The following is a 57671-nucleotide window of genomic DNA, read 5'->3' as shown; positions in this document are numbered from 1 at the left end:
ACACATCCCGAAAACATCCAACATCCGATGATTGATAATACTGTAAATTACTTTTTAGGGAAGGGGACAAATCCAAGTTCAATAGAAGAGGCAGTTACATTAATGCAGATGATTGATACATTTGCGGTAGTCTATCATTGATTTTCTAATTCTAAGCCGTTCTGTTGAATAATTTTATTGATTATTTTTTGATAAACATCTAACCTTAAATACAATTAAATAAGTTTAATTAGAAGGATGAGCTGCCTACCTTTTACATGTCTACTAAGTTTAAAAAAAAATAGGAACCGACCTTGAAAGGGTAGATTCCTATTTTTTATGTTTTGTCAATAACTAATTAAGCAACATCGATAGTAGCTTGAATAGTTTTTGTTATTGCATCCAATAATACTTCTTTGTAAGCCATGAAATGAATCTGACGATCTACTTCTTCTGACAATTTTAAAGCAGTTTTTGCTGTTTTTACTGCTTGTAATTCATTTAAATAAAGGCTGTTAAATGTTTCAGTATCTTTATTTTTAAGTATCCTTATTGTGTGAGAATATTGCTCAAATATATCCGTTATGATAGCTAAATTAGCACTATCAAAGTGTTGAAGTTCAATTGTTTTTTCAGAAAGCTTCTCAAGCTTTTTTCTTTCTTTTGCGTAACCCATAATAGTTGCGAAGATACTGAATTTTATACATCTATTTGCACTATAAATAGAATACATACCTTGTATATTTACTGCATCATTCATATTATAATTTCTAAGGTTTAGTTCGTGTACTAAATCTTGAGTATATACTAATTACTGTACTTTTTTATCGTATTATAGCATAGACTTAGTTTTGTTCACTGGATTGCTATAACTCATGGCAATATATCTTGCTTTATTTCCTTGAACAATTATACCTGTTAAAAGTCCTTTTGATAAACATTGCAGAAGTGAATACAGATCTTTCGCTGATCTTTACTAACAAAATGGCTTAACAGAGGTTTATACTATTGGGTGTCATCTTCGAACCATAATATAAATAGGTTTCCGCATCGGATGAAAATTTGAGATGATCCACGGTATTCTCTTTTTGCTGATCCAAGTAATTTAATAAATGCTTTAGAGAAGTTATACTCATTTGAGCGTTATGATTTTAAATTATAGAATTAGAGCTGTGATTTTAACTGTATTCTTTGCTTTCTGGCACTATTCCTAGTTAGTTGTATAGAGAAGTGGACAACTTATTTATTCGATTTCGGTACCATCATGGGCTGCCAAAAACGAATATAAGATTTTTCACCTTTCATGGGGGTTAAATACCTAGTCATTGGTATAAATTCATTCCTTTAATTTAGGTTCTGTGTATTTTAACAATAGACTTCTTGATTTAACTTTGGGTTTAAACGTATAAATACTCTTTTTTAAGAATAAAATCGAAAGGATATAGCATACTGTTTGCTATTTTGTTAACAGCAATCTTGATCAATTGTTTTAATTAATATCAGTATTGCCAGATAAAATTAAAGTAAGCGTTAACAGAGATTTATAACAGTACAGCACAAAAATTATCCTTTATGACGAAGACAGAATTTAACACCCAAGTAATTGAGCAAACAAATGAGCTCAAGGTTTTTGCAAAACGTTTTACAAATGATCATGACGAGGTCAATGATCTGTTGCAAGATACAATGTTGAAAGCGGTTAGCTACTTTCGTAATTTTCAAGAGGGATCTAATCTAAAAGCTTGGCTTTATACCATTATGCGCAATACTTTTATTAATAATTATAGACGTACTACAAAAAGTCGTTCGTTTATTACGACAGAAGACGAAATAAGTACCGCGCATCTTCATTATTCGTCGGTTAGAAATGGCGGTGAAGATAAGTTTGTAATGGAAGATATTCAAAGAGCATTAGGTGAATTAGATGAAGGATTTTATGTGCCGTTTACGATGTTATTTGAAGGTTATAAATATAATGAAATTGCAGAACACCTTAATCTTCCTATTGGTACTGTAAAAACACGTATTCACATTGCACGTAAAAGATTAAAAGGTACTTTAGCAACCTATAAAAATTAAACTTTATTACTATAATACAAGGGCTCTCTGAAATCTAATTTTTGGAGAGCCCTTGTATTTGGAGCATTGTCCGTTTAAAATTACGCTTCTAATGATTTAATGAATTTTAACAGACTTTTCTCTGTTGCATCACTAGCATCTTTCATTTCTATTTTTTTCTTTAGCTTAGCAAGTATTGTTTTCAATGAACCTGATATATATTGTTTTTGCAAATCAGGATGTATGTAGTAGTTGCGGGTGACTGTTCTCGTATTGCCCAATTGATCAGCAACATAATCAAGAATATTCAAAAGCATTTTTTTTCGATCACTTTCGATTTCAGAAAATGGCTGTTGAGCCATCATCATTAAGGCCAAAGAGCAACCTGCCCATGTTCTAAAATCTTTACAAGTATAATCTTCCTGCATTGCTTTTTTTAGATAAAGATTTAGATCTCCAGAATCCAGTCTTTGGATTTCACCCTCTTGATCGTAATATTGAAATAGTTCCTGCCCAGGGATATCTTTGAGATTTTTTAACATTTTAGCAATTTTTGGTTCTTTGAGATATACCTGCTGTAAGACACCTTTTTTACCTTTGAATTTAAAAAAAATTTCATTACGGTCTATTTTTATATGTCTATTTTTTAGGGTGGTAAGACCAAAAGACCCATATTCCACTTCGTAAGACTTATTACCAGCACGTATATAAGTAGCATTCATAGTGCAGATTGCGATTGCACAGACTTTGTCTTTGGTCATCCCTCTTTTACGTAAATCTTTTGTAAGTTGATTGCGCAGTAACTTCATCTTCTTAGCAAAACCTACTAATCGATCAAATTTTTTGAGATTGCGTATACTGGACCAATTTGGGTGATACTTATATTGCTTACGGCCTCGTTGGTCTATTCCAGTAGCTTGTATGTGACCATTTTTGAATTTACATATCCATACATTACGCCACGCAGGTGGTATGACCAATGCTTTTATTCTTTCAATTGTATTTTCGTCTTCAATCAGTCCTTTTTTTGAAAAATAATAAAATTTTCCATTTTTTTGTTTGCGACTGTAACCAGACTCTTTACCAGTTACGTAACGCAGATTTAGCTCCACAGCTGGATGAGGAGAAGAGATTGCTGTTTTCATAGAAAAAATTTATTGTTTTTTGGTAGAATCAAGAATTAAACGCCTCATGTTAAGATTCGAACGTACTTGTATTATTTTTTAATCATTATTTAGTCATCCTATTTATTATAAATTGTAGGTTACCGTAGATTTTGTATCCTGTCCTAATTCTATGGTAATACTTTAAACTAATGAGTGGTCACAATGTTTGGAGAAGTCAGATTTTGCGTATTATTTGCAGTAGTTTAAGTATTTGTAACAGCTAAATAATTTGAAATTCATTTAATGATTTTTTATCCTGTATTTCCATGTTGACAAATCTCTACTTTAATGAAATACGAACGTTGCCGCTTCTCGATTTCAAAACAGCTTGGTAATAGATAAGTAAAGACCGAACCTTTTTATCTATCATTCGTTATATCAATAGTGTCAATCATTAAATTATAGAGTATGGCTTATTTATTTAAAGAAAAACATAGATTAGGATTAGGTGGAGTAGCTATTGGAACAGGATTTGAGGTTTTGTCCGATACTCAGTCACAAATGATATTACAAAAAGCATGGGATTTGGGTATTCGCTATTACGACACTTCTCCTTGGTACGGATTGACAAAAAGTGAGGCTAGATTTGGAGAGTTTTTAAAAGAAAAGGATAGATCTGAATATTTACTATCTTCTAAAATCGGTCGTTTGTTTGAACCGGTAATACCAGAAGCAGTTCCTCCGACAATGTGGAAATCTCCATTTTCATTTGATTTTGAACATGATTATACAGCTGATGGGACAAAACGATCGATCGATGATACTTTACAAAGAATGGGAGTAGACCATTTGGATATTGTATTTGTTCATGACTTGTCCGAAGATCAAGTTGGTGATCGATATCCTTATTTTTTTAAGCAAGCTCAGCAAGGCGCATTTAAAGTGCTTTCAGACTACCGCGATCAAGGTATCATAAAGAGCTGGGGTTTAGGAGTCAATAAGATTGAGCCAATTTTAGATTGTTTAGAGGTTGCCGACCCAGATGTATGTCTATCAGCAACGCAGTATTCCATTCTTGAGCATGAGGATGCTGTCGATCGTCTTTTGCCTGTAGTAAAAGATCGGGGAGTCAAGCTCGTTTCTGGAGCAGGTTATAATTCTGGATTTATTGCTGGAAGAAATCGCTATAATTATAAGTCTACTATACCCAAAGGGATGGTTGAAAAAAGGAACCGTATTGCACAGATTGGTATTAATTATGGGGTTGATATCATTGCAATTGCTATGCAATTTGTCCTCGCTAGCGATTCGTTTGTTTCAATTGTGCCAGGAGCAAGCACAGTGGACCAGGTCATTAGTAATGTAAATGCTCTACATGTAAATATCCCTAATGAACTGTGGCAGGAACTAAAACATGAAGGACTCATTTACAAAAATGCTCAAGTGCCGACAGAATCTTAGTATCCAGGAGTGTGTATTTCATTTGTCTATTAGATTGGCTCTCGTTATGTCATAGTAAAATTTTGACCACTTACTTAATGAGTATATAGTATAATTAAACATGGGTACATGCTCACTACTTAAGATTATAACCTAATTATATTTTAACAATTTTTATTAAACAAAAATGGAAAATAAACGGCATATATTGATGATCTTAACTTCTCACGATAAAATGGAAGATACAGACAATAGGACAGGTGTTTGGTTAGGTGAAATGACAGATCCATATTATAAATTTATAGATGCAGGGTATCAAGTTCTTTTTGCTAGTCCGTTAGGAGGAGAGCCTCCGATCGACCCTATGAGTAAGCTGACAGAACATGTTACGGCTTCTAATAGGAGATTTGCAGATGACTTAAGTGCACAGTCACAATTTAAAGATACACTTTCACTGGATAATATTCTTTCCTCGGCATTCGATGCAGTTTTTATCCCGGGAGGACATGGACCTCTTTGGGATTTGTCAAGACATCCAGATGTAAGCAGATTGCTTCAAGATTTTATTAAGGAAGGTAAGCCAGTAGGTGCTGTTTGTCATGGCCCTGCTGCCTTACTTGCTCTTGCCGAGGATCATCCAGACTATTTAGTTGGCAAAAAATTGACTTCATTTACAAACGTGGAGGAAAAGCTAGTGTTTAGAAATCAGCATATTCCATATCAATTAGAAACTAAATTGCAAGAATTGGGAGCAGACTTCAGTTCTGCATTAATACCCTTTGGAGTTCATGTCGTGCAAGACGGCAATTTGGTAACGGGGCAAAATCCTTTATCTGCAGGACCAACCGCACTGAAAATTATAGAAATCCTTCAGGGACTAAATAAAGAAAACCTGGAATTATAAAAATTAGATTAAACATATGGAAAAAAAAGAACAAGGATTTATTAAAAAATATATTGAAGTATTCAAGAATGCGGTGTTAGGATTTATCAATGAAGACTGCCTTAAGTACAGCGCATCACTTTCATACTATACAATTTTTTCGATTGGCCCTATACTGGTTCTGATGATATCGTTAGCAGGGATATTTTTTGGTGAAGATGCTATTCAAGGTAAAGTATTTTCTGAGATGAGGGGCTTAGTCGGTCCAAGTGCAGCTAAGCAGATTCAAGAAGTGATCATGAATCTTAAGTTGTCCGGAAAATCAAACTTGGCATTAATAGTCAGTATCATTACATTGTTAGTTGGAGCAACTACAGTCTTTGGAGACATACAAAATTCGATTAATAGAATTTGGCACGTACGCGCAAAACCAAAACGTGGATGGTTAAAATTAATAACCGATCGTTTGTTATCTTCTTCTTTAGTCGTAGGTCTCGGATTTCTATTGATGGTTACTTTAGTTGTTAATGGCATTATTTTAGCATTTACAGATCAGTTGCAACTCTATTTTCCAGATATAACAGTGTTTTTTATGGATGCGGTCAATTTTGCATTAAGTTTTGCAATTATTTTTATTCTTTTTGGTATCATATTTAGAACTCTTCCTGATGTTAAAATCGAATGGAAAACAGTTCGCGTTGGTGCTTTCTTTACCGCGATCTTATTTATTATTGGTCGATACGGAATTGGTTTATATTTACAATCTTCAGGTACTGAATCTACCTATGGTGCCGCTGGAGCATTAGTTCTAGTGCTATTATGGGTATATTATACTGCTGCGATCCTCTATTTTGGTGCTGTTTATACCAGAGAATTTGCCGTAGCAAATGGTATTCCTATCAAACCAGCCGATTATGCGGTGTATGTTGAAGAAAAGGAGAGAGAACGAATTGTTACTGAAATTCCTCCTGAAGATGTATCCGCTGATAAATAAGTTTCTGCATCATCATGTTTAAGTAGTTATGAAACTAACTCTTTGACTAAAATACGTTGAAATACATACATATACAATTTACTTGTTCTCAACTCAGTATGTATGATAAGTGAAACAGATAATAAAATTTGAATGCTCGCAAAAGTAAAACGCTTTATGCGGGCATTTTATTTTTTAGTGCATGACCCTATTCGATTTATGTTTAGCATTTCGGTTTGATTTTTGTGTTAAATTTCTTAAAGAATATTATTTTTAATTATTAAAATCTTACTAATTTTTGATTTTTAGAGCGCATTTGTACTGTTCTGATCTCCTGTATAAGCTGTCTTTTTTACGATAGTATTATGGAATTATTACAAATCAATTTCTATCCGCTTAATAGTGCGTGTTATGATATGTATATCAACCTATAGGTTCCTTATATTTTTAAAATATATGATTTCAACTGATCATTAAAATAATGAGAAGATTATCTTTGATTATTTTTCTTTGCACAGGATATTCCATTCTCTTATAATGATACTGGCGAAAATCATCTGAGGGAAGTTAGTGGGCGTTATGCTAACAATGAAGGAATTTATCTTTTTGATGATGGTTGTCTTTTACTTTACACTTATGTTTTAGTAACACAGTCATGTTGTTGTCGCTGTTTGTGATTAAAGAATAAATGCCAACAGGAGGGTTCTATGCTCAAAAAAGAATATATAAATTTAATTTTACATGAAAATATGATGGAATTCATTAAAAACAAAGTAACCATTTTTTTTGCACTCAGTATATTATCGATTTTAATTGGAATTTTCACTGCCATAGTGCTTTATACTGGAGCTTCTGCTGCAGACAAATTAGCGGCGATGTATATTATTTTTGGTGGAATTCCCATTTTTCTTCTTATTGTGATTGATAGAATCTTTGTGTGGAAATTTGGTGCAAAACAAGTAAATAGGGTACAGCTTTATATTGTTATTATTTTTTTGGTGCTTTTTGTACTCAACTGGATCAGATTGCGTTCGCAGGTTTAAATAAATTGAAGAATTAAAAATAAATAAATTTCCAATGAAGAAGAATAAAACCAAAATGATTATTTTAATAACAGGAGTAATTGTATTTGTACTGCTCGTGGTGAGCAATTTTATTTATGTTTCACCTCGTGAGACATTGCTTTATAAAGCGCAACAATATCTCACCTATTCAAAATCAGATTGGGAAAATTATGAAGAAAATAAAAAGATATTAGCCGATAATCCGGCAGACGGTCATATGGAGACCGCAGTAGAAAGGGCAGTATCTCCCGGAGATATCTACTCATTAGATACAAATCGAGTAGCTCCAGAGGTTAAAGATGAGGAATTAAAGAAAATTAAAAATGCAAATTTCGAGAATTTAATTCCTTCTTCCCATGTACCTGATCATGAGGATGCCCAAGCTGCTTTGATTCGATTCACTAAAGGTCGATTAACCGATGTTATTATCAATCAAAAGATAAATATCAAAGTCGGAAAATGTTATGATAACCCCCATACAGAAGGTAACTACCATTGTGTAAGCTGTATGATATTACTGTATAATCGAGATACTAAAGATTGGCAAGAGGCGCCAAATGGGGATCATTTTCTTAAGCCTGCATATGATTTTTATCAACCTTCAAAAGGAGATATTTGGGAAGCAAAAGATCTTTCCATGCGCATACCATTTGATTATGATTTGTATAAAAAATTTCAAACTAAGAAGTAAGGTTGTTGCTTGTGATAATCGTGCTATAATTCTTATATATAATTTGTAATTAATCAATTGAAATTTATTCTTAAAGTGGGAATTGATAGATAACGATTATCTATCAATTCCCGAAACTATATATAGAAGATGATTGCATTTATTTTATCATGCATCATCGTGATTATCGACTTCATTTGGATTTGGCGGCAATGGATTAGTATCTTTTGATGGCCTAGTACCAGTATCGCTTTTCACTTTGGTTTGTGTCTGAGTCACTGAAGTCTTTCTCTTTCCTTTCACCTCTGGTTTTGCAGTTTGATTTTTCATATGTGATAGATCTAATGATGCGATATTTCTTTATGAAGATAATCTGTTATTTGTTTGAAATATAGGAGTTAATACCTTGTTATTCACTGTATTTTTCAAACTTATAGTTGTTGTCTGTTCAATATTTACCTCTTTCAGTAATGCTAATTGACGTTTTCCCACATTTTCCCATGACATCTGCTGTCCATAATTAGCAGCATTATTTCGATAATATCGCATTTTAGTCGGATTGTCCAACAAGTCATTGACTATTATTGAGAGCGCATGATCATCATTGAAAGGGAATAGTATCCCTCTATCTTCAGCTAGCAGATCCTTAGCATACCAATAAGGGGTAGAAATACATGCTGTACCTGCGCCAACTGCAAATGATAGGGTGCCACTACTGATTTGATGTTCATTGGGATATGGGGTCACATATATATCGCAAGCACTCAAATATTCTTTTAATAATTTTTCAGATGCAAATTGGTTAATGAATTGTACTTTGTGACCTATATTGAGATTCATAACCATTTCCATTAGATCGTCTCGATACACATCACCCTCTGTCCGTAAAACATTGGGATGGGTAGAACCTAATATGATGTATACAAAATCATCATTCTCAATATTTGCAACAGCTTTTATCGCTGTTTCGAAACCTTTGCTTCTTCCCAAAAATCCAAAACTTAACATTACTTTTTTATTTTGAAAGCCAAGTTTCCTCTTTGCTATTTGTTGGTCACATTCAAATTGAGGGACACCATGCGGTATTAAAGCAATAGATTGTTTATTAATTTCATAGATTTTTTCCAACATATCAATGGCACGTTGCGTCATGACTGTCACTTTACTGCTATATTGCGCTAATTCGCGAATAATTCGATATTCAAATTGATTTGGTTGCTCAAGTACCGTGTGCAAGTTTGTTACTACCGGTACTTTAATATTTTTAAGTAAATCAATGATATATTTTCCTGTATCTCCTCCAAATATGCCATATTCATGCTGGATAATACAAGCATCGAACTTTTCATTGATGATCTGTGCTGCTTCAAAGTAGCTGCTTAAATCTTCCTTATCGATAATAAATTCTACCTCTTCAGGAAATACATATTCTGATCCATCGGACACCGCAAATATACGATGATCCTGAGTTGAAGAGTGTAATAACGATTGGTAAAGATCATGTGTAAATGTAGCGATACCGCACTGCCTAGGTGGGTAAGTTCCAATGATAGCTATTTTCATATATATAAAATATTTTTAGTCTATTAGGTTTTGATATTACTGATGATATAATTTTACTTATTACAAGTGCGCAAAATCAAACCTTTAACTTAAGAACAAATGTCACCTTGATTAGTTCCATCATCATGTTTCTAAATGATAAAAACAGGCATTAATTCTTTTCGAGCAAGTATAAATTTCCTCAGACAAGTTTTTATCCACTAAAAAAGTGCTTTTATAATTATTATTTACTGTAATACGATACAATTGTACGCTGAAAGATATTTTTAAGATGTATTCAGACTGATTTGTCCTGTTCGATTAAGTAAGATCTTTGTATCTATCATGCTTACTTTTTAATATACTTTTATTATTAAAAAATAAAATGCTATTTTTAAACTTTATCATTCGAATACCTATGTTGGAGCTGCTGTTGTTTGCATAGGTATATGAACTAAACTGCTATGATTTTAATTGTTGACGACCAAGAAGCGAATATTTATTCACTGAAAAAATTACTGGAATCCCAAAATTTTATGGTAGATACAGCACTTTCTGGAGAGGAAGCGCTTAAAAAAGTATTAAAAAATGATTATGCTTTGATAATACTTGACGTTCAGATGCCCGGGATTGATGGATTTGAAGTTGCAGAAACGCTGTCGGGTTTTAATAAAACAAAGGATGTTCCAATTATTTTCTTATCTGCTGTCAATAAGGACAAAAAATTTATCACAAAAGGGTATGCCTCTGGCGGAATAGATTATGTAACTAAACCTATCGACCCAGACATTTTAATGCTAAAGGTGAAAACATTCTCGCGTTTGTATGAACAAACGTTAGCCTTAAATGAGATTCAACAAGTACTTAGATCAGAAATCGAAGAAAGAAAAAAAGTGCAACAGGAATTAAAAGAGCAGGTAGATAATTTATATTCTACTTTAGAATCTCTTCCGCAGTTGGCCTTTACCGCTAATGGATCGGGTGATATCGAATTTGTAAATAGTAAATGGCTATCATATGCTGATGCCAACATGCTACCTGCTACCCATACTGATGATCTGGATATACGTACAGTCTGGGCCGACGCTATACATGCTGAGGTACCCATGGAACTTGAAGTTCGTATCAAAGAGTTGAAGTCTGAAGTGTTTAGGTTTCATCTTTTACGTATCATTCCAATTAAAGAGAAAAATAATCAGCTTAAATGGGTCGGTACTTTCACGGATATCGACGATCAAAAGCAGATGGAAAAGAAGAAAGATGAATTTTTGAGCATCGCCAGCCATGAATTGAAAACTCCACTGACCAGTATTAAGGCTTACGCACAATTGTTGGAAAGGACGCTTAATACTACAGTCGACGATCCTGCAGGAAAGTATATTAATCGGGTACAGAGTCAAGTAAGTAAATTAAATGCACTTATCACAGATCTGCTCGATATTTCTAAAATTGAGAATGGAAAATTAAAGATCACAAAGAAAAATTTTGATTTTGAAAATCTATTGTCCAATGCTATTGATATCATTTATCAAACTCATGATAATAATACGATGGTAATTGAAAGACAAGGAGACCGTATAGCTGATGCATTTTTGGGTGACGAAATTCGCATTGAACAGGTATTGATCAATTATTTAACAAATGCAATCAAATATGCACCTAATACAGATCGTATAATCGTTCATACAGAAAAGAATGAGCATCAAGTCAAAGTTAGTGTAACCGATTTTGGAATCGGAATTCCAGAACATAAACAGAAAAACATATTTGGTAAATTTTATAGGGTGGAGGAGTCTTCAGTTCGATTCCAAGGACTAGGAATCGGTCTCTACATCTGTTCAGAAATTATCAAACAGCATAATGGTACAGTTGGTATCCAGAGTGAGTTGGGACAAGGATCCACTTTTTATTTTACATTACCTCTAAATTAGTATTAAATGCCTAAACCATTTTTAAGAAATTTACAGATTGGCTTTGGATTTTCCTTGCTTTTATTATTGGCAAGTTCTACAGCTTCCTATATCAGTATTAAAGAACAAATCAGCAACCGTACGAAAGTAGATCATAGTCGTCGGGTAATTGCTTCAGCAAATAAAATTCTAAATGATTTGCAGAATGCAGAGACTGGACAAAGAGGATTTCTTTTATCTGGAAAAGAAACTTTTTTAGAGCCTTATCTCATTAGTCTACAAACCTTGCCAAAATCATTGGATCGTACTCAACAACTGGTCAGTGACAATCTTCTACAAATTCAAGTGGCTGATAGTCTTACTTATTTAGTGAAATCTCGATTAGGAATCTTAACTAATTTAATTGAAGTCAAAAGAGAAGGTAAGCAGGTGACCCTAGCACAGCTAGAGGAAGGTAAGCATTATATGGATAGCTGCCGAAATATAATCGCTCGTTTTATCAGTGTCGAAGAAGTTTTTTTAGATAAGAGATCCAATGAACTTAATAAATCATCGCTATATACATCCATTTTTGTCGTTATTGCCGCCATTGTTTCTTTGTTGATTACCGTTGTATTCTACCTTCGTATACGTGAAGATTTTATAAAAAGAGAAGGTTTGCAGAAGTCTTTACGGGAAAAAGATGAGGAAATCAGTCGAAGACTTAAAGCAACACAGCGAATTGCGAATCAAATAGCAAGTGGAGATTACAGTGTTCATGTCAATGATGAGGAGGAAGATGATTTGGGAAGCCTAGGAGGCTCTTTGAATCAGATGGCCAATGCTTTGCAAAAATCATTTGATGACTTGAATAATAATGAATGGCGACAAACTGGTTTGGCGCGATTAAATGAAATTCTTGTTGGAAATAAGACAGAAGAAATATTAGTAGCAGACGCTCTTCATCAGCTCATTCGTTACGGAAATGTTACCAATGGTGCTTTTTATTTATTAGAGCAGGACCGGATCGTACTTAAAGATGCTTATGGTCTTGAAAATAGGATGGTAAAATCGTTTAACATCGGTGAAGGAATGATTGGACAAGTCTTTAAAGAAGGTAAAGTGAAGCGATTTGAAAATCTTCAAGATAAAGATTATGTCGTAAGTTTTGCCAATGGACAAGTTCAAATTAATTACATTCTTTTATTGCCTGTATTTGTTGATTTCACGTGTATTGGTGTTATAGAACTCGGCTCGATCGATGCTTTTGAAAATGTGAAGTTACCATTCTTTATTGATGCAACTCGTAATATCGGAATAGCTATATCGGCAGCTAAAAGCCGGGATCAAGTGCAACAGCTATTGGAGGAAACACAAACACAAACAGAAGAATTGCAGGCACAACATGCGGAATTAGAGAATCTAAATACCGAGCTTGAAGCACAGACACATAAACTGCAATCTTCGGAGGAAGAACTTCGAGTACAACAAGAGGAACTCGTACAATCTAATCAGGAATTGGAAGAGCGATCTAAATCTTTAGAAGAAAAAAATTACCTCATTGCAGAGCGTAATTTAGAGATACAGCATAAAGCCGAAGAATTAGCCCTGAGTACAAAGTACAAATCTGAATTCTTGGCTAATATGTCCCACGAGCTTCGAACGCCTCTAAATTCGATTTTGCTTTTATCACGCCTCATGTCCGAGGATACTGATGGTAATCTCAATGAGGATCAAATCGAGTCAGCTAAAGTTATTCAAAGCTCTGGAACAAGTTTACTCAATCTTATTGATGAAATTTTAGATCTATCTAAGATTGAATCTGGAAAAATGGAACTTGATTATCAAGATGTAAAGTTGGATGAAGTAATCCATGATCTGCAAAATTTATTTTTGCCTGTAGTAAAAGATAAATCACTCGCATTTAATATTAAAACTGAATCTGGTATTCCAGATATGATTGAGACTGATCGTTTAAGACTTGATCAGATCTTGAGAAATTTACTTTCTAATGCGATTAAGTTTACACATGAAGGAAGTATTACACTAACCATATCTGATGATAAAGAACATAGCGACCAGTTACTTTTTGAAGTTAAAGATACTGGGATTGGAATTGCAGAAGAAAAGCAAAAAATTATATTTGAAGCTTTTCAGCAAGCGGATGGTTCCACGCGTAGAAAATTTGGAGGAACAGGACTGGGGCTTTCTATCAGTAGAGAAATTGCTCGCTTATTAGGAGGAAAGATTTCATTAAAAAGTAAGGAAGGAGAAGGAAGCGTTTTTACATTAATTCTTCCTAAAAGAAAAATTTCAGAAACAATAAAGCCTACTTCAGAGGAATTGATTGATATTATCGCCTCAGATATTAATGAGATGACTACTATCGTTTCGGAATCTGTTGCGCCTAACATTGTCTATAATATTCCAGAAGAAGTTGACGACGATCGCGATAATATTGTAAAAGGCGATAAAGTGATCTTAATCGTTGAAGATGATACCGCTTTTGCAAAAGCTTTATTAAAATATACACGTCAGCAGCAATATAAAGGTATCGTAGTCGTGCGTGGGGATATTGCAGCTGATTTTGCAGCTCGTTATCTTCCCTTGGCTATTTTATTGGACATTCAGCTACCGATTAAAGATGGCTGGGAAGTTATGGATGAGATAAAAAGTAATCCACAGACACGACATATACCCGTTCATATTATGTCTTCACTTCGCGTGAAGAAAGAAAGCTTGCTGAAAGGAGCGATTGATTTTATAAATAAACCTGTTGCTATCGAGCAGATCGGATTGATGTTTAAGAAGATAGAAGATGCCTTAACACGTTATCCAAGAAAGGTACTGATTGTTGAGGAAAATCCCAAACATGCTTCAGCGCTTTCTTATTTCTTGAGCAATTTTAATATTGCAGCGGAAATTAAAACAAATGTTGACGATAGCGTTCAAGCATTGAGTTCTGATTCGGTCAATTGTGTGATTTTAGATATGGGTGTACCCGATAAGATTGGTTACGAAACTCTTGAAGCAATCAAGAATAATGAAGGATTGGAAAACTTACCTATTATTATTTTTACAGGAAAGAATCTCTCTCATGCGGAGGAAGTGAAAATAAAACAATACGCTGATTCAATCGTTATAAAAACAGCTCATTCGTATCAGCGGATTTTAGATGAAGTTGGACTTTTCTTGCATTTAGTGGAAGAAAACACGACAGATCAACAGAAAAGAAAAGCAAATAAACTGGGATCTCTAAGCGAGGTGCTAACAGGTAAGAAAGTGTTGATTGCTGACGATGATGTGCGAAATATATTTTCACTATCAAAGGCTTTAGAGAAATATCAAATGAATGTTATTTCTGCAACAAATGGAAAAGAGGCATTATTACAGTTAGATAATCATCCTGATGTATCCATTGTGCTTATGGATATGATGATGCCTGAAATGGATGGATATGAAACCATCAGACTGATCCGAAAACATCCTCAATATACCAAATTGCCCATTATGGCTGTCACTGCAAAAGCAATGACGGGTGATCGTGAAAAATGTATTGTTGCAGGAGCTTCAGATTATATTTCTAAACCAGTTGACACAGACCAACTGCTCTCTTTACTGCGAGTATGGTTATATGAAAATTAAGAGCATAAAACAGTGTGATGAAAAAAGTTAAGTTAGTATTGATTATTGATGATGACAATCGCAATATTTTTGCGCTGCGATTGGCGTTAAAGTCGAGAGGATATCAATCACTTTCCTGTAATAGTGCACAGGAAGGAATTGCTCTACTGGACTCCAATAGGGATATTGAAATCGTTTTGATGGATATGATGATGCCAGATATGGACGGCTATGAAGCTATACAGGTAATCAAATCATCTCAAATTTATGGTGATATTCCAGTGATTGCTGTTACTGCTCAGGCGATGCAGGGCGATCGCGAAAAGTGTATTGAAGCAGGTGCTCGTGAATATGTCCCTAAGCCGATTAACTTAGATAGATTAATAAGCATAATTGAACAAAACTGTTAAATGTGGGAACCGAATATTATAAAAAATGACGATATTGAACTTCTCTTGACCGATGTCGCCGATCGCTATGGCTACGATTTTACGCAGTATAGTAAGGCTTCATTAAAGCGTCGATTGAATCGAATCTGTTTAATTGATAAGTTTAGTAGCTTTGCAGAACTTCGATATCGGGTCATGAATCACCCCGAATATCTCCAACGTTTTGTTGAAGAAATAACAGTCAATGTGACAGAAATGTTTCGTGATCCAAATTTTTATAAAGCGTTGCGGGATGAGGTTTTCCCCCGGTTAGGTACTTATCCCTTTATTCGAATATGGGTCGCTGGTTGTTCTACAGGAGAAGAGGCATATTCTGTCGCTATTCTTCTCAAAGAAGCTAATTTATATCATAAATCATTGATTTATGCAACGGATATTAACCCTGGCGTATTGGAGCGTGCGAGTAGTGGGATTTTTCCGATTAGTCAAATGCAATTATACTCAGAGAATTATAGATTATCTGGAGGAATAGAAGATTTTTCTAAATATTATACGGCCAATTATGATTCTGTCAAATTTCACCATGATTTGAAAGAGAAAATGATATTTTCGACTCATAATTTGGTTTCCGATAGTTCGTTTAATGCTTTTCAACTTATTCTCTGTAGAAATGTACTGATTTACTTTGATAAAGAATTGCAAAATAGTGTTTTTAACCTGTTTGATATAAGTCTTGATGCATTGGGGTATTTAGCTCTAGGATCTAAAGAAACTATTCGTTTTTCAAAATTAGAAAAACAGTATAAGCAAATTGGTGACGAACGCATTTGGAAAAAAATCCGATAATTTTAAGATATACTTAGCAATGGTAAAAAGGACAAATATAGTGGTTATCGGAGGATCGGCCGGAAGTCTCAAAGTACTTCTCGTAGTTTTACCTCTCCTAGATCAAGGCCTTCCGTTTCCCATTGTTATCATTATGCATCGCAAGGCTTCATCCGATTCGGTATTAAATAAGCTCTTGGCACATAACACAAAATTAGACGTCATAGAAATCGAAGATAAGATGACCATGTTACCGGGATGTATCTATATTGTACCACCAAATTATCATATGCTTTTTGAAAATAAGTCATTAGTATCGTTAGATTTTTCTGAGAAACTTAATTTTTCACGACCATCTATTGATATTACATTTCGTTCTGCTGCTGAAGTCTTTCAGGAATGTGCTGTTGCTTTGCTGTTGTCTGGCGCAAACTCGGATGGAGTAAATGGATTGAAAGAAATTAAAAGCTATCAAGGCACTGTAGCGGTCCAAGACCCCTCGACCGCAGATGTTGATTATATGCCTTTACAGGCTACTTTGCATGTCGCTGTTGACATCATTTTAAAGCCAATTGAAATTGCGACTTATATCAATAGATTACGTATTTAATCCTTGTCCTTTTACAGGACAAATTATTATATTAGCGCCTTGTTAATATTCCCTATACATTGATTTACTATGAAAGATAAAACTATACTGCTCTTTGATGATGATGTAAATATCTTGGAGGTATGCACCATTATTTTAGAGAACTATGGGTATACAGTAGCTACTTCTGAGACATCGCACGACATTATTGAAAAAGTAACTGAAATTAGACCAGATGTTATTTTGATGGATAATTGGATTCCTGAAATTGGTGGTATAAAAGCAACTCAGTTGGTGAAGCAACACCCTGAATTTAAACATATACCAGTTATTTATGTATCTGCAAATAATGATATTCATCTTTTAGCTGAAGAGGCTGGAGCGGATAGCTATCTTGAAAAACCATTTAATTTGGATGATTTGGAAAGTGCCGTAAATACGATGCTAATGGATTCAAAAGATAGGGTCTAAATTGTAATAATTAAACATCATAATAGTAAAAAAGGATTTTGTGTATACAGAATCCTTTTTTATTTAATATTTGTGATTTATACCTTTCATGATATAATACTTTCATATGACTGGAATTTACAAATATTAGATTTTTTTAAACTTGCTGTAAATGTACTTGTTCACAGCGCTATGTACGTAATTTGTTGTATTTGTACCTGTTGTAAATTATGTGTGAAAACTAATAAGTTACGAGGGCGTTATTAGTGTGTAGATAATAACATTAAAACTTACATATTATGGCAACAGTAAAAAGTAAAAAAGGTAATATGCCTAACGCACATCTCCACGAATTATTTGTAGACGAATTGAAAGATGTACTTGGAGCTGAAAGACAATTGTTAAAGGGCCTAAAAAAATTGGCCGATGCAGCACATGGAGAGCAGCTTAAGCAAGCATTTAAAAGCCATTATGAGCAAACTGAAGGGCATATTGAGCGATTGAAGTCTGTGTTTTCGAGTATCGACTTGACCGCTAGAGGTAAGAAATGTAAAGCGATGGAAGGTTTGCTAAATGAAGCTGAGGAAATTTTAGAAGAGTTTCAAGATAGTCCTGAAGTATTAGACGCTGCTCTGATCGCTGCTGCACAAAAAGTCGAGCATTACGAAATCGCAACTTATGGTTGTTTGGTCACGTATGCTAAATTGATGGAGCACAAAGAGGCCGAAGAGCTTTTAGCTGCTACTTTAGCAGAAGAAAAAGATACTGATGTATTATTAACAGAGATTGCTATGAGCGAGTCAAACTTGGGGCAGTCAGCTTAATTTATATAATCATACAAGAAGCTAAAACAGCTGTCATCATTTATAAAATGACAGCTGTTTTTATATTATTAGTAGCTTGATACTTCCGCTTTTCTTTGGTATATGTATCTGCTCTATTATCCCTTAGGAATCTTTTTGCATGTATGCATAATTAATGATATTATACGATTTACTATACGTTATGCTTACGATAATCCACTTTTAATTTACGATGTCACTTTGATCAATTCAATGATGGTTGAAAGGAGACCTAGTAGTATTTAAATTTTGGGAACTAAAAATTCAAGTACATTTTCTCTCACTTCATATACAGCAATATTTTTCAATGGAAGTATAAGTTCATCATCGATATGCATGTACGCACTATCGCAATCAATAGTCAGTTCCTTGGCTTCAAATGATTTATAGTTAAATGCAACATCCTGTTGATCAATTCTTTTTTTGATATACTCCGCAAAATCTGCTCGTTGATCTTCATCGACATATACCACATTAAACATACCATCGTCTGTTGCTGCTTCTGGTGACAATATAAGATTGGGACCTATCGATTGAATATTCATGACTTCCAATAAGATACAATTTCCTTCGTATATTCGATCATCTGCTTTTATCCAATATTTTTCAGATTTAGCCGATAATATGATCTCATGTAGCACCTCAAGTGCCAGTTTTAATTCATCTTTTGAATTTTTCACTTTACTTTTATCCACGCCAATCATTTTTTTAATTAAATGCGGAAACACGCCATACCCTGCACCTTCAAGAAAAAAATCTGTTGTATCTGCATTTTTAATTACACCAACATCAAATCGTTGTCGCTTACTATTTTTCCAGCTTTCGATATGCTTTGCATGATTTAAATTACTGTCGATACCTAGAGCAATTGATAGATTATTGGCCGTTCCCATCGGGAGAATGGTGATGGGTATTTTTTTATCAAGTGCAGTTCTTTTCATCAGCTCTTTCACAACGCCCCTTACAGTGCCATCCCCGCCAGCAACTATCGCAAAATCCGTTTGATCTAGCTGATGAACCCAGCTATCACCTTTTTTAACTGAAAAATACACACAAGTATATCCTTCATTCTCGATACATTCTACTAAATCAGACTTCAAATGATCTTCATCTCCCGCGCCGGGATTATGCAGTAAAATAGCTTGTTTCATACATTAATTTATATATATAACAACATTTCCCAAGACTATTTGTTGTTATATAAATAAGATTTATTTGCAGTAACGATACACATTATGAGAATTTTAATTACAAATGACGATGGTATTTACAGTCCAGGCATTGCATCACTTGCCAAAGTTGCTAGAAAATTTGGACAAGTAAAATTGGTCGCACCCGATGTGGAACAGTCCTCGATGGGACATGCGGTCACACATTCTCGACCTTTGAGTTATAAAAAATCACCAATCGAGTTTCCTGATGTTGAAGCATATCGGGTCAATGGTACACCAGCAGATTGTGTTGCGATGGGAACCCATCTATGGAATGATGTGGATGTAGTATTATCAGGGATTAACATGGGACCTAATTTAGGCAATTCAATGTGGCATTCGGGCACTTTAGCCGCTGCTAAGCAAGCTGTTTTATTTGGTATTAAGGGTATAGCACTCAGTACACCAGTTGGCAATACAGAGCCTGACTTCGAGGCACTTGAACCTTATGTTGAACAGACCTTAGAGTTGTTACTAAAGGATAAGGAATTGGCTTTATATAATGTTAATTTTCCTCCTCAACCTACTGACATGATGTGGACCAGACAATCTGTTCGTTTGTATGATGGAACGATTATACCAGGCACAGATCCTTTAGGTCGTAAACATTATTGGTTTACGGTTACACCGTTAGAACCTGCTGATGAAGGAACAGATCGTTGGGCAATTGAAAATAATTTGGTTTCTATAACACCATTAAGACTCGACCTTACAGATGAAGCTGTCCTTTCTAAAAAGTTGAGCGAATGCTAGTTAGTGATATTAATATTCGATTTCATGATGCGTTATGTATATGTGCGATCTTAACTGTTTTTGTCTATTTTATATCTATGATGATAGTGGATATATATTCACTTTAAAAATTTGATGTCTATTTAAATATAATTTGAAAATGAAGAATCTGAGAACTATATTTTTACTTTCGCTTTTATTCTTCATCACTGCTTGTGGTGAAAATAAAAATTCCAATTCAGCTTTACAGCATAATCAGGATACTGCAAAACAGCAAAAATCAAATCCCGGAGTTCCATTGGATAATCTCCATAGAAGTAAAACAGGAGATTCTGCTTCAGGAAAAAAAGATGTCAAAACCGGTATTCCACTTGACAATTTAGAACGTAGCAAATCAGCTGATAGTATTAATCAGCCATTGAATCGTTAGCCAAATTTAAATTATTCAAGTATTAGACAGGAGTACTATTGCGTATTTAGTTAATGTATGAGGTAAAATCCAGTCAAGACTATTATCTGTTTAAGGAAGTATTGACCATTATTAAATACTTATTTTTCTAAGCGTATACGAATGATCTGATTTAAATGATATACAAAGTTGATTTTGTATAGTTCATCCGTACTTTTTATTAGCTATCATTGAGCAGCATCCCTTAAATTGCGGACATGATCATGAGCTGCTTTTTGTCTTTGTGCATGATTTCGGATTATACTTACGATATGTATAGGAAGGTCGGGTGATTCCTGAATTGCTTTTTCGTATGCCTTTTTACTTGCGTCTTCACCGCGTTCACATTCCTCGAGGATACTTTTACGATCATGACCAGATAGCGAAGCTTTAAGTTCTAACCAAAAGCGATGTAATTTTCCAGAAATATGCATTCGCTGTCCCGATCCTTCGCCATCAATAACTGCGAAAGGAAGCAATTCACTATTGAACTGATTGGTTTGCTGAATATAATCTTCAAATAGTGTTCTTAAATCCTGGTCGCTGTCAGTTTTTAAATTTTCTAAAGCACGTGTATAGCCATCTATTCTATCATTGTTGATCTGAATCAAATCACTGATAATTTCTGCAGTAGTTTCACTGGTATACATAATTTTTGCCAATTTATCTGTTAATAACCTAATTACTATTTATTAACAACTCGGCGTATATAAAGGTTTTTGTTATAGCATTGTTTATCGTTTAATAACAGTCTGTACATGAGTTTTTTTGGCTGTTGCTTTTAAATGTAAACAAGTATTCTTTCTATCATTTAACGTATTTTTTGTAGTTTTTTAAATGCAAACTTTTGACTTAGTACCATGTTATATAGTCAGTAACGCTAAATTAACAAAGATGGCAACAAAAAATGAAAATGAAAAAGTAGGTATTGTCAATCAAGATCAACAACCTATAAACAAGGAAACGATCACGTCAGTAGTTGATAAAAGAGATAAAAAGCAAGAAGGTGATGGCGAAGCTGGAGTCGATGCGCAAATAGAGCAGCTAAATGATATGCCAGAGCCAGATACATTTCCACGTGAGCATGTAAAGCCTAACCATAAATAGCATGATAGAAATCAAGAAGATGTTTTTAGAGGGTGCCGAACTAGATTTTCTATTGGAGATCGTGGGGCGATCGGTCATTATGTTTATCTTGATATTAGTGATTTTGAGATTGTCAGGTAAGAAAGGGGTAAGGCAGCTTACCCTTTTCGAAGTAGCAATTATTTTGAGCTTAGGCTCTGCTGCTGGCGACCCTATGTTTCAAGAGGAATTGCCTATTATTTATGCACTTGTTGTCTTATTTTCAGTTATTCTGATTTATAAGCTTATAACTTGGCTATCCACTAAATCCACTTTTATTAATAAGATTTTAGAAGGAGAGGCGATGGTCGTGGTCAGGCATGGTATGTTTGATTTAAAGCACGAACATGATGGTGATTTTTCAAAAATGGAGTTTTTCTCAGAGTTGCGTAATCAATCAGTAGAGCATCTTGGTCAGGTTCGTATGGCTGTACTTGAGATTGATGGTTCAATGAGCATATTATTTTATCCAGATGCAGAAGTAAAATATGGACTCCCATTATTTCCAGATGACTATCAACAGATTACAATCAATGCAGCAGGAGCTCCGATTGCTTGTATGTATTGTGGGCAAATTTTGGAAAATATTCCTCAAGAACAATCATGCCCTCGATGTCAACGTAAAAAATGGGCACTAGCAATTGATACTAAACGTATCTAATTTAGAAATAATAGAAAAAGATCAAATTATAAGGGAGTACGATATCTTATAATTTGATCTTTTTTCTGTCCTTAGAGTATCGTTAGATACTCATTTATTCACGCTATTGAAAAAAAATATGACATTAAATTTCTTTATATTTTGCTTGAAGATAAGGATTATGATAACGTTTGTAGAATAATTTCTTGTCATCTCTATAGCTTGATACGGCTCCCAATTTATGTAACAGTTTAATGTAGTACCATGCCAAATCTATTTGATAAGGTTTAAAACCACTGCGTGCGCTTTTGGGAAATAGATGGTGATTATTATGCCATTCGCCGGCAACGATCCCGGGCCATATTTGATTGATTGATTTGTCATTGACGCTAAAATCTATACCTTCTCTTTGTTTATCTTCTCCTTTAGCATGACCTTCATAATTAAACGTCCTTACTCCAACACCCCAAAAAGCTGCGGCTCCAAAAAGGCTACATGCTAGAGCGTGCCCCCCCATTAGATAAAATGCTAAGTACCAAAAAGACCAGTTTAGTATCCAAGACAGTAGCGCATATGCAGGTTTTACATAAGAGCCCCATTTTTTGTACTGCTTATAGCTATTTGCTGGTACAGCAGTATGCTGCATAAGCAATTTTACTCTATTATAATCTTGTTCATTAAGATCTTTGGCTATGGGTTGATGATTGACGTCGGCGAGAAAGCAATATAGAAATCCCGCTTGTGCATTGTATGGATCTCCTGGTTGATCAGATTTAGCATGGTGTACATGATGTGAAATCACATAGATCTCTTCTGGAATCACATTGATCGTTAGATTTTGGGTGAAAAATCTCCAGAAAGCATTTTTGAATTTGTACGCTCCATGGGTACAGTATCGGTGATGCCAGATAGTTCCATGGGTTCCCATGATGATCATACTGTAAATAAAAGCTGCTAACAGTGTCCACCAACTTAAGTAAGTTGTTAAAAAAATAAAGAAAAAAGGTATTAGACAAATGATCTTTAACCAGCTGAAAAAAGGAAGCCAATTTTTTCGATCTTTAAAAATATTTATTCTATTGAAAAATTCAATGATGATTTCTTTATTCGTTGGCTTAATAAGTTTGCCCGTAGCGTCTTGCCACCCATAGGAAGGTGGTTGTAATACATGATCTAAAAATGACATGTTGGTAATAATTTTAGTTTAGGGATGTTGTCAGAGTAGTTTAGCTAAAAAATAAGTGATATATGAATATTTTTTAGAATAACATTTCGTGTTTATAATTATCTCCTAATAGAACTATTTGAGATCGATTAGGGAATAATTTGGAGTGGTAAATAGTTGATTGAATGGTGTTGTTATCGAATTAGTGATCATCTGAAATGCCATATTTAACAGAAGCTAGCATGTACATTGAATAGACGAAATCTAAATTTAAAAAATGTAGTAAATTAGCACAGATGCTAATCACTACATCAATACGGAGAATTTATCTTAATTCCCCAATTCTTTTATCTTGCTACGCGTACGTTGAAAGCGTTAACACCTTTTTGGCCATTTTCTACTTCAAATGTTACGCTGTCATTTTCACGGATATCATCCATTAAACCTGTTGAATGTACAAATACATCTTGACCACCATTTGTTGGTGTAATAAAACCGAAACCTTTGGTAACGTTAAAGAATTTTACTGTTCCTTCTTGCATTATATTATTGTTTTTATTAAAAATTATTTCATTATAGACCTATGTTTATGTCATCGTATGACACATACAAGTTAATCGATCTGCTAGCAAGAAAAGGATGTGTATTTTTGAAGGTTGATAGAAGTCAAGCTCTAAGAGTACTGCGCACTTTTTATGAATAACAAAAATTGGCAGTTGCAAAAAGCGATAAGTAACACGTTGTGGTTTATTTACCTGTTTGGTGTTTGATAATCGCAAGGCAGAGCCTGATTCTAAAACAAATGTAAGTATTATATATTGAAAATCAAAATATATTAATTTTTATCCGCAATAAACTGATTATTGCATCTGTATGCCTTCCATGGCATTTTGACTTTTATTTTTCTTAAACATATTCATATCCATTTTTCCAAAGCGGTATGACAAGTTTAATTTAACGAGCTGCGGATTGGAAAGACGATAATAGGTCTGTGAAAATCCCTCACCAGAAGAAACGATAGTATTGCCTCGACTTCTGAAAATATCGTTTACAGCCAGAGTAACAGATGCTGCTTGGTTTTTCAAAAAACTTTTCTTGATGGCAAGATCAACCCCGTAAAATGGTTTTATATATCCTTGTGACGAGCTTTGAGCTTGATTCATCGGCGGACCGAAACTTTGATTTTGTGTAACCGGCATATTTGTTTTGCCTTGATACTCAAAAGCTAATTGAAAGTTCCAATTATTTTTAATATTGAATGTATTGTTTAATTTACCAAATACTGTCCACATCGCATCAGTTTTTACACGTTCATCTACCTCGATTTTAGAATTATAGAAATTTACATCTGCTGTGAGATCCCACCACTTTTTGAGATTATTAGTGTAAGTAAACTCTGCACCATAGTTTCTGCTGGCATTAGCATTGATATAGGTATTGATAAAATCCATTTTATCTGTGATCGGATTGAGTTCTTGTGTCAGATACCGCGTAATTAAATTATTAGTTTTTTTGTAATATACAGAAGCCAAAAAAGTGCCTTTGCCATGTGTTCTACTATAAGAAATTTCACCCGATGTCGTAAACTCTGGTACAAGGTCCGCATTACCTCTTGTGATATTTAAACTATCGGTATAATCTATAAAAGGAATAATTTGAAAAAAATTGGGACGGTTAACACGGCGGGTTACACTCATTTGAACCTGATCTTTCTCGGATATTTTTTTACTCAAGAATAAGGATGGAAATAGGCTAAGTGGATAGCGATTGTGAAATTTTTCATTCGTATTCAAAAGCTCTCCATCGTAAGTAGAACTTTCGCCACGAAGACCAACTTTGTATGATACCCAATCTTTTAAATTTCCACCAAGAGAAGCGTATACTGCATATACGGTGTTTTTATTATCATAATTGGTAGATGCTGATGTGATATTTTCAAAATCTTCTTCACCTATAGCTTTTAGTGAATTGTCATTGATATTTGTTAAATTATTGATCTGTGCACGCAATCCTGTTTCGAGTTTCATACCATTTTTGAATGGTTTAACGTAATCAGCTTGGATAGTCATAAACTGATTATCACCTGAACCATTATTTTTTTGTATCTGCGTACCTGTAATCTGGTTCATACTATTAAGGTAGTTGGTCGTGTAAAGGCCATTGGATGTATTACTCCCTCCAAAATAGTTAAAGTCAACTGTCAATTCTTCACCTTCTGTTTTGAATTTTTGAACTAGACCAGCTTGTAGACCTCTAGGTTTAAAGCTGCGCTCTGATTCAGAAATTCTATTGCTTAGTGAAGTGTTGCTTACTGATTGTGTTGAGATCAACGTGCTTTCATTAGGACGAAATTTTCCCTCGACAAATATTCCTGCAATTGAAAATGTAGTCTTTGGACTAAAATCATAATCCAGACCCAGTCTTCCAAAAGTGATCATCCCTTTTGTTTTTCCTTCTATATCTTGGTCTACAACTGAATTTTCGTTGTTGATATTACTCAGTCGATGACTATCTCCCTCGGTATTGGTTCGCATACGCATATTCATACCTGTTAATGAAATATTTAATTTGTCCTGACGTGCATTGAGACTTCCCATAAAATTGGTTCCGCCAAAGCGGTCACCTCCAAGGGTCACCATACCATTGTAACCTGTTTTTTTATTTTTCTTAAGAATGATATTTAAAATACCTGCCATACTCCCTGAAGCATCGTACTTAGCAGATGGATTGGTAATGATCTCTATTTTTTCGATAACGTCGGCTGGTATTTGATCTGGCGAAAGTGTTGTCGGTTTACCATCTACGAAAATTGTTGGAGCAGCATTTCTGAGTTTGACATTGCCGTCAATATCAACTTGAACAGATGGCATATTGCGAAGTACATCAATGGCTGTTCCGCCGGCTGCTACGATATTTTTTTCTACATTGTACACTTTTTTGTCAATATCCATCTCCAGCAGCGCTTTACGCCCTGTCACGGTTACTTCATCAAGTTTTTGATTATCGGGTTCTAGGACGATTGACCCCATATCTTTGTTTATATTTTTGTTATTACTTCCATATTCTACTCGTATATCTTTAGCAGTATAACCGACAGAGCTAATTTTTAATTTCCATTTGTCCTTTGTGGATACATCTGAAAAACTGAATGTACCATTTTCTTGAGAACTGGTACTTCGTATTAATACTTCTCTTTCCTTGCCAGACGTTTGTTCTTTTATGATCTGCAGTAGAGTGACGGAAGCCTGCGCAATTGGTTTACCTTGATTGTCTACAATTTGACCTAAAAGTTTACCTTCAGAGATGGTGATACTACTTGGGCGGTTAGTTGAAGACGTTTGGGCATCTAATGTCGAGACGGACGCAGCCATCATCAGTGCTGATATATATGTTTTCATTTTTTCTTTTTTCCATGTATGCGGACAGTTCAGGTAATGAAGTCCGATCTAAAGCAAATGTGACAAGGATTTTTCATCTACACAATCATCTGTAGACAAATCACGTAAATGTGTAGACCAATGGAGGTAGATTTAATTAAATTTAGGTATCGAAAGCTTTATCTCAGGTGAAAGCGCTCGATATTGCTGATATATTTTTTTCCGATAGGCAATGCTATTTCGGGGAGTGTAAGCTTTGTTTGGGTAACGTGTTCAATTCGACTTTTATTGATGATGAAAGAGTTGTGGATACGTAAAAAATCAGTTTCAGGCAGTATTTTTTCCATACCCCTCAGGTTACTGCGTGTAAGAAGAGGATTTGAACGACTTACCAGGTATATTTTGACATAATCTTTTAAGCCTTCTATATAACTGATCTCATGTAAAAAGATTTTTGTTTTTTTATATTCCACATTGACTACGATGTGATCTATTTTTGGTTTATCACGTCTCAACATAATTTCCTCCACTTTCCGAATCGCTGTCGTCAATCTTCCTTTTGAGATGGGTTTGAGTAGATAATCAACCGCATTGAGCTCAAATCCCTCTACAGCATAATCATGATAAGCTGTAGTGAAAATAAATAATGGTGGGGCGGGTAGTTCACGGATAAATTCTGTACCTAATTTTTCTGGCATCTGGATATCTAAAAAAATTAGATCTACAGGTTGATCTTTTAAAAAATCAGACACATCATTAGGAGCATTGAATTTCTGTAAAATCTCTATATTGTCAAAGCTTAATAAATCATCTTCCAAGATATTTAGGGCAAATGGCTCGTCATCGATCAGTATACATTTAATCTTCATCAGTAGTCAGTTTTAGTATAACTTCAAAATACCCTTGATCATTTTTATTAATGGAAAGTTGATGCTTATTGGGGTAGAGTAATTGTAGACGACGCTGTATATTGGCTAAACCAATACCTTCGTTTACACGAGGCTGGGTGTGCTGCAAAATTTTATTGCTTGATTTAAAAGCAATTCCGCCGGGTATTTTAATAAATTGAAAGATGATGTCCGGTGTGTTTTTGCTATCCACTCCATATTTAAATGCATTTTCTACAAAATGAATAAAGAGCAAGGGTGGAATCATTCTATTTTTTAGATCGTTTTCAATTTCAAGCTGTATATTTCCTGCAACCGGAAGCCTTAGTGTTTGTAAAGCGATGAAATTTCGCATATGTTCAATTTCCTTGAAAAGTTCCACTTTTGGACCATCAACCTCATAAAGGATATAGCGCAATATTTCAGATAATTTAATGATGGTATCTTCTGAATCTGGAGATTGCTTACGGATCAGCCAACGAATATTATTTAGCGTATTGAATAGAAAATGGGGGCTGATCTGAAGTTTTAAAATGGTGAGTTCTGCTTTAGTTTTTTCCAATGCAATTTGCTTATTCAATTCTTTCTGCCTAGCCTGTTCTCCATAAAGAAAGATCATGGATGAAGTGATCATACAAAGTGAATATATAATCCCTGGACCGATTACCAGTCGTACAAATAGAATATTCTCTTTTGTAAAATGAGCTAACTCTCCATTGGGATTAAAATAAACAATTGCATAGTTGAGAGCAACATATGATAGAAAACCAAAAAGAATGATAGATACAAAGATTCTACGATGGCTAAAGAAATATTTTGGTGCAACATAGTAGCAGTGTAAATAAAAGCTAGTCGCCAAAAATAAAATATTAACGAAATGAGATATACCCGAATATGGTTTAAATTCGGCAATCTTGTCTGGTTGGTAGAGGTAAGTAATAAATGGAAGAAACAATAGTATAGTCCAGATGACAATATGCAAATAGAACTTTTTGAAGAATCTACCAATCATAACATTATTTTAAGCCAGAAAATTCTCTGATATTTCAAAAATATAAAATTATTCAACATTATTTCGAAAATTCATGATAACATTTATATTCGTATCGTATTGTAAGTGAAAAATGTTTTAAAACTCTTTCATTAAAAATTAACGCAACATGTTTACATTAGAACAGATCAATGAAGCTCATGGTAAAGTTAAATCAGGAGCGGGGTTTCCCTATTTCATAAAAGTAATTAAAGCTTTAGGCGTTATGCGCTATGAAGCTTACATAAAAGATGGACATATTGATTATTATGGTATTCATAATAATATCGTAAAGGCTGGTGCAACATACGAACCACTAGTAATTGCCAATAATGTAAAAAAAGAAAAATTTAAGACCGAATTATTAGCTCATCAACAAGGTAAAACAGATTTTTTAACTTTTATTAAAATGTGTGCTCATGTTGGCATTGATAAGTGGGTTATTTGTATGGATAAGATGACATGTACCTATTATGATCAAGCAGACAATGAAATTTTGGTGGAGGATATTCCTCCTGTCTAAATACACTAACATGAGGTACACTCATGCTGAGTCAATTGATGAAGTCAATCTGCACCTTTAATTTCTATGTTTTACGTTATTTTTCTAAATAATTTAGTGTCGATTGTGGATCATTTTAATATAAATAGCATCATTAGGCTAGAAGTACCTTTTCTTTTTTATAATTACTGATACAGACATTCCAATCTACAATACCCGTTTGTGCATTAAATTCTGCTATTATATTTCCATTACGTTGCGCGTTGTTATATGAAGCCAAAAAGTTCCAGATTTTTCCTGATAAGCGGGGCTGTCATTTTTTTGGTTTTACTTCCTATCCAAAACATATGGCATTCGATAAAAAATCAATACGAAGCAAAAATGTGTTGTAAAGGCTGCACTTTTATTAAAGTAAAGTAAAACTATTGATTTGTTTGCATAATTCTCTTCATTATTTGTCAAATTTGTGATCAAGTTTATATTTAAATCTGTTTTGTAGAGATATTACTTTTCTTGAAAATTTATCTTTACAATAATGATCTACAAGATATAGGATCTTAAAAGATCGCTTTATTTCTTATGTAAAATGTTTAGTATAATTACACGGTAAAGAAAAAATACAATATCAACAATTAAATGAGTATGATGAACTTGAATGTACCTGCAACGACCTCAGAGTCAGTAAAAAAAATACTTCCGATCATTCTTGCGACTTCAATATTTATGCAGATGCTCGATTCAACTATCCTCAATACTTCATTGCCAGCTATTGCCAAAGATCTGAATGAATCACCATTAAATATGCAGAATGCCATTATCAGTTATGTCCTTACTTTAGCTGTTTTTATGCCTGTAAGTGGATTTCTGTCAGATAAATTCGGTACAAAGCGTGTTTTTATTTTCTCTATCGTACTCTTCAGTGCTGGTTCCTTATTTTGTTCGCTTTCTCAAAATTTGATGCAACTCGTAATCGCACGGGTGGTACAGGGTATCGGTGGTAGTTTGATGACTCCAGTAGGGAAATTGGCCCTCATCAAAACTTTCCCAAAAAAAGAATTACTTAAAGCAATGAATTTTGCGATCATTCCAGCTTTGATAGGGCCTGTATTAGGTCCTTTGGTAGGTGGGTATATGGTCGATTATCTTTCTTGGCATTGGATCTTTCTAATTAATATACCAATTGGTCTAGTAGGTCTTCTGTTGAGTCTGCGATATATGCCCGATTACAGATCAAATATCATTAATTTTGATCTAAAGGGATTTCTTATCTTTGGTGCCGCATCATTACTACTTTCGATTTCCCTAGAATTATTTGGCAATACCGCTCACCTAACACCAGTTTTACTCGTGGCATTAAGTGGATTTTTTATGCTGTATTTTTACTATCGCCATGCGGAAAAAGATGATAATCCTATTTTTCCTTTAAATTTATTTCAAGTGAGAACTTTTCGGGTCGGGATTTTAGGCAATCTAGCTACAAGATTGGGGATTAGTTCTATTCCATTACTATTGCCCATGATGATTCAGATTGCTTACGGTCAGTCTGCAGTGACATCAGGTTGGATCGTGGCTCCAATGGCGTTAACAGCTATCTTTGGTAAATCTGTAGTAATTGGCATCTTAAATAAGTTCGGGTACAGAGCAACTCTGATGACCAATACATTTATTATTGGAATGCTGATCTGTTGTATGGCCATACCTGCAGTAAATTCGTCTATATATTGGTATGTACCTATTATAGCTACTCTTGGTTTTTTTAACTCTATTCAGTTTACATCGATGAATACCATTTCTATAGCCGATTTACGGCAGTACCACACCAGCAGTGGCAATTCATTAGTTTCTGTCAATCAACAATTGGCCGTTGGTTTTGGTATAGCATTTGGACTCATCGTATTGAAACTTTTTCAAGGTGATGTAAAATTGATTCATCATGAAATTCACAATGCCTTCAGATACACGTTTTTAGTAGTGGGAACTTTAACGATTTTATCGGGATTAATTTTTAGAAGATTGCATTTTAGAGATGGAGATAATATGAAGACCGAAGAGAATAAAGGCCAGTAATCAAAACGGTATTTTTGGACCATCATGACACTTTTAGTTCTATTCATGATATCTCTTAAAAATCAAACAGGAGATATCTGACTGCCTATCAGATGTCTCCTGTTAAATATCCTGTCATGAGCTTGTCCCATAAATATAGAATAGGTGATCATTTGTGCTTTGCTTGTATAACTGTAGTACTTGTTATAAAGAGTTTACATTTTATACAAAAGATCCCTCATGTTATTTTTTTCGAACAGCTTTAAAATTTCCGTTTGGCTGTTTGAATGTTAATGATACAGCTTTGTCATTGACCAGTTCAAATTGAAGGTTATATCCGGTTAATATATTAATTTTAAAAGTATGATTTCCAATAGCTGTAGTTTCATAATCTGTCTGTCTTGGAACAGAAGCGATCAGAATATTGCCCTTCAGGTATACCTTGATAAGAGTGCCTCCTAATATATATTCACCCACATACCGATCCATCACTTCTTTTGACAAATCGACTGCTTTGGGGCGGAAAGTAAAGAAAACAGATTTTCCGTCCATAGGTATTGTCAGACCTGCAATCTTTCCATCATTACCAAAGCTGAAATTGAATTTAAATTCACTATAAGCAGTATCAATTACTCCTTTTTTGTCGATATCTCTAGCCTCGAAGACATCATAATGAAAATGCTTCAGGAAAACATGTTCTTTTCCAAATTTTGAAAATAGTGAATCGCCTTTATGATAAACCTGAATTATTCCTGCAATAGGATTATCATAAAAACCGACATAACTGTCTACTTGGTGAGAGGGACTGGTATTTAAGATTTGTTCTTTTTCTGCTGTCAGGTTTTTATTTTCCTTTTTCTTAGCTGCTTCTTTTTTCTTATTCTGCTCAGCATTCCAATCTATCGGATTGATTTTTAAAATACGATCGGCAATGGTATTACTGATGATCGCTGGTACGGGTGAATTGCTTTGATTGCTCAGTACGACGATACCGAGTTTATCTGATGGAAAAAAGGATACACTTGCAGAAAAGCCATCAATATTGCCACCATGCTCTACTTTATAATGTCCACGGTAAGAGCTGATCATCCATCCTAGACCATAGCTGGCCGAATAAATATCCTTATGCTCTTTCGGTAAACCGCCCGCTATTACCATTTGTGCAGAAGCGGCTTGTTCTATGTAAGACGATGGTAAAATATCGTTACCCATATAAGATCCTCCACTAGTCCACATTTGCAACCAATGTGCCATATCATTTACACTGCTATTAATTGACCCAGCAGGCCCCATGCCCGATATATCATAATAATCCACCCTATCGATCAGGCTATCGTTTTTTAAGGTGTAAGGCAGCGAAGCATCCGAATCTTTTTGCATATCGTAGATACTGGTATTTGAACGTGTCATGGCTAATGGTATAAATAGCTTTTCTTTTATATTTTGCTCCCAAGTTTTTCCAGTTATTTTTTCAGCAATTATACCCTGAAGAAGAAACATATAATTATTGTACTGCCATTTTTCTCTAAGTCCCACATTAGGTTCCATGTACTTGATTCGTTGCATTAAGCTATCTCGATTTGGCGTATTAAAGAGATACCAAGAATAATCATATCTGGAAAGTCCCGTACGATGGGTCATCAGATCACGAACGGTTATTTTATTATTCATATCATCATTAATAAAACGCAAGTCCGGTAGATAGCTTGTTGCCTTGCCATCCAAAGATAGCTGACCGTCTTTTTCTAGTAAACCAAGTAGGGCACAAGTAAATGCTTTCGAGCTTGAGCCTATGGCAAAAAGTGTATTGGGTGTTACGGGCTTCTGTTCTTCAAAGTCCCGATAACCAAATCCCTTACTATAAATGACTTTATTTCCCTCAGTGATGGCTACAGCAAAGCCAGCAACTTTTTGATCATGTAATACTTGGTTTAATACAAGATCTAAATCTATAAGTCTTTTATCAAGCTTAACCTTTTCTTGTTGAGCAAATGTCGAAATGCTGATTAAAGAAAGGGAAAGATAGATAATCGTTCTTTTCATCATATTAAAATTTGTTTTGTTTTAATGGCCTTATTTTTATAACAATCAAACTTATATGCCTATACATAAGAATTTTTGTTAAATCAATGATACGATATAATTATAATCTTTACAAGAAAAAAAATTATGGTATTGCAATATGGTATGGCTTGTGATTATTATTCATTTGTTAGTGCCTTTAATAGTTGGTTAATATGTTATGCGGATGTTTAATAGATGATCTGGGAACTTTCTTTAATACTGTTCATGACGAAAATACTTTTTGTTTGTCCAATGCCCTCTATCTCAGAAAGCTGATTTACAAAAAAATCATGGAATTCATCCATATTCGGTGCTAGAATTTTTAACATAAAATCAAAGTCACCACTGATATTATAAAATTCCACTACTTCATTCAATTTGCTCACTTCTTCAATAAATTTAGATGCGGTCTTTTTGTTATGTGCATTTAAAGCGATCATACATATTACCATCATTCCTTTATCCACTTTTTTACGATCTAAAACAGCCGTATATCCTTTTATGATCCCCAATTTTTCCATACGCTTGATTCGCTCATGAGTAGGTGTTGAGCTTAGGTTAATTCTGCCAGATAGATCGCGGACACTAAGCTTAGCATCTTTTTGTAATAAACGTAGAATAGCGAGATCCTTTTCATCAAGTGTATAATTTTCCATTTGTTCTTTTATGAGGTTCAATATTAATATTTAAAGTGCAAATGTTCTTTATTTTGTTTTGATTATGATGTATTGTTCCAAATTTAATGAATAGTTTTATTATTTGTCCCAATAATTTTAATTTTGCAGGCAATTTGAATGATATGGGAACAAGGAGAAATATAATATTAATACTAGCATCGATAGGAACTTTTGTTGAAGCTTTGGACATTGCCATTATTAACTTAACTATTCCCTCAATTCAACAACAGTTTCATATTGGTGCAGATAAGGTACAGTGGTTACAGACCTTATATGTTTTATTTTTTGGAGGCTTTTTGATTATTGGAGGTAAACTATCTGATGAGATTGGGCGTAAAAAATTATTTCTTTTAGGTGGGTTGATTTTTATGTTCTCCTCATTAGGCGCAGGACTCTCTCCCAACTTTGAGGCGCTTGCCCTATTTCGTGCTTTACAGGGGCTTGGGGCGGCACTTATTATGCCAGCATCCTTGTCAATTGTCACCAATACTTTTACTGAAAATCAAGAAAGAAATCGTGCATTAGGAGTTTTTAGTTCATTTGCAGCGATAGGGTCTGGAAGTGGATTGTCGATAGGAGGGATCATCAGCACCTACCTGAGCTGGCACTGGGTTTTCCTGATTAATGTTCCCATTCTTTTCATCACGTTAATATTAGCATATTATTACCTGCCATCAGATGAAAAAAATAAAAATGTTCAGAAAACAGACGCTATTTCTGGATTACTATTGGTTTTAGGCTTATTAAGCCTGACCTATGGTACACATGAGCTTATCCATATCCATGAACATACCCTATTGGTAGTTGGGTCACTTGCATTGGCCGCATTTATATTAAGCACTGTATTTTATCGTTTAAAAACAGTGTCACAACCCCTAATCAACCTCGAGCTATTTAAATATAGATCACTGGTGGCTTCCAATCTTGCATTCTTTACTTTAGGAGCATTTTTCATAGGATTTTTATTTTTAATATCATTGATGCTACAGAAAGATATGCATCATAGCGCTGCTTCAGCAGGTATCATGTTGGTACCTTTTAGTATCATGTCTGCACTAGTTGCTAAATTTATACTGCCCACTATTTGTCGAAAATTTTATCCTGCACAGATGGGTATCTTAGGATGGTCTTTTATGTTAACAGGTGCCATATCTTTACTATTATCCATCTACTTTGGTCATCCGCTACAGATTGTTTTATTCGGCGCTGCGTGTATTTCAGGAATTGGAATGACCATCTGCTTTACCAGTTTATCTATTTTAGGTATTCGTGATGTGGATTCCGTTCATTATGGTGTAGCTTCAAGTTTAACCAGTACGAGCTACTTTTTGGGAGCTGGAATCGGTCTTTCATTTATGACCCTAATGAGTCAGCTTTTTCCTTCAAAATTAGCCGTGGATCATTTAAGCTTAACTATTTTGGCCTGTTATGCTGTGATTGCTATGGGCATTTTGAGGTATTTGATCATTAAAGAATTAAAAGCTGAGAAAACTCAAGTTGCTATTTAAATGGAGTTACAGAAATGGAGTTAAAACTATGCCTAGCATCCTGTACAGTCTATTTTTATCAAACAAATAGAATACTGTCTTGGAGATAAGGGTATCCATTTTATCTTAAAATATGATCATGATCGATTAAATATTTAAAAAGGAATGATTCAAGTGGAATGCCTATTGTGTTGTAAATCATATAAATAAAAAAATCCTCATTTAGAAATGAGGATTTTAAGCCGTGCTCCCAACTGGGCTCGAACCAGTGACCAAAAGATTATGAGTCTTCTACTCTAACCAACTGAGCTATAGGAGCGGTATGTAGCCTTTTTGATGGCTCTGGTGCAAAGATAATAAATTCAAATTTATTATAAAACAATAATTGATAAAAGGTTAAAATAGTAAGTATCGTATATGTTATCATTTCAATTTTAACTTTCAATCCTTCGTTTTTTATCATATCAAAATAGGGAAGGAGTGTCCAAAAATATTTTTTTCAGCGTTCTTGGATAGACCCATAGTGATATCGAAATTTTAAAGAAATTAATAAATTAAAATTCGCTTAAAGATATTGCACATTAAAATTTTTACCTTTACAAACGTAAAAATCATAAAATGGAACAAAATAAATCAATGTCGGCCACCAGATTGTTTATTCTTGCGTGGGTATTTGGACTTATATTCTATTTTTTAGATTATGTCATACGTTCTTCTCCAGCAGTTATGCTACCTCAATTAGCCGAACAGTTTAAGGTAACTCCTGTTACTCTTGTTACGATAATAGGCACTTATTATTATACCTACTCTACGGTTAGTTTACTTGCAGGTTTGGCGCTCGACAAGTTCGGAGCTAAATATTCTTTATTTATCGGAACTTTTATCTTAGGACTAGGCTGTTTACTTTTTGTACTCTCTCATTCATTTTCAGGTAATGCAGGTCGTTTATTGCAAGGCGCAGGTTGTGCATTTGCCTTTCCGGGATGTGTCTACTTAGCTTCAAAAGGATTTTCTGCAAAATCATTGGCAACAGCCATCGGCTTTACACAATGTATAGGCATGCTTGGAGGCTCTGCTGGACAGTTCATTGTTGGTCCATGGATTGAACAGGGCTTGAAGATTAATCATTTTTGGCTCATAACTGGTCTAATCACGATTGTAGTTGCTTTTGGGCTTTTACTCGTCATACCTAAAAACGCTGATCAAGTTCAACCGGTTAATCAAGATAGTTCAAAAGGGATTTTATGGCCATATAAAGTTGTTTTTTCTAATCCGCAGTCTTGGCTGTGTGGTATAATATCAGGGTTATTATTTGCGCCTACTACAATATTTGCCATGACTTGGGGTGTTGCTTTCTTTCAACAAGATAGAGATTTTAGTTTTCACACCGCAACTATAGCCAGTGCGATGATCCCCATGGGGTGGGTATTAGGCTGCCCTCTGCTGGGGTATATAACGGATCGAATTGGTGCACGTAAACCTGTATTAATGGCAGGTGCAACAATGATGATCCTAGCTATCTGCCAGATCATTTTTATGCCAGATCTGTTATCGGCATATACCACTAATTTTATATTTGGAGTTGCTTCTGGTGCTGCCATGATCCCTTACTCGGTCATTAAAGAATCTAACCCAGATGAAGTTAAAGGTAGCGCTACAGGGGCGATCAACTTTATTACTTTTGGAGTTACCACATTGTTGAACCCCATTTTTAGTAAATTTTTTGGACAAACTTTATCTCAAGAAGCTGATAAATCTACACATTTTCAACTGACAGGATTATTTTGGATTGCCGGTATAGGACTTGCCATTATTTTAATGTTCTTTTTAAAAGAAACAGGACAAAAAAAAGTAAATAAATCGATTTCATAAGATCGATCCACTTTTCATAATGTAGTTATAGCGTCATCCATTCATCTGTATTTTTAAAGATTTTAAATGTCTAGTTTTTAATTATTTAAATTGAGTAGGGGTAATAAGCTCCTTCGATAGATGTTCTATTCTATTTTTTTTATGATGTTTTCTAAATGGTCAACCACTAGGTTAATTATGATTTTGTTGCCCGGATAAAATCTTTCCATCTCCGCTTGAAGGTCTTTGTAGGATTGCAATGCCTGATCGTCATTTGCCGTTCCAGCAACAACCGAAATAGAAATCACATAGGTACTATTTATTTTTTCAGCATACACATACTTCGTTACTTCCTCATCAAAGAAAGTTGTTTGGGTCAGGATGTCTGCCAGTTTATCAACATCATGATTAGTCAGGTTTTCACTGTCAAAAACAATTTCATGTTTCATAACACCATACGTATTAACTGTTTCAGTTGTTCCTGACCGATCCGTAACAAATATGACAGAAAATAGTATGATCAAGGTGACTATAAGACCAATTATTCCAACGCAAATTATACGTCCCCAACTGAAAACCTCTCCACCTGTCGCGATATAGTTTTCAATATTTTTACGTTGAAAATAGTTCAGTAAACCAGCAGCAATAGTGGTATAAATGATAGGAATTATTTGATTTGGAATTTTGATATGTTCTGGAATTAAGAATATACCACCACAAATTATAATGGTCGTAAGAACGGCGTAAATCCAAGTTTTTTTAGCTTTACCGCATTCTCCAAACACTTTAAAATTTTCTGCGATAAAGTAACCTGCAACTAAGGGACCACCTAAAAATGTTCCAACCCAAATTGCTTTATCTTTATAGATTTTTTTACTTCCATTCTGGATTTCAAGTGTTTGTTCCATATTATTGATTAAAGGGTGCATTCACACGCTGTTTTTGGTATTAAATGTAATATTTTCACCTTAAGTATACAAATTCACCTTCACATTTCCTCCGTTCACCGAGTTTTTCCTTGCGTTAGTCTAAATGTTATGGTTATCGGTTTATTTTTATCCTACTTTTAAATCAACAAATAGGGCAGCGGCTTCGGAGTTTCAGTTGTTGGATTTTGAGCATAGCTGGAAATGCTTATGATAACTTCATCAAAGATGAATAGCAAAATGTTATGTTTTAATTATCAACCTAAATTTAGAAGATCATGAAGATTATAAAACCTCTCCATATTACATTTATTTTCGGCATGTTGGTGACAACTGTTTTTGCACAGACCAGCAAGGAGCTGCAAGAAGAGATTACAAAAGTAGAATCCGGCCTAATACCACCAGTCCGGTTTGAGGGCGAATCTTCATGGGATATCGTTTCTCGGATGAAGTTTTATGATGTTCCCGGTGTAAGTATAGCTGTTATCAAAAATTCCAAAGTCATCTGGAGTAAAACATACGGATACGCCGATCTTGAATCTAAGACCGCAGTGAGCGCTAATACCTTGTTTCAAGTAGCTTCGATGAGCAAACCAGTAAGCGCTTATGCTGCTTTAAAGGAAGTAGAACTTGGTAGGTTAGATCCTGAAATGGATGTGAACACATATTTGATATCTTGGAAAGTTCCCGATAATGAATGGACAAAAACGAAAAAAGTCACGCTTAAAAATATGCTGAGCCATACTGCTGGATTCACTGTAAGCGGATTTCCCGGTTATACAATAAAAGATCCAATTCCCACAGCAGTTCAAGTATTGAATGGCGAAAAACCCTCTAATACGCCTATGGTTTTTGTTGATAAAATTCCTGGTGCTAATTTTCGATATTCAGGAGGTGGATATACCGTGATGCAGCAAATGCTTGTGGATATTGAACAGAAGGACTTTACAACCATAATGCGTGAAAAAGTGCTCTTACCTCTTCATATGAAAAACAGTACTTTTGCACAACCACTTCCACCATCTATTGCTCGGTTTGCAGCAACAGCCTACAGCGCAGACGGAAAACGAGTGGAAGGTAGATATCATATCTATCCGGAGCAGGCTGCTGCAGGTTTGTGGTCTACTGCAGAAGATTATGCCAAATTTGTCATTGATATTCAAAATACATTGAGCGGCAAAAGCAATGTCATTATTTCCAAAAAGACGGCTGAACAATTTACTAGTCCTTTCATAGAATCATTTATAGGCTTAGGTATTTTTCTTGAAAATTATGACGGCGAGATGTATGTTTCCCATGGTGGCTGGAATGAAGGGTTCAGTAGCAGTTTTATTGGTAGTAAAACAAGTGGTGACGGAGTTGTAGTGCTTACGAATACCAACAAGCCTCTGTTTATCAATGAACTCGTCCGTTCCGTTGCTTTAACATACAGTTGGCCTAATTATATGGCACCTGCTCATAAAATTTTACCTTTAACCCAACAAGATCTAAATTCCTATTTAGGAAGATACAAGTATGATCAGTATGGGTTTATCAAAGTATATAAAGAAAATGGTAAACTGATGGCTGCTCAGAACTTAAATGATCCTACAGAACTGATTAAAGTTGGAGAAAATACATTCGCGATGCGCGACTGGAATTTTAAGGTGAGTTTTGTACAAGATACCATCTCAGGAAAGAAAGAACTCATACAGACGTTGGCTGATCAAACTATCCGGTCTAAAAATCCAAAATTAGTTAAAGATGAAATTGTACCCCTGGAATTAATTTTAGAAGGTCATTTTGAAAAGGGTTTACAAGCTTATCAAAAAGCAAAAAAAGAGGATAGTAATCATGAACAACTTTCAGAAGGGTTTCTGAATAGCATGGGATATGTACTGCTCCATCGGAATAAGAGTGATCAAGCTATTGATCTTTTTAGAGTCAATACACACTTATATCCCAATAGTGAAAATGCATATGACAGCTTGGGAGAAGCCTATTTAAAAGCCGGTAATAAAAATAAAGCAAAGCAGAGTTATCAACAGTTAATTAAAATCAATCCTAAAAACGAACGTGCTATTCAGGTTTTACAAACGCTATAATAAAAAAATACAAAAAATATAGCAACTCATGTGATGACTCTCAGTGAAGAAATATAAAAGATATATGGATGTACCATTCATGGACATTTTTTGGACTTGAAAAACCTTTTGTAAGACACTGTGCAGTCGCTATTCGATACTATTGATAAATAAAATTTTAGCGATATTTTATCCATGATTTTTTGAATAAGCAAAAAGTAAGAATTTATTAATCAGCTCGCTACTGTATAGGACTACTGCCTTACGATAACGAGTAAACAAGTCTCTACAAATTCAAAAAAAATAGAATATGAGAAACAGATGCCAAGAATCATTGTTTATCATAATATGATACTAAACTCGTCTAAGATTCCCTTACGTTATATGTTTAACAAAGTAAAAAAGGAAATCACTTTGGTCGCCATTATTGGCTTAATTTTTAATGCCTTTACTTATGTATTGGAAGATAGGCTTCCCGATATGCCATTGGGGGTTCCTGCATTTTTAGGAACAGCGATATCGGTTTTATTATCTTTCAAAATGAGTCAATCCTATGAACGATGGTGGGAAGCCCGAAAGATATGGGGCGCTATTGTCAACGATTCTCGGTCACTTGTCATCCAGTTACAGGGCTATCTTGATGCCGAATATGCAAGCGTTATAAAGGAAATAGCATACAAGCAGATTGCTTGGTGTTATGCATTAGGGGATTCTCTTCGCGGTCTCAATCCTCTTGCTAGACCATTGGAACTGACACAGGATGAAATCGATTTACTTCACCACCATAAAAACGTGCCATTGGCAATCACCCAATTACAGGCACTCACGATCAAGAAATTATCAGAGAAGCAAGCTATGCATGAGTTTTATCGTGTTCAGCTGGATCAGACCTTAGTGCGTCTCGTAGATGCTATGGGTAGGGCCGAACGTATCAACACCACTGTGTTCCCAGTTACTTACCGGCTTTTCCTGCACGGAGCGATATATCTTTTTTTAATCACTTTATCGATAGCCATACAGGATGTAAGTCCGATTTTCGAGATTCCACTATTAGTTCTTATCGCAGCCTTGTTTTTCCTTGCCGATAAGACAGCATATAATCTTCAGGATCCCTTTCGTAATCGACAAAGTGACACACCAGTAACCGCCATAGCCCGGAACATCGAGATCAATATTAAGCAATTGCTTGGAGAAGAAGATATTCCTGAGCCATTGAAACCAAAGACATTTTTTATTCTCTAGTTTTTTTGGTAGAAAAGCAGTTTATTATCAGTATATTAAAGAAAGGGTTAGGAATTACAATTATTGAGTTGAAGGTCAGTTTAATCAGTGAAAAAGATATCTTTCAATCCTAAATGATCATAAATTTGAGCAACTCCCATTATATAAAGATAAGTAATGGGAGTTGTTATTTCATTTATTGTATTGATTTATAATTTAACTTTTATCTGATAAATTCTAGTTTCCTCTTCCCAGGGATGGTATCCCTGACCAATATAGTCAAATCCTAATTTTTCATAGTATCCGATATGGTCCGTGCAGAGATTTAGATAGGTAAAACCAAAATTTCTTGTATCTGTTTTTGCTCGATCAATGATTAGGTTGCCATAATTGTGGCCCCTATATTTTTCATCAATAAATAGTGCACAAAGCCATGGATATAAATCCATTCGGCTAATGAAATCATTTGTAATCAATCCTGCACATCCGATTATTTCATTTTCTTTCTCTAACAAATACCATTGAGGTAATGGTTGTTCTGCGTCTATACAATTTGTTATGCAATCTTCATAAATAATTGGTAATACTTCAGACCAACTGTTTTGTAAGTATTGTATGGCTTTCTCCTTATATTCTGGATTTTCTCTAACAGAAATTACGTTCATTTGTTTGATTTTTATGATAAACAAAGAGTAGCATAGCTATCCTTTAATATGCTCTATTGATGTTGTTCGTTCGATAATTTTACGAGGATACTATTTATATTGTAGGATTACAACAGATATCGATTCTATTACCGAATTTAATATTTCTTGTTTTAAATTTCCGCTTAAACTAAATCTTAATTTTAGCCATAAGACCATTATATATGATGAAGTTTCCTTCATCAAACTAACGATTATAACCTTAGTGATTTTATCGTTGTTTTTAAGATAGATTATGTTCATACATAAAAAACGCCATTTTTAACTAGCGCTTTTTATGTAAAATTATTTGATCTCGATGTAATCTTCGGATTGAATGACCCCTTCATTAATGTTAATTGTAACCCGGCCTTTAGTTTGCATAAAGTTGGAGGGGGCCAAAAATTGAAAACTATCATTTGTCCGATTCACGACTTGTACATACTGTCCACCTAGAAAAACCTGTTCTGCATGCATAATTCCTTTCCCTTTGACTGTGATGAGGTCTCCTGGATAGGCATACAGCGGACTTACACTACTGATGGTACTTTTTTCAATGTTGAATGATAGGTTACCTTCTCCAAATATTTGATCATTCGTCCCGTAATAATATACCTTTATGAGCGCTTTACCCTCTTTTTGATCCGGTATTTTAAAGGTCATCGTACCATTATTTAACTTTTTGTCATAAATAGCATGGTCATTGAGGTTTACACCATATTCTATGCCGTCTATGAATGTACCGCTTACTTTGATCTGATCACCGATGTAGGCTGTTTTAGTATCGACCTGAGATAGCGTAAGTTTACGGACTTCAATTTTATTGTTACTCGTTATTTTATCGTAGTACGGACTATTGATGCTAATAGGGTAGGAGCCATTGCTAATATCAGGAATCTGTAGTTGTATGGATTCATCGTAATTAAGCTGGCCTTGATCTGCTGCTAGCTCGCCAAACTGTACCGTAAACCGGCTGTTATAGAAGAACTGGTTGAATTTCATACCACTTACTTGTACAGAAGTTTTTGGATGAACGACAGATCTATTGAAGATCATGTCTGCACCGTTGGGCAAAATTAGTTGCACTGCAGTTGGGAAAATTACCTCATTTATACCGTTATGATAACCGATTTTAAATGTATTGCCCTTTAATCCTGCGATATCAAATAGATTAAATGGATTTTGATATTTAACTTTTATTCCATTTACAATCAAAAATAGGTCCGTTGTCTCTTGATATCGATCGGGTAGATTTTGGCCAGTTAATGTAATAGGCGTATTTAAATACATATTGCTTACGATTAAAGGATCGATCGTAGCTACGACCTTCACGCGAGGAAGAGCATAGCTTTCATAGTCCGGATATCCGTTGTTAGAACCTGCGCTTGAGATGTTCTGTAAAAAGAATTCGAGTGTCGAACCATGTGTTGCGGTGGTTTTGGGAATCACGTATGTTAGTTTCTTTTTATCTGAACTAATTTCGTAGGGAATAATCGTTTGGTAGTATGAATTTCGGATAAGATAAGATTCGTTTACGCCTTCAAAATTTCCATTGATGGTTATTTTATCACCTGTCCGAACAGATTTGATCTCAGCAGGTTCAACAGAAATATTGTTCCAGCGTATCATAACTGCTGTCGATCGATAAAAGCCTTTATCAGTCTGTATATAGAAACCTACAGCATAGCGATCTGCACTTTTCAATCCACCTTTAGGAGTAAAAGAATAGCTCAGGGTACCTATTTTGACATCTTTGCCCAAGGCAATTTGCTCCTCCTTACCACTATTACCACTTTCAACTCTAGAGATCAGCACGCCATATTCAAGAATATTTTCTTGATTAAGGGATACTAGACGAGTGGATACCGTTGCACCAGATTGGGATATTTCCTCTATTTTAGAAAATTCAAATGCGATGGGTTTGGACTCGATTATGGGTACTAATTTTTCTTCTGTCTTTTTACAGGCAACGCAAGTCAGCGCTGTCATAAATAGCATATATAGGATTTGTTTCATTTTATTTATAGAGTTGTGCTGAGCAATTAATGGATTTCAAAATAATTTGTTGATGATATGAGTCTACCATTGTTTACAATGGATAACCTCACTTTTCCTTTGGAAATACTAAGAGGGATCTGAAACATGATCTCATCGTCATTATAACTAATCGGAATAATTGGAATATCTCCAATAAAGATTTGATCGGCGTATTTGATAGCTTTTCCTTTCATTGTAATAATCTCACCTGCAGTTCCTTTTTCAGGTGAAAAAGAATCAAATGTAGGTGCTAAGACCGTTATTTTTAATGGGTCGCTTGGAAAATACAGTTGACCATTATACTGTTTATATCCAATTTTCCAGCTGGTTTGGCCCATTGCTATGTTGGGTATTTGAAAGGTCAGCTTATCCTTTTCTGCACGAAACTCATTTTCATAATCAGAATTTTCTAACTTTATTGTATATGGATAGCCTGCTATAAAATTACCGCTGATTGAAATCATATCGCCAATATAGTGTTCACTATTTTTTTTCGCCGACCATTGGAAGGGCTTGACCTGTATCATCTTATTAGAAGCTATATTCCCGATGGCATGGTTTAGTTGGAGTGTGTAGTTAGCTTCAGGAATATTATCGAGGTAATATTCTTCGTAATCATGCACACTTCGTTTCAGCATATAGTGCTTACTACTATTTGTTAAGGAAAGCGTCGGAACTTCTTGATTATAATAAAATTTATTGAAATCATCAAATTGCAACCTGACCACCGTGTTTGGATGTGCTTCTTTTGCCGTTAGATGAAATAGATCTCCTGTAGCTCGAGCGATCGTGATCACCCCAGGAAACATCACCGAGTCCCGACCGTTTAAATAGCCGATACGTAAAGTGTTTCCCTTTAAATTTTTTAAGTTGCTTAAACTTATTTCTCGTTGATATGGAATTGTTTGGTCTCCAATGATAACGCGTAGGCTATTGTTATAATTATTTATTTGGTAAGAATTTACTCCTTCAAGATTAATGCTTTCATTGAGGTAATAGGTACGCATACTTGGAGCTTTAAGATGACCAAGCGTGCGGATATCGACAAGTGCATGACTGTAAAATTTTGTAGACTCGTATCGGTTTAATATAGCACTAACATTTGCGTTATGTGTCCCCAATGTGGCAGGCATAACAAAAGATAGCTCTGTCTTTTCTTTGTTCAGCACGATTGGTATCTGGTAGGCTTTCAGTTCCTTAATATCCACACTGTATCTTTCATCAACTTTTGAAAAATCACCTTGGATACGCACGGTGTCGCCCGCAGCTTGAAGGAGCGTGCCCATAGCGTTGATCTTGATACCGTCAATCGTTTGATAATACACAACAGATTTGGCGTAGGACCTGTCTGTTTTAATGTAGAAATAATAACTGAACTGTTTTCCCAATTCAGGTTTATTTTTCGGTTTGTAGCTGTATTGAAAAGGGCCTATCTTCGGCACCATACCCATATCGATGGTGATTTCTTCATCTGGTGCATCCAGTCCACGAATGATAAGACCAAACTCCTGAATGTTTTCGTCGTTCAGTTTTTGAATCACACCATGGAAGATAAATTGTTCTGCACTGATTTCGCCCATAGGAGAGTTAGCGATCATGATGGGGCTGATATCGACATAGGTGGTTTTGTATTCTTTTGTACAGCTCGATAGGATGGGGTGTAGGGTAGTCATGAGAATAAAAGCTCCCCATAGGCTGTATCTTTGTGTTATATATAGCATTTTCATGTTCTTTTTTAGAGTGCCGTTACTTCAAATACTTCTGGAACTTGCAACCAGCGATCTGCAAGTCTAGCACTGATTTTGTATTGACCAGGTGTTAGGTAGTTCGGTAAGGTAACCAGCACTTCATCATAAGTGTTAGCGATTTGTGAAGCGTAGATCTGATTACCTCCCAAGTATATCGTTGCAAATGCAATGGATTTACCTTTCAACCGGATTGCTGTACCGCCACTTCCTTTCAGTGGTGCAAAACCTGTATAGGTAAATGGATTCACTTGAATACTGAGGTTTGTATGAACTGGTATACTGTTGCTTTGTATTTCATTCCAGTATCCTACTGTTACCTCATGTTCACCGCTTTTGAGCACGGGTATCGCAAATCGAATCAGACCCTCCTCGGCCACTATTCCATAAATTCCGTTATCTGCAAGGTGGACACTGTAATACTGACCTTTTATAAAGTTTCCCGATATGGTGACCTGGCTACCCATTTCATGGCTATTTTGGATAAGCTTGTTCACCTTCAATTTTTCGACTTTAAGTTTCTTTTCCGTAATCAACTCATAATTCATGTTCTTGATCGTTAACGGATATTCTCCTTCGGGCAGATCTCCAGCTGATAGTGTATAACTACCCACCTGTGTATCTAGGCCCATTTGGACAGGATAGGTTCCAAGTGTAAAAGAAGTGGGGCCGAAGAGTTGGTAGGAACGTAATCCCATCACTTTGGTACTTCCAAAGGGGTGCACACGCGTTGTCTGAAAATAGATTTCTTTGGTATCGGGTCGAGCTAATTGCAGCTTTTGTGGAAAAATTATGGTATCTCGACCATTAAAGTAACCTATACGATAGCTATCACCATTTTCAGGTTTAAGATAGTCGTATAATCTCAAAAATTGCTGGTAAGGAATAAGTTGGTCGCCCATGAGGATTGAAGTCCTGTATGCGAGACCTTCTTTTGCACTTAACGTAAGATGAGAGTAAATATCCATGATATAACTTTCTGGAGGATTGAGGCGTGCAAGGTATGTGACTTCCGTAAGATAATATCGATGATCAGCATCTTCAGAATTTGTTTTCGAGACTAAATATACATACGCAGATTCTGTTTGGCCATTAGGTGGTAGTTTGAAGCTTAGATCGATATTATTATTGCTAACGGTAAATGGTATTTTATCGTTTGATTTTCCAATATAGAGATCGTAGCGTGCGTATACATCTTTAAAATTACCCTTTAGAGTAAGCTCATCTCCACTATAACCCCTTAGAGATTGGTTAGGATGAACCATAAAGTCTTGTGAGTGGTTAACATAATACTGTAAGTATTGACCATAAATATCATTTTTGGTCGTTTTTATGTAATAACGAAATTTTTGGACATAACCTAGATCATTCAACACACTTTCATCGAGAGTCAAAATCATGCGTCCAATTGCAGCAGGAGTTTTAATCTGAAAGTTCTTGATCACTTCTTTACCATCGTTGATACTGATAAATTCGAAACCATGTTCGATAATTTTATCTGCATTGAGATAAAGGACGTTCGATAGTAAGCTTATTTTTTTGTCTGGAATAATCTCAAATCCATGTGTCTCCAACTGGATTGGTCTAGTATCCTCAAAAGGTATTGTCTCAACCTTATTGCAGGAAATTTGCGTCAAGAATAGTAAAACTATACAACGCATAAAATGCTGTCCCTTCATAAATATAATAAAATGGCTACTTTGGGGCAAAGATATAAAAATTCCTGTCTAAGTGAATTTTTAATTTAAAATTATATTTTCCGTTAAAAAAAGAAATCAATTGTAGAGAATTGCAGTAATGAACGAATTTCAGTAAGTGTCAGTTCAATTGTTTGACTTCGATTTTAATTAGAGAGTTAATACAGTGAACATTAAAAAGGACTGTAAATACCACTTATCAGCAAATTATCGATATCAAACATATTGCTTCTTACGAAAGTATAGAAAGCATATATAATATGCGTTATTTTACAGGAAGACTATATGTCGCTTATAGCCGGATCTGAAGATAGTACAAGAAACCAGTTAGAGATAATTCAGGAGCAATACGGTATCGAAATTCGTAAATTTATTACCTATTCAACTAACTTCGTCAAATGGATCATCATCTTCCTACTTATGAATGAAGAAACTAGGAAGATGATATTATAAATCCAATTTTGTTGATGCAAAATGATCTAATGCCAATCAAAGTAGCAGTGTTTACACTGTCTTGCTAGCGGAGTTCTTGCCAACTTGCCACATTTTGGGCAATTGTTAAAAGTAATTTGTGAATGATGGTGAGCCAAGATACGTTCGGCAGTATTTTTATAAAATTTTTCCGATCCATCACGGATGAGTGATAAAGCTATACGATCTTTAGTAAGCCAACCAGTTTTAAGGTAGATCTTCTTCATTTTATCCAAATCCTTATTTCCTTCAAGTTTCAATAATGAATGTATATGCTTATAAGCTAATTTCTCCTGTGGAGACATCAGATGAAGATAATGGGTAATTACATAGTTTTGAGTATCTTGATCTATCATAATTTTAAACATCAATTACCATCTAGTGTGGAGGTTATTATATTATAATTAATAGTTAGCAGGTTGATTGAAAAAACACCATTACATTTTTTGTTGTTTCCTTTCGATTGGATCCTACGCATTTTCAATGATTTGTCATTGGTAATAGCGATAGTTAAATAATGAATGTAAAAAAAGGAAATAAGTTCTTTTTTTATTTGACAAATACATTTATCTAAAATCATATGATAGGCTTCTATATGGTCTGTAAATATAATAAGGAATAATTAATAATCCGCAAACATCTCCAAATAAAACAAGCTAAAAATAATAGTAATTATATGCTAATATAGTTAGTTTTATTATCTATCTTTGAATATTGAATAAGGATGAACACTATATAAGATAATCGGTTGCTCAATATTCTTACGTGTTCATCCTGTTCAATATTGGATTAAAACAGGGGAAGTTCTATAATTAATCTATTAATTTTAAAAGCTAAACAGATGAATTTAAAGCAAATACAACAAGAATATATCACTAAACATCCTACAGCTGTAAAAGTAAATACTAAAGGAAAAGCTCAGTTATCCTTTCAACAGGTTGCTGGCATCCGTGAGTCCGCTTTTAGTATTTCCAAGCTATTTACCATTAGCGAAGGCGAGCAGGTGATTAGACAAGGTTTTGCTCGTTGGCCAGATATGATAGCAGGAGAGTTGGAGTTACTCAATAAGAGATTGGTGGATTAGTAATTAATTCACCTTCTTTGAACCTTTCTTAGCCGTGCATTTGTTATAAATTAAAATCATTCATAGCCGGCATATTGATTTCCTTTACACAACTAGCATTAGAAGTTGATATGATAAATTTCAATGCATTAATCACATCTTGTAAAGGAATTAGGTTTCCATCAGTTTTTTCTATTACAGTTTCTATACTTTCACCATTGTCAAATTCGGTTGCTAAATAACCTAAGTTTAATATGGAAACCCCAATTTTATACTCACGAAGATTCTCTCTCAATGAATGTACTATACCTCTTAATGCGAACTTAGTCGCGGCAAAAGTTACTTCTTTTCCATTATTGTTATCTAGTCCCCAAGTTGAGCCAATTAGAATTATTTTGGCGTTGTCAGATTGTTTTAAATTTTCAATTACTGATTTAATATTCAAAATACAGGATGTGATATTTGTATTTATCAAAGTAGATATTTCTGATTCATAATTTTCTTCAAAACTATAGCTTTCTGTAAAAGCATTACTTTCCCATATTCCAACATTATAAATGAAGTAATCTACTTTTTTATCCCCTACATTCGCTTTTATAATCTCTGACGATTTTTTGGGGTTTGACAGGTCCGTGCTAATCCACTTGATATTCATTTTTTCGTGTAAATAGTCTGGTTTACTTCTTGAAATTCCCAATACTTCATCATTTTCATTGGGTAAGCATTTAGTAATTGCTTTTCCCAGACCTTTACTTATTCCAAATATTAAATAAGTTTTTATTTCCGCTTTCAAATTCTTCTACTTTTAAGGATGATCTCCGTCTTGTCGCACCATTGTATTCAGATGTACTTGGCAGTGCGGACGGTTTTGACTAAAATACAAAATTTAAATATAAGAGCTTCACTTGAAAATTTGCATAACTGGATCCAATTGAATTTTCTTTTTTCAATTGCACATCTACCGATGAAATGTAGAGTATCATTAGAGGAGATTCGTATTAACTTAAATAAAATTTATGGCTCAGATTATAATAGATCACCAGCAAATCCAGTATAATTCTTAATAGAACATTTATCAAACTTACCTGAACCTGGGGGAGCGATAACGTGTAAATGTCCATCAGTTAAATGATTGTCTAATTCGTCAAGCACACGTTGTTGGTATTTTCTCCAACTGTATTTAAATTTTATGTCTTTAGGATATTCTGTCCATGTATCGGTAAGTTTTTAAAAGCCGTAGTATGAAATATTATTGTCCAACGTTATCTGTCCTAAGTTTGTTCAGTAATTCAGTTGGCGCATAGCCATAGTGTTTTTTAAAGGCGTATGAAAAGTGCGACAGGTTCTCAAAGCCTGTTTCATAACAGACATCAATGGGACGTTTCTGTTTTTCCGTAAATTGGTAATGCGCCAGTTCTAGCCTTTTTTGAGTGAGCCAGCGTTGTGGCGTTGTATGGAACGCTTTGCTGAAGTCTCTTTTAAATGTCGTCAGGCTTCTTCCGGTCAGGTAACCGAATTTTGCAAGAGGAAGGTTAAACATAAAGTTTTTCTCCATATATCCGGTCAGATCAATTTTTCCAGGTTCTTCAAAATTAGCCAGTATATGGTCTATGCTTTTATCAATTACCCTTAGAATACTAATGGCTTCTGTTATTTTTAATGTTGCAATATGTTCTGGTAGTTCTTTGATATCAAAATACGGAATCAGGGAAGACAAACAACTTTCCAATAAAGGATCATTGCTAAAATGATAAATTTTAGGCGACTCTACTGTTTTGGAAACTACATCCAGATGGGCATAAAAATCCCTTAATCTTGCAGTGGTCAGATGCATCACGACTGTCTTATGTGGTTTCCCGTCTATTGGATAATTGATGATGGTGGCTAACTGGTTTCTAGGAATAAGGAAAATATCGCCACCTTTAAACACATAATTGGCATCCGCTTGGACTATTTTTGTCTCACCTGAAATGAACCAGATCAACATGTGGTGCTCAAATAAAATGTCCGATTTAAAAAACTTATCCTCGTAACAAGAAAGCTTGAGATCATCCGTTATGTATTTTGCTTCGTATTCCATCATCGTTTCTTATTGATTTTCCTAAGGGAAAAGATTACCTTAAAAATAAAAAATATAATTAATTTTTTTTGTAAAAGGCGGTATAAATTTTTGTTGATAGTAATAGACAGATGGTGTTCTACCGTTCTTTTAAAATTTTCTACCGCCTTACGATTATATTGATTATCTCCAGCTAAATGACAACGATCTTATCTTCTAGCGCCTTCATATCTTTTAATTCGGTTTTAAATTATAGGAAAAGTGATACCGCTGGTTTCTTCACTCCATTTCCATAGTTGTTTGGCATTATCCTCATCCAGAGCGTATTGTTTTACTCCCGAAGATATTCCGCTGTCGGATGCCAGCGTGGCAATATCTGCATCTTCACAGTACACGCCTCCTATATTATCGAGCAACGACGTAGTCGCACACCATACTGTAGTTGCCGCCCCCTGCGGGATGGTTTTGAGTGAAGCCAATACCTCGGGAAGCATATTTCCCTTTTCATCCATAAAACCCATTTTTATAAACAGGTCCAATGGAGCTTCCCTTCCAAGTTCTGTCCCAGCTATAGAACCCGGATGCAGGCTATATGCTCGTACATTGAATGCTCTAGATCGGTTATCTAGTTCTAGAGCAAATAAGTTGCTTGCAGTCTTTGATTGACCATAGGCCTGTAATGTTTCATATTCACGGTTTTGAAAATTTGGATCATTGAAATCGAAGGTTCCGAAATGGTGACCGTGCGAAGATACATTAATGACTCTAGCACCATTTGCTTGTTTCAAAGCAGGCCACAGTTTTGATGTTAACTGGAATTGGGCAAGATAATTAGTAACCAGCTGCGATTCGATAGCACGGCTATCGTAGCGAAGTGGTACCCACATAATTCCCGCATTGTTGATCAATAGGTGAAGCGGTCTGCCTGACGCTATAAATTTATCTGCAAATGCATAAATGGAAGAGGTATCCATTAAATCCATCTGCTCTATTTCCACTTGGTCAATTCCTTTTAGATTCTGTTTTGCTTTTTCGATATCTCTTGCCGGTACAATAACGGTTGCCCCTGCAAGTGACAATGTCTTGGTCGTTTCTAGACCAATACCAGTGTTACCACCTGTTACGATTGCTATTTTTCCTGTCAGGTCTATACCTTTAATCACGTCTGTTGCTGTTGATTTTGCATTGAAGCCAGAGCCTATTGGTTTTTGTAGTGCTCCCTGATAATTGTATTGTTCCATTTTTTATAATTTTATTTGTTATTGTTGAAACAAATATAGATGGATGATTAAAAGCTAGGTTTGTTCAAACGTCCGAAGTCACTTTGCTTAAAGGTCCACTGTTATTTTTTAGTAGCTTATGCGGAGTTGTGTGTTTTTTGTATAACTGCAATCCGGAGCCAGCTCTGTGAAGTTTGCTTCGAAGATCTCTTCGGGATTTTTCAGTGGGCCCTCTCGCAATTATGAGAATAAATTACATGAACTACATAAAAGCCTAATGGACTATTTAAAGCAAAATACCCATAGCCACCGGGCAGACGCTGTTATAGACTTCAGCGTCAATATTGACGAACTCTCGGGCAAAGAAACCCACGATCGTTTATGATCACCGCTATCACCGTTTAAGTCTTTTTTTGTTAAGACTTAACATCAACTCCTCTGCAGAAATTACTGTAGTGTTATTCTATGATATTATCATAACAGTTGTACTAGGAATTGTTTTGAATTTTTAATTTGGTTATTTTATTTTGTTAATTAGTTGATTATGTGTATATTCATATAACCTTTCATAAAATATGCACATGCAGAACTGCTGTGCTGCGAAGCCTCCCAACCTGGAGGCTTCGCTGTATAGTGTCCTCGTAACCGCTAATGAGGAAGAATGCAAATTTTTTCTTGTGTTGTTTCATAACCTTGTTTTTTATTGGACAGATCGAAAGAAATTTTTGCCTTGGACGTTTATTATTCTTTTAATTAAGATGACTTTAACCGATTTCATCCGACCTGCTATAACAAAGTTCAATAGCATTTTTTGTTATTTTTTGGGATTTGTAGCCCTATATTTTGGGAATTTATACCCAATAATTTGGGTATTTGAACCCTAATTATTGTCCCTTCCTGAAAAAGGTTTACAAAAACCGAATATTAAAACCTTAAATTTAATATTATGAAACAGCGTATGACAAAACGTAAATCAGGGGGACAACAAGTTTACAGCGACAGCTTCAAGATCTTAGTTTCCAGGGAGTACCTAACAGGCAAGTTTAGTTATTCCCAACTTGCAGAGAAATACAATCTTCCGGGAGAAGCGACTCCTCGTTATTTTATGAAATGGTACCAGCAGTGGGAAAGCAATCTAGATCTGGAAGTTCCACAGGTTGTAGATTCGGAAGATCCCGGGATAAAAAATGAACAAGAGCTCAGGGATGAGCTTTTTGATGCAAACCTCAAGATTACCGCCCTGGAGATACTGATCAAAAAAGCGGAGGAGCTCCATGGGGCTGGGTTGGTAAAAAAGTCTGGGGCCAAATCGTCCAAGAAATGAAGTCGTGTTACCAGAATATTTCGGTCACCAGACTTTGTGGACTATTTGGCAGAACTAGGCAGTCCTATTATAAATATATGGGCAGAGAGCAGGAATATTCCGTTCGCAGCGGACTTGTATTGGCCAGGGTACGAGAAATACGGAAGGACTCCCATCGCATGGGTGCCCTTAAGCTTCGCAGCATACTGACCAAAGAAATGGGCAGCGCGATGATTGGACTGGGAAGAGACGCTTTCTTTAGGCTGTTGCGTGAGAATGACCTTTTGGTCAAGTGCAAACGCAGGTATGCCATCACGACCCAATCAGACCACCGTTTCAAAAAGTGGCCCGATCTTGTGCAGCGTAGGCAAGCCCTGCATCCCGAACAGATATGGGTGAGTGACATCACCTACATACGCATCCGGGACAAATGGATCTACCTGTGCCTGATCACAGATGCCTATTCCAGAAAGATCGTGGGCTACAAACTTACCCACAGACCAACAGCCCAGGCCTGTATATCAGCACTCCGGATGGCGATAGCACATAGGATGTACCCACAGAACATTCTGACCCACCATTCGGATCGAGGTATCCAATATTGCAGCACAAATTATATCAATATATTGCAAGAAAACGGTATTGCCATAAGCATGACACAGTCCGGAAGTCCATACGACAATGCTGTGGCAGAAAGGTTAAATGGTATCCTAAAAAACGAATATCGGATGGGCGAAACTTTTCCAGACTACAAAACTGCGCTTAACCAGCTGGTCAAAGCAGTCAACATATACAATCATTTTAGGCCACATATGGCCTGCAACATGATGTCTCCACAGCAGGCACATCAGGAATGGAAGAACCAAAATGTTCCTGGACTCTTTCAGCGACGTAGTCCGGATGCAAAAAAGTTCCGCATCAAAATGAGGGAAACAGTGGCTAGGCAACGGACAACTGATAACAGTAAGAAAAAAGACAATGACAACCATATGCAGTAGAAAGAAATAGAATGTAAAATATATATAGTAATCTGTTCGGTATATGTAAACCTATTTCAGTATAAGACATATTGGATAAAAGCTACTTTTTTCTACCGTTTTCCTACTCTTCTTCTGACTTTCTTCTGACCAACTTCTACCTTTTCTTTAGTGCGCTTCGACTGGGCTTCGAGGCTCCTTCGATACAACAGCATGAAAAGTCGAAGCCGACTCGAAGCGCACTCGAAGCCGACTCGAAGCGAGCTGGGCAATAGGTAGGAGTTAGTATGGTGTTGACTGCCGATTGTGATGGAACGATCTATACTAACATCCATTTTTTTGCTTTCTTTTGCCGTGTTCGGTCGGATGTAGGTCAATAACATGATGCCGATCGGTTTCAAGTCGGTCATTCTTCTTTTAACTATTGATGATTGTTTTGTTGTGTAGTATGTTTGTTATGTCAATGTATAGTTTATTTCTATAGACCTCAGAGATGAGGAGAAAGATCATGGAGTGAGTACAAGCTTTGGACAAGCTTAAGGCTTTGGTTGACGCATTTTTGGAAAAAGATTAGGTGGGGCACTTTGTTCCCTCTATGCGAGCTTTTCTTTTGGAGATTTGATACAAACTGCTTTGATGGCTGTAGTCGGGACGCTCGTGAGGTATGTGACGAGCTGATTGTTGGGCAAAATAAAGTCAAAAATGAAATAAGGTTCTATTGTAATAGGTTAAAATCAATAAAGGAGATACCCCGTATCTATCTCCTTTGATATTTCGGATTATGAATCAGGATGCTCTGCTTTAAATTTTAATAAATCAAAGCTCTCCCAATTGATTTTACTTTAATGTTGATATATTTTACAATAGGACTTAGTTATATTCTACACCAATAGCTTTTTCTTTATTTGCTGTTTTTTTCTAATGATTAGCGCAATTACCCAAATTGATATCAAGCAAAGTATTAATAAGACTTTAATAGTGTTCATGTCTGGAAAAAAGTTATTAAGGGAGTGAAACGCAGATACTGCCAATAGAGAATATGTCTGATTGGCAACTTTTCCGATCCCCCAACTTCCAAGAATTAAAATCCCAAAAAATAATAGATTTGAGCTTGTGAAATCAAAGTTTAAGTGCCAAACGAACCACAATATGGCTACTATGAAAATATTTAAAATCTCCGGTAATGGCTTAAGCTGTTGCTGCAAAAAACCTCTCCATCCGATCTCTTCTAAGAGACCATAGATTAAAATTGCGGTAATGGCTTTAAATGATATTGTTCCTTTAGTACCATACTCGACACCTAGAATCAGTACAATAGGTAATGTCCAGTATAAAAGAAATGGGGTAAGTATGTGGCCATAGTTTCCCTTTAATGTCAGAATCGGTTTTATTTTAAATACGGCAAATACCGTTATTGCAGCAATAGTTGGCTATATACCTTGCAGGATAATTTTAATGAAACCGCTTGGTACATTGCTTAATAAATCAGTTTTATTGGTCAGATAGCGAAGGGCAATTGCGATGATAAAAAACGTCAGAATAGCAAGATAATTAACTTTATTTTTCATGTTTAAAGGCTTTGTTTAGTACCCAAAAATAGAAAGATGATTTCGTTAAAAACTTGACGAAAGTTAAGAAAGTACATTATATGTTCTTTTTTCTAATTCTACTTAAACTTTCTGCAGCAATGCCTAGATAGGAACAGATGATTTTTAGAGGCGTTCTCTGAAAAACTTCTGGACGATCTTGTATTAACTTCAAATACCTTTCTGTAGGAGATCGTGTAAGTAGATTTATTTGCTCAGATTGCTTCCTGATAAACATGGCATCAGAAATGGCTTTACCAATAAGTAACCCTGTGCTGGATCTGGTGTATAATGCATGGAGATCGTTGTAGGTGATCGACCATACGTGTGATTCTTCTAAAGCTTGTGTTTTTATAACAGTTGGAGACTGGGTCAGAAATGAGAGATAGTCACTGAATAATTGTTCTTCGTAATAAAGGTTAATGCATACGTCTTTTTCATCTGCCAAAACAAAGTGAGCAACTGAACCACGGATTAAAATGTTAATATATTTTTCTTGTTTGTGGTAATCCTTAATTAATTCATTTTTTTTAAATGTGCGAACATGCAGATATTTTGCAAATGCTGTCCAAAGGTTGATATCCGCTTTGTAAAATGGGTCAAATATTTCTTTTACTCGTTGAGCTGTTGGCTGTTCCATCAATAGTTTTTGGCTTATACGGTATTATTAAATGAATAATAGCATCATCTTAATTCCTTTCGTTGCTGACGATCATATTTTTATACTCCTCTAATTTAAGGCTTCGCAAGTATGACCTAGTTTTTCAAGGCAGATGCTGCTGCTGTTATTGGCAATTACTACATTTTTGATCCTCAAGATATTGTCACAGTCATCAAGATCGAAATTGATTTTATAGCCTGGATTTCCTTTGGATAGAATGACAGATTGAAGTTCTACTTCAATTTTGTTTGTTACATTTGTTTTGAATATCTGTACCATAAAAGTTGGAACGTTTTGTATAAGCAAATCTATAAATTCATTTCACATTTTGGATGTGAAAAAGTATTGACACGGACAAAACTGAACTTGAAGTTTAGACGCTCCAATAATGGGT

The 57671-nt window shown here is 35.1% G+C and carries 53 protein-coding genes and 1 tRNA gene (1 of these 54 only partly in view); 27 read left to right on the top strand and 27 right to left on the bottom strand.

The features are described 5' to 3' along the window. Positions 1 to 141, top strand: partial view of a Gfo/Idh/MocA family protein gene (locus AC06G9_RS13620; protein WP_480956488.1) — the final stretch only. The gene continues 849 nt to the left of window position 1, outside the view; only the last 141 of its 990 coding nucleotides appear in the window; its start codon lies off the left edge, out of view; its stop codon occupies positions 139 to 141. Positions 142 to 337: 196 nt separating this feature from the next. Here AC06G9_RS13620 and AC06G9_RS13615 read toward each other — a convergent pair whose 3' ends face one another. Next, positions 338 to 739, bottom strand: a complete 402-nt coding sequence (locus AC06G9_RS13615; protein WP_248753384.1) for a hypothetical protein — start codon at positions 737 to 739, stop codon at positions 338 to 340. A gap of 812 nt (positions 740 to 1551) precedes the next feature. Here AC06G9_RS13615 and AC06G9_RS13610 point away from each other — a divergent pair. Continuing rightward, positions 1552 to 2058, top strand: coding sequence for a sigma-70 family RNA polymerase sigma factor (locus tag AC06G9_RS13610; RefSeq protein WP_045754878.1), 507 nt, complete (start codon positions 1552 to 1554; stop codon positions 2056 to 2058). 80 nt (positions 2059 to 2138) lie between these two features. Here the strand turns inward: AC06G9_RS13610 and AC06G9_RS13605 are convergent, their stop codons facing one another. Next, entirely contained in the window at positions 2139 to 3182 is a 1044-nt protein-coding gene (locus AC06G9_RS13605; protein WP_480956487.1) for a DNA topoisomerase IB, read from the bottom strand. Between the two features lie 429 nt (positions 3183 to 3611). Here AC06G9_RS13605 and AC06G9_RS13600 point away from each other — a divergent pair, with 429 nt between their 5' ends. The 5 genes from AC06G9_RS13600 to AC06G9_RS13580 all read left to right on the top strand — a co-directional run bounded on the left by AC06G9_RS13600 (position 3612) and on the right by AC06G9_RS13580 (position 8194). Further along, the gene (locus AC06G9_RS13600) at positions 3612 to 4604 is read left to right on the top strand and encodes an aldo/keto reductase (protein WP_293925116.1); all 993 of its coding nucleotides are present in this window, start codon (positions 3612 to 3614) and stop codon (positions 4602 to 4604) included. A gap of 166 nt (positions 4605 to 4770) precedes the next feature. Beyond that, positions 4771 to 5487, top strand: a complete 717-nt coding sequence (locus tag AC06G9_RS13595; protein ID WP_045754881.1) for a type 1 glutamine amidotransferase domain-containing protein — start codon at positions 4771 to 4773, stop codon at positions 5485 to 5487. Positions 5488 to 5503: 16 nt separating this feature from the next. Continuing rightward, complete coding sequence (locus AC06G9_RS13590; protein ID WP_293925118.1) at positions 5504 to 6460, top strand: YihY/virulence factor BrkB family protein; 957 nt, start codon at positions 5504 to 5506, stop codon at positions 6458 to 6460. A gap of 728 nt (positions 6461 to 7188) precedes the next feature. Further along, positions 7189 to 7482, top strand: coding sequence for a hypothetical protein (locus AC06G9_RS13585; RefSeq protein ID WP_346571094.1), 294 nt, complete (start codon positions 7189 to 7191; stop codon positions 7480 to 7482). 34 nt (positions 7483 to 7516) lie between these two features. Continuing rightward, on the top strand, positions 7517 to 8194 hold the full coding sequence (locus AC06G9_RS13580) for a hypothetical protein (RefSeq protein ID WP_480956486.1): 678 nt from the start codon (positions 7517 to 7519) through the stop codon (positions 8192 to 8194). 147 nt (positions 8195 to 8341) lie between these two features. Here the strand turns inward: AC06G9_RS13580 and AC06G9_RS13575 are convergent, their stop codons facing one another. Together AC06G9_RS13575 and AC06G9_RS13570 are read right to left on the bottom strand one after the other, a co-directional pair. Next, positions 8342 to 8503: a hypothetical protein gene (locus AC06G9_RS13575; RefSeq protein WP_248753390.1), complete on the bottom strand. Its 162-nt coding sequence runs from the start codon at positions 8501 to 8503 to the stop codon at positions 8342 to 8344. A 30-nt stretch (positions 8504 to 8533) separates the two neighbouring features. Further along, a complete protein-coding gene (locus AC06G9_RS13570; RefSeq protein WP_480956485.1) occupies positions 8534 to 9736 on the bottom strand; it encodes a glycosyltransferase family 4 protein in 1203 nt (400 codons plus the stop codon). A gap of 443 nt (positions 9737 to 10179) precedes the next feature. Here AC06G9_RS13570 and AC06G9_RS13565 point away from each other — a divergent pair, with 443 nt between their 5' ends. From AC06G9_RS13565 to AC06G9_RS13535, 7 genes are all read left to right on the top strand, one after another. After that, on the top strand, positions 10180 to 11646 hold the full coding sequence (locus tag AC06G9_RS13565) for an ATP-binding response regulator (protein WP_480956484.1): 1467 nt from the start codon (positions 10180 to 10182) through the stop codon (positions 11644 to 11646). Between the two features lie 6 nt (positions 11647 to 11652). Further along, positions 11653 to 15249 (top strand): response regulator, encoded by a 3597-nt coding sequence (locus tag AC06G9_RS13560; RefSeq protein ID WP_480956483.1) that lies wholly within the window; start codon positions 11653 to 11655, stop codon positions 15247 to 15249. Positions 15250 to 15266: 17 nt separating this feature from the next. Continuing rightward, positions 15267 to 15638 (top strand): response regulator, encoded by a 372-nt coding sequence (locus AC06G9_RS13555; RefSeq protein WP_346571086.1) that lies wholly within the window; start codon positions 15267 to 15269, stop codon positions 15636 to 15638. Then, complete coding sequence (locus AC06G9_RS13550; protein ID WP_045754889.1) at positions 15639 to 16463, top strand: CheR family methyltransferase; 825 nt, start codon at positions 15639 to 15641, stop codon at positions 16461 to 16463. It begins immediately after the preceding gene. A gap of 19 nt (positions 16464 to 16482) precedes the next feature. Beyond that, positions 16483 to 17052: a chemotaxis protein CheB gene (locus tag AC06G9_RS13545; protein ID WP_293925123.1), complete on the top strand. Its 570-nt coding sequence runs from the start codon at positions 16483 to 16485 to the stop codon at positions 17050 to 17052. Between the two features lie 69 nt (positions 17053 to 17121). Beyond that, positions 17122 to 17502 (top strand): response regulator, encoded by a 381-nt coding sequence (locus AC06G9_RS13540; protein WP_045754891.1) that lies wholly within the window; start codon positions 17122 to 17124, stop codon positions 17500 to 17502. Between the two features lie 278 nt (positions 17503 to 17780). Continuing rightward, entirely contained in the window at positions 17781 to 18305 is a 525-nt protein-coding gene (locus AC06G9_RS13535; protein WP_045754892.1) for a YciE/YciF ferroxidase family protein, read from the top strand. A 260-nt stretch (positions 18306 to 18565) separates the two neighbouring features. Here AC06G9_RS13535 and AC06G9_RS13530 read toward each other — a convergent pair whose 3' ends face one another. Further along, positions 18566 to 19474, bottom strand: a complete 909-nt coding sequence (locus AC06G9_RS13530; RefSeq protein ID WP_480956482.1) for a diacylglycerol/lipid kinase family protein — start codon at positions 19472 to 19474, stop codon at positions 18566 to 18568. Between the two features lie 84 nt (positions 19475 to 19558). Between AC06G9_RS13530 and surE the strand changes: the two genes are divergently transcribed. Both surE and AC06G9_RS13520 read left to right on the top strand, forming a co-directional pair. Further along, on the top strand, positions 19559 to 20287 hold the full coding sequence (surE, locus tag AC06G9_RS13525) for a 5'/3'-nucleotidase SurE (protein WP_480956481.1): 729 nt from the start codon (positions 19559 to 19561) through the stop codon (positions 20285 to 20287). Positions 20288 to 20426: 139 nt separating this feature from the next. Next, positions 20427 to 20696: a hypothetical protein gene (locus AC06G9_RS13520; RefSeq protein WP_045754895.1), complete on the top strand. Its 270-nt coding sequence runs from the start codon at positions 20427 to 20429 to the stop codon at positions 20694 to 20696. 206 nt (positions 20697 to 20902) lie between these two features. Here AC06G9_RS13520 and AC06G9_RS13515 read toward each other — a convergent pair whose 3' ends face one another. Next, positions 20903 to 21364: a PA2169 family four-helix-bundle protein gene (locus tag AC06G9_RS13515; RefSeq protein WP_293925125.1), complete on the bottom strand. Its 462-nt coding sequence runs from the start codon at positions 21362 to 21364 to the stop codon at positions 20903 to 20905. A 244-nt stretch (positions 21365 to 21608) separates the two neighbouring features. Between AC06G9_RS13515 and AC06G9_RS13510 the strand changes: the two genes are divergently transcribed. Both AC06G9_RS13510 and AC06G9_RS13505 read left to right on the top strand, forming a co-directional pair. Continuing rightward, positions 21609 to 21821, top strand: a complete 213-nt coding sequence (locus AC06G9_RS13510) for a hypothetical protein (RefSeq protein ID WP_480956480.1) — start codon at positions 21609 to 21611, stop codon at positions 21819 to 21821. A gap of 1 nt (position 21822) precedes the next feature. Further along, complete coding sequence (locus tag AC06G9_RS13505) at positions 21823 to 22500, top strand: DUF421 domain-containing protein (protein WP_248753399.1); 678 nt, start codon at positions 21823 to 21825, stop codon at positions 22498 to 22500. A 124-nt stretch (positions 22501 to 22624) separates the two neighbouring features. Here the strand turns inward: AC06G9_RS13505 and AC06G9_RS13500 are convergent, their stop codons facing one another. The 5 genes from AC06G9_RS13500 to AC06G9_RS13480 all read right to left on the bottom strand — a co-directional run bounded on the left by AC06G9_RS13500 (position 22625) and on the right by AC06G9_RS13480 (position 28920). Next, positions 22625 to 23665 (bottom strand): fatty acid desaturase, encoded by a 1041-nt coding sequence (locus AC06G9_RS13500; protein ID WP_094773413.1) that lies wholly within the window; start codon positions 23663 to 23665, stop codon positions 22625 to 22627. Between the two features lie 326 nt (positions 23666 to 23991). Beyond that, entirely contained in the window at positions 23992 to 24186 is a 195-nt protein-coding gene (locus AC06G9_RS13495) for a cold-shock protein (RefSeq protein ID WP_045753501.1), read from the bottom strand. Positions 24187 to 24504: 318 nt separating this feature from the next. Continuing rightward, positions 24505 to 27042 carry a TonB-dependent receptor gene (locus tag AC06G9_RS13490; protein ID WP_480956479.1) on the bottom strand — a complete coding sequence of 846 codons (2538 nt, stop codon included), beginning with the start codon at positions 27040 to 27042 and terminating at the stop codon, positions 24505 to 24507. Between the two features lie 158 nt (positions 27043 to 27200). Next, a complete protein-coding gene (locus AC06G9_RS13485) occupies positions 27201 to 27890 on the bottom strand; it encodes a LytR/AlgR family response regulator transcription factor (protein ID WP_248753401.1) in 690 nt (229 codons plus the stop codon). Next, positions 27880 to 28920, bottom strand: coding sequence for a sensor histidine kinase (locus AC06G9_RS13480; protein WP_346576087.1), 1041 nt, complete (start codon positions 28918 to 28920; stop codon positions 27880 to 27882). The genes AC06G9_RS13485 and AC06G9_RS13480 overlap by 11 nt, the downstream gene beginning before the upstream one ends. Positions 28921 to 29068: 148 nt before the next feature. On the opposite strand from AC06G9_RS13480, the gene AC06G9_RS13475 reads away from it, so the two are divergent. Further along, a complete protein-coding gene (locus AC06G9_RS13475; protein ID WP_346571073.1) occupies positions 29069 to 29461 on the top strand; it encodes a DUF1398 domain-containing protein in 393 nt (130 codons plus the stop codon). 133 nt (positions 29462 to 29594) lie between these two features. Here AC06G9_RS13475 and AC06G9_RS13470 read toward each other — a convergent pair whose 3' ends face one another. Further along, positions 29595 to 29720 (bottom strand): hypothetical protein, encoded by a 126-nt coding sequence (locus AC06G9_RS13470; protein ID WP_480956478.1) that lies wholly within the window; start codon positions 29718 to 29720, stop codon positions 29595 to 29597. A 362-nt stretch (positions 29721 to 30082) separates the two neighbouring features. Here AC06G9_RS13470 and AC06G9_RS13465 point away from each other — a divergent pair, with 362 nt between their 5' ends. Further along, positions 30083 to 31507, top strand: a complete 1425-nt coding sequence (locus tag AC06G9_RS13465) for an MFS transporter (RefSeq protein WP_480956477.1) — start codon at positions 30083 to 30085, stop codon at positions 31505 to 31507. 222 nt (positions 31508 to 31729) lie between these two features. On the opposite strand, the gene AC06G9_RS13460 is transcribed toward AC06G9_RS13465, so the two are convergent. After that, a complete protein-coding gene (locus AC06G9_RS13460; protein WP_480956476.1) occupies positions 31730 to 33532 on the bottom strand; it encodes a serine hydrolase in 1803 nt (600 codons plus the stop codon). 206 nt (positions 33533 to 33738) lie between these two features. Continuing rightward, positions 33739 to 34206, bottom strand: a complete 468-nt coding sequence (locus AC06G9_RS13455; protein ID WP_094773410.1) for an Lrp/AsnC family transcriptional regulator — start codon at positions 34204 to 34206, stop codon at positions 33739 to 33741. Between the two features lie 86 nt (positions 34207 to 34292). On the opposite strand from AC06G9_RS13455, the gene AC06G9_RS13450 reads away from it, so the two are divergent. Then, the gene (locus AC06G9_RS13450; RefSeq protein ID WP_480956475.1) at positions 34293 to 35735 is read left to right on the top strand and encodes an MFS transporter; all 1443 of its coding nucleotides are present in this window, start codon (positions 34293 to 34295) and stop codon (positions 35733 to 35735) included. Positions 35736 to 35959: 224 nt separating this feature from the next. On the opposite strand, the gene AC06G9_RS13445 is transcribed toward AC06G9_RS13450, so the two are convergent. Beyond that, a tRNA-Ile gene (locus AC06G9_RS13445) sits at positions 35960 to 36033 on the bottom strand. A 299-nt stretch (positions 36034 to 36332) separates the two neighbouring features. Between AC06G9_RS13445 and AC06G9_RS13440 the strand changes: the two genes are divergently transcribed. Next, entirely contained in the window at positions 36333 to 37586 is a 1254-nt protein-coding gene (locus tag AC06G9_RS13440; RefSeq protein ID WP_094773409.1) for an MFS transporter, read from the top strand. Positions 37587 to 37711: 125 nt separating this feature from the next. Here the strand turns inward: AC06G9_RS13440 and AC06G9_RS13435 are convergent, their stop codons facing one another. Continuing rightward, a complete protein-coding gene (locus AC06G9_RS13435; RefSeq protein WP_480956474.1) occupies positions 37712 to 38473 on the bottom strand; it encodes a hypothetical protein in 762 nt (253 codons plus the stop codon). A 296-nt stretch (positions 38474 to 38769) separates the two neighbouring features. Here AC06G9_RS13435 and AC06G9_RS13430 point away from each other — a divergent pair, with 296 nt between their 5' ends. Both AC06G9_RS13430 and AC06G9_RS13425 read left to right on the top strand, forming a co-directional pair. Further along, a complete protein-coding gene (locus AC06G9_RS13430) occupies positions 38770 to 40575 on the top strand; it encodes a serine hydrolase (protein WP_480956473.1) in 1806 nt (601 codons plus the stop codon). Between the two features lie 363 nt (positions 40576 to 40938). After that, on the top strand, positions 40939 to 41796 hold the full coding sequence (locus AC06G9_RS13425; protein WP_480956472.1) for a bestrophin family protein: 858 nt from the start codon (positions 40939 to 40941) through the stop codon (positions 41794 to 41796). A 188-nt stretch (positions 41797 to 41984) separates the two neighbouring features. On the opposite strand, the gene AC06G9_RS13420 is transcribed toward AC06G9_RS13425, so the two are convergent. The 5 genes from AC06G9_RS13420 to AC06G9_RS13400 all read right to left on the bottom strand — a co-directional run bounded on the left by AC06G9_RS13420 (position 41985) and on the right by AC06G9_RS13400 (position 48764). Further along, a complete protein-coding gene (locus AC06G9_RS13420) occupies positions 41985 to 42440 on the bottom strand; it encodes a GNAT family N-acetyltransferase (RefSeq protein ID WP_094773407.1) in 456 nt (151 codons plus the stop codon). Between the two features lie 324 nt (positions 42441 to 42764). Then, positions 42765 to 44474 (bottom strand): IPT/TIG domain-containing protein, encoded by a 1710-nt coding sequence (locus tag AC06G9_RS13415; protein ID WP_346571062.1) that lies wholly within the window; start codon positions 44472 to 44474, stop codon positions 42765 to 42767. 26 nt (positions 44475 to 44500) lie between these two features. Further along, complete coding sequence (locus tag AC06G9_RS13410; RefSeq protein WP_480956471.1) at positions 44501 to 46216, bottom strand: IPT/TIG domain-containing protein; 1716 nt, start codon at positions 46214 to 46216, stop codon at positions 44501 to 44503. A gap of 14 nt (positions 46217 to 46230) precedes the next feature. After that, complete coding sequence (locus tag AC06G9_RS13405) at positions 46231 to 47901, bottom strand: hypothetical protein (protein WP_480956470.1); 1671 nt, start codon at positions 47899 to 47901, stop codon at positions 46231 to 46233. Positions 47902 to 48416: 515 nt separating this feature from the next. After that, positions 48417 to 48764, bottom strand: a complete 348-nt coding sequence (locus AC06G9_RS13400; protein WP_346571059.1) for a hypothetical protein — start codon at positions 48762 to 48764, stop codon at positions 48417 to 48419. 485 nt (positions 48765 to 49249) lie between these two features. Here AC06G9_RS13400 and AC06G9_RS13395 point away from each other — a divergent pair, with 485 nt between their 5' ends. Beyond that, positions 49250 to 49492, top strand: coding sequence for a hypothetical protein (locus tag AC06G9_RS13395; RefSeq protein WP_248753412.1), 243 nt, complete (start codon positions 49250 to 49252; stop codon positions 49490 to 49492). Between the two features lie 43 nt (positions 49493 to 49535). Here AC06G9_RS13395 and AC06G9_RS13390 read toward each other — a convergent pair whose 3' ends face one another. The 3 genes from AC06G9_RS13390 to AC06G9_RS13380 form a co-directional block, all read right to left on the bottom strand. After that, a complete protein-coding gene (locus tag AC06G9_RS13390; protein ID WP_480956469.1) occupies positions 49536 to 50264 on the bottom strand; it encodes an SDR family oxidoreductase in 729 nt (242 codons plus the stop codon). 456 nt (positions 50265 to 50720) lie between these two features. Then, entirely contained in the window at positions 50721 to 51554 is an 834-nt protein-coding gene (locus tag AC06G9_RS13385; protein WP_346570848.1) for an AraC family transcriptional regulator, read from the bottom strand. A 221-nt stretch (positions 51555 to 51775) separates the two neighbouring features. Beyond that, complete coding sequence (locus tag AC06G9_RS13380; protein ID WP_480956468.1) at positions 51776 to 52771, bottom strand: SDR family NAD(P)-dependent oxidoreductase; 996 nt, start codon at positions 52769 to 52771, stop codon at positions 51776 to 51778. 925 nt (positions 52772 to 53696) lie between these two features. Between AC06G9_RS13380 and AC06G9_RS13375 the strand changes: the two genes are divergently transcribed. Then, positions 53697 to 54074 carry a transposase gene (locus tag AC06G9_RS13375; protein ID WP_480956467.1) on the top strand — a complete coding sequence of 126 codons (378 nt, stop codon included), beginning with the start codon at positions 53697 to 53699 and terminating at the stop codon, positions 54072 to 54074. Next, positions 54071 to 55051: an IS3 family transposase gene (locus AC06G9_RS13370; protein WP_480956466.1), complete on the top strand. Its 981-nt coding sequence runs from the start codon at positions 54071 to 54073 to the stop codon at positions 55049 to 55051. The genes AC06G9_RS13375 and AC06G9_RS13370 overlap by 4 nt, the downstream gene beginning before the upstream one ends. Positions 55052 to 55911: 860 nt before the next feature. On the opposite strand, the gene AC06G9_RS13365 is transcribed toward AC06G9_RS13370, so the two are convergent. The 3 genes from AC06G9_RS13365 to AC06G9_RS13355 all read right to left on the bottom strand — a co-directional run bounded on the left by AC06G9_RS13365 (position 55912) and on the right by AC06G9_RS13355 (position 57556). Continuing rightward, positions 55912 to 56289 (bottom strand): CPBP family glutamic-type intramembrane protease, encoded by a 378-nt coding sequence (locus tag AC06G9_RS13365; RefSeq protein WP_480958186.1) that lies wholly within the window; start codon positions 56287 to 56289, stop codon positions 55912 to 55914. Positions 56290 to 56674: 385 nt separating this feature from the next. Beyond that, positions 56675 to 57256, bottom strand: coding sequence for a Crp/Fnr family transcriptional regulator (locus AC06G9_RS13360; protein WP_480956465.1), 582 nt, complete (start codon positions 57254 to 57256; stop codon positions 56675 to 56677). Positions 57257 to 57346: 90 nt separating this feature from the next. Next, positions 57347 to 57556 carry a hypothetical protein gene (locus AC06G9_RS13355; protein WP_434439519.1) on the bottom strand — a complete coding sequence of 70 codons (210 nt, stop codon included), beginning with the start codon at positions 57554 to 57556 and terminating at the stop codon, positions 57347 to 57349. Positions 57557 to 57671: the final 115 nt, after the last annotated feature.

The organism is Sphingobacterium sp. MAE (genome assembly GCF_056711605.1).
The sequence above is the reverse complement of the archived record's forward strand: the minus strand, read 5'-3'. Positions and strand labels throughout refer to the sequence as shown.

Coding starts and splice junctions, on each gene's coding strand:
- AC06G9_RS13615 (WP_248753384.1), bottom strand. CDS start 739: ATGAATGATGCAGTAAATATACAAGGTATGTATTCTATTTATAGTGCA.
- AC06G9_RS13610 (WP_045754878.1), top strand. CDS start 1,552: ATGACGAAGACAGAATTTAACACCCAAGTAATTGAGCAAACAAATGAG.
- AC06G9_RS13605 (WP_480956487.1), bottom strand. CDS start 3,182: ATGAAAACAGCAATCTCTTCTCCTCATCCAGCTGTGGAGCTAAATCTG.
- AC06G9_RS13600 (WP_293925116.1), top strand. CDS start 3,612: ATGGCTTATTTATTTAAAGAAAAACATAGATTAGGATTAGGTGGAGTA.
- AC06G9_RS13595 (WP_045754881.1), top strand. CDS start 4,771: ATGGAAAATAAACGGCATATATTGATGATCTTAACTTCTCACGATAAA.
- AC06G9_RS13590 (WP_293925118.1), top strand. CDS start 5,504: ATGGAAAAAAAAGAACAAGGATTTATTAAAAAATATATTGAAGTATTC.
- AC06G9_RS13585 (WP_346571094.1), top strand. CDS start 7,189: ATGATGGAATTCATTAAAAACAAAGTAACCATTTTTTTTGCACTCAGT.
- AC06G9_RS13580 (WP_480956486.1), top strand. CDS start 7,517: ATGAAGAAGAATAAAACCAAAATGATTATTTTAATAACAGGAGTAATT.
- AC06G9_RS13575 (WP_248753390.1), bottom strand. CDS start 8,503: ATGAAAAATCAAACTGCAAAACCAGAGGTGAAAGGAAAGAGAAAGACT.
- AC06G9_RS13570 (WP_480956485.1), bottom strand. CDS start 9,736: ATGAAAATAGCTATCATTGGAACTTACCCACCTAGGCAGTGCGGTATC.
- AC06G9_RS13565 (WP_480956484.1), top strand. CDS start 10,180: ATGATTTTAATTGTTGACGACCAAGAAGCGAATATTTATTCACTGAAA.
- AC06G9_RS13560 (WP_480956483.1), top strand. CDS start 11,653: ATGCCTAAACCATTTTTAAGAAATTTACAGATTGGCTTTGGATTTTCC.
- AC06G9_RS13555 (WP_346571086.1), top strand. CDS start 15,267: ATGAAAAAAGTTAAGTTAGTATTGATTATTGATGATGACAATCGCAAT.
- AC06G9_RS13550 (WP_045754889.1), top strand. CDS start 15,639: ATGTGGGAACCGAATATTATAAAAAATGACGATATTGAACTTCTCTTG.
- AC06G9_RS13545 (WP_293925123.1), top strand. CDS start 16,483: ATGGTAAAAAGGACAAATATAGTGGTTATCGGAGGATCGGCCGGAAGT.
- AC06G9_RS13540 (WP_045754891.1), top strand. CDS start 17,122: ATGAAAGATAAAACTATACTGCTCTTTGATGATGATGTAAATATCTTG.
- AC06G9_RS13535 (WP_045754892.1), top strand. CDS start 17,781: ATGGCAACAGTAAAAAGTAAAAAAGGTAATATGCCTAACGCACATCTC.
- AC06G9_RS13530 (WP_480956482.1), bottom strand. CDS start 19,474: ATGAAACAAGCTATTTTACTGCATAATCCCGGCGCGGGAGATGAAGAT.
- surE (WP_480956481.1), top strand. CDS start 19,559: ATGAGAATTTTAATTACAAATGACGATGGTATTTACAGTCCAGGCATT.
- AC06G9_RS13520 (WP_045754895.1), top strand. CDS start 20,427: ATGAAGAATCTGAGAACTATATTTTTACTTTCGCTTTTATTCTTCATC.
- AC06G9_RS13515 (WP_293925125.1), bottom strand. CDS start 21,364: ATGTATACCAGTGAAACTACTGCAGAAATTATCAGTGATTTGATTCAG.
- AC06G9_RS13510 (WP_480956480.1), top strand. CDS start 21,609: ATGGCAACAAAAAATGAAAATGAAAAAGTAGGTATTGTCAATCAAGAT.
- AC06G9_RS13505 (WP_248753399.1), top strand. CDS start 21,823: ATGATAGAAATCAAGAAGATGTTTTTAGAGGGTGCCGAACTAGATTTT.
- AC06G9_RS13500 (WP_094773413.1), bottom strand. CDS start 23,665: ATGTCATTTTTAGATCATGTATTACAACCACCTTCCTATGGGTGGCAA.
- AC06G9_RS13495 (WP_045753501.1), bottom strand. CDS start 24,186: ATGCAAGAAGGAACAGTAAAATTCTTTAACGTTACCAAAGGTTTCGGT.
- AC06G9_RS13490 (WP_480956479.1), bottom strand. CDS start 27,042: ATGAAAACATATATATCAGCACTGATGATGGCTGCGTCCGTCTCGACA.
- AC06G9_RS13485 (WP_248753401.1), bottom strand. CDS start 27,890: ATGAAGATTAAATGTATACTGATCGATGACGAGCCATTTGCCCTAAAT.
- AC06G9_RS13480 (WP_346576087.1), bottom strand. CDS start 28,920: ATGATTGGTAGATTCTTCAAAAAGTTCTATTTGCATATTGTCATCTGG.
- AC06G9_RS13475 (WP_346571073.1), top strand. CDS start 29,069: ATGTTTACATTAGAACAGATCAATGAAGCTCATGGTAAAGTTAAATCA.
- AC06G9_RS13465 (WP_480956477.1), top strand. CDS start 30,083: ATGATGAACTTGAATGTACCTGCAACGACCTCAGAGTCAGTAAAAAAA.
- AC06G9_RS13460 (WP_480956476.1), bottom strand. CDS start 33,532: ATGATGAAAAGAACGATTATCTATCTTTCCCTTTCTTTAATCAGCATT.
- AC06G9_RS13455 (WP_094773410.1), bottom strand. CDS start 34,206: ATGGAAAATTATACACTTGATGAAAAGGATCTCGCTATTCTACGTTTA.
- AC06G9_RS13450 (WP_480956475.1), top strand. CDS start 34,293: ATGAATAGTTTTATTATTTGTCCCAATAATTTTAATTTTGCAGGCAAT.
- AC06G9_RS13440 (WP_094773409.1), top strand. CDS start 36,333: ATGGAACAAAATAAATCAATGTCGGCCACCAGATTGTTTATTCTTGCG.
- AC06G9_RS13435 (WP_480956474.1), bottom strand. CDS start 38,473: ATGGAACAAACACTTGAAATCCAGAATGGAAGTAAAAAAATCTATAAA.
- AC06G9_RS13430 (WP_480956473.1), top strand. CDS start 38,770: ATGAAGATTATAAAACCTCTCCATATTACATTTATTTTCGGCATGTTG.
- AC06G9_RS13425 (WP_480956472.1), top strand. CDS start 40,939: ATGTTTAACAAAGTAAAAAAGGAAATCACTTTGGTCGCCATTATTGGC.
- AC06G9_RS13420 (WP_094773407.1), bottom strand. CDS start 42,440: ATGAACGTAATTTCTGTTAGAGAAAATCCAGAATATAAGGAGAAAGCC.
- AC06G9_RS13415 (WP_346571062.1), bottom strand. CDS start 44,474: ATGAAACAAATCCTATATATGCTATTTATGACAGCGCTGACTTGCGTT.
- AC06G9_RS13410 (WP_480956471.1), bottom strand. CDS start 46,216: ATGCTATATATAACACAAAGATACAGCCTATGGGGAGCTTTTATTCTC.
- AC06G9_RS13405 (WP_480956470.1), bottom strand. CDS start 47,901: ATGCGTTGTATAGTTTTACTATTCTTGACGCAAATTTCCTGCAATAAG.
- AC06G9_RS13400 (WP_346571059.1), bottom strand. CDS start 48,764: ATGATAGATCAAGATACTCAAAACTATGTAATTACCCATTATCTTCAT.
- AC06G9_RS13395 (WP_248753412.1), top strand. CDS start 49,250: ATGAATTTAAAGCAAATACAACAAGAATATATCACTAAACATCCTACA.
- AC06G9_RS13385 (WP_346570848.1), bottom strand. CDS start 51,554: ATGATGGAATACGAAGCAAAATACATAACGGATGATCTCAAGCTTTCT.
- AC06G9_RS13380 (WP_480956468.1), bottom strand. CDS start 52,771: ATGGAACAATACAATTATCAGGGAGCACTACAAAAACCAATAGGCTCT.
- AC06G9_RS13375 (WP_480956467.1), top strand. CDS start 53,697: ATGAAACAGCGTATGACAAAACGTAAATCAGGGGGACAACAAGTTTAC.
- AC06G9_RS13370 (WP_480956466.1), top strand. CDS start 54,071: ATGAAGTCGTGTTACCAGAATATTTCGGTCACCAGACTTTGTGGACTA.
- AC06G9_RS13360 (WP_480956465.1), bottom strand. CDS start 57,256: ATGGAACAGCCAACAGCTCAACGAGTAAAAGAAATATTTGACCCATTT.
- AC06G9_RS13355 (WP_434439519.1), bottom strand. CDS start 57,556: ATGGTACAGATATTCAAAACAAATGTAACAAACAAAATTGAAGTAGAA.